General features: G+C 67.3%; 51 protein-coding genes (2 of these 51 only partly in view). 35 read left to right on the top strand and 16 right to left on the bottom strand.

Annotation, left to right across the window (positions count from 1 at the left end; genetic code table 11):
* On the bottom strand, positions 1–21 hold the beginning of the coding sequence (gene lplT / locus WJ16_RS10480) for a lysophospholipid transporter LplT (RefSeq protein ID WP_069257001.1). Its footprint begins 1287 nt before the window's first position; the window shows 21 of its 1308 coding nt (coding positions 1–21); the start codon lies at positions 19–21; the stop codon falls past the left edge of the window.
* A 218-nt stretch (positions 22–239) separates the two neighbouring features.
* On the opposite strand from lplT, the gene alr reads away from it, so the two are divergent.
* The 3 genes from alr to WJ16_RS10465 all read left to right on the top strand — a co-directional run bounded on the left by alr (position 240) and on the right by WJ16_RS10465 (position 3111).
* Positions 240–1310, top strand: a complete 1071-nt coding sequence (alr, locus tag WJ16_RS10475; protein ID WP_069257000.1) for an alanine racemase — start codon at positions 240–242, stop codon at positions 1308–1310.
* An 11-nt stretch (positions 1311–1321) separates the two neighbouring features.
* Positions 1322–2698 carry a DNA repair protein RadA gene (gene radA / locus WJ16_RS10470; protein ID WP_069256999.1) on the top strand — a complete coding sequence of 459 codons (1377 nt, stop codon included), beginning with the start codon at positions 1322–1324 and terminating at the stop codon, positions 2696–2698.
* Between the two features lie 146 nt (positions 2699–2844).
* The gene (locus WJ16_RS10465) at positions 2845–3111 is read left to right on the top strand and encodes a DUF2866 domain-containing protein (protein WP_069256998.1); all 267 of its coding nucleotides are present in this window, start codon (positions 2845–2847) and stop codon (positions 3109–3111) included.
* A 241-nt stretch (positions 3112–3352) separates the two neighbouring features.
* On the opposite strand, the gene WJ16_RS10460 is transcribed toward WJ16_RS10465, so the two are convergent.
* The gene (locus tag WJ16_RS10460) at positions 3353–5284 is read right to left on the bottom strand and encodes an ATP-binding cassette domain-containing protein (protein WP_069256997.1); all 1932 of its coding nucleotides are present in this window, start codon (positions 5282–5284) and stop codon (positions 3353–3355) included.
* Positions 5285–5420: 136 nt separating this feature from the next.
* Here WJ16_RS10460 and WJ16_RS10455 point away from each other — a divergent pair, with 136 nt between their 5' ends.
* The gene (locus WJ16_RS10455) at positions 5421–5900 is read left to right on the top strand and encodes a glutathione peroxidase (protein WP_069256996.1); all 480 of its coding nucleotides are present in this window, start codon (positions 5421–5423) and stop codon (positions 5898–5900) included.
* Positions 5901–5943: 43 nt separating this feature from the next.
* On the opposite strand, the gene cls is transcribed toward WJ16_RS10455, so the two are convergent.
* The 6 genes from cls to dapC form a co-directional block, all read right to left on the bottom strand.
* Entirely contained in the window at positions 5944–7383 is a 1440-nt protein-coding gene (gene cls / locus WJ16_RS10450) for a cardiolipin synthase (protein WP_069256995.1), read from the bottom strand.
* A 108-nt stretch (positions 7384–7491) separates the two neighbouring features.
* Positions 7492–8400, bottom strand: coding sequence for a 50S ribosomal protein L3 N(5)-glutamine methyltransferase (gene prmB / locus WJ16_RS10445; protein WP_069256994.1), 909 nt, complete (start codon positions 8398–8400; stop codon positions 7492–7494).
* A gap of 11 nt (positions 8401–8411) precedes the next feature.
* Entirely contained in the window at positions 8412–9551 is a 1140-nt protein-coding gene (dapE, locus tag WJ16_RS10440; protein WP_069256993.1) for a succinyl-diaminopimelate desuccinylase, read from the bottom strand.
* Between the two features lie 97 nt (positions 9552–9648).
* Positions 9649–10017: an ArsC family reductase gene (locus WJ16_RS10435; protein ID WP_069256992.1), complete on the bottom strand. Its 369-nt coding sequence runs from the start codon at positions 10015–10017 to the stop codon at positions 9649–9651.
* Entirely contained in the window at positions 10017–10844 is an 828-nt protein-coding gene (dapD, locus tag WJ16_RS10430; RefSeq protein ID WP_069256991.1) for a 2,3,4,5-tetrahydropyridine-2,6-dicarboxylate N-succinyltransferase, read from the bottom strand. The genes WJ16_RS10435 and dapD overlap by 1 nt, the downstream gene beginning before the upstream one ends.
* A gap of 43 nt (positions 10845–10887) precedes the next feature.
* Complete coding sequence (dapC, locus tag WJ16_RS10425) at positions 10888–12120, bottom strand: succinyldiaminopimelate transaminase (protein WP_069256990.1); 1233 nt, start codon at positions 12118–12120, stop codon at positions 10888–10890.
* A gap of 157 nt (positions 12121–12277) precedes the next feature.
* Here dapC and WJ16_RS10420 point away from each other — a divergent pair, with 157 nt between their 5' ends.
* The 5 genes from WJ16_RS10420 to def all read left to right on the top strand — a co-directional run bounded on the left by WJ16_RS10420 (position 12278) and on the right by def (position 21010).
* Positions 12278–13219: a DMT family transporter gene (locus tag WJ16_RS10420; protein ID WP_069256989.1), complete on the top strand. Its 942-nt coding sequence runs from the start codon at positions 12278–12280 to the stop codon at positions 13217–13219.
* Positions 13220–13358: 139 nt separating this feature from the next.
* On the top strand, positions 13359–16871 hold the full coding sequence (gene smc / locus WJ16_RS10415; RefSeq protein ID WP_069258028.1) for a chromosome segregation protein SMC: 3513 nt from the start codon (positions 13359–13361) through the stop codon (positions 16869–16871).
* Positions 16872–16956: 85 nt separating this feature from the next.
* Positions 16957–18237: a cell division protein ZipA C-terminal FtsZ-binding domain-containing protein gene (locus tag WJ16_RS10410; RefSeq protein ID WP_069256988.1), complete on the top strand. Its 1281-nt coding sequence runs from the start codon at positions 16957–16959 to the stop codon at positions 18235–18237.
* 167 nt (positions 18238–18404) lie between these two features.
* Positions 18405–20480, top strand: a complete 2076-nt coding sequence (ligA, locus tag WJ16_RS10405; RefSeq protein ID WP_069256987.1) for an NAD-dependent DNA ligase LigA — start codon at positions 18405–18407, stop codon at positions 20478–20480.
* On the top strand, positions 20477–21010 hold the full coding sequence (gene def, locus WJ16_RS10400; RefSeq protein ID WP_069256986.1) for a peptide deformylase: 534 nt from the start codon (positions 20477–20479) through the stop codon (positions 21008–21010). Before ligA ends, def begins: the two co-directional genes overlap by 4 nt.
* Positions 21011–21091: 81 nt before the next feature.
* Here the strand turns inward: def and WJ16_RS33105 are convergent, their stop codons facing one another.
* The 3 genes from WJ16_RS33105 to map are packed head-to-tail and all read right to left on the bottom strand — an operon-like array spanning position 21092 to position 26278.
* Positions 21092–22822 (bottom strand): pseudouridine synthase, encoded by a 1731-nt coding sequence (locus WJ16_RS33105; protein WP_076605909.1) that lies wholly within the window; start codon positions 22820–22822, stop codon positions 21092–21094.
* Between the two features lie 17 nt (positions 22823–22839).
* A complete protein-coding gene (locus WJ16_RS10390) occupies positions 22840–25416 on the bottom strand; it encodes a [protein-PII] uridylyltransferase (protein ID WP_069256985.1) in 2577 nt (858 codons plus the stop codon).
* Between the two features lie 46 nt (positions 25417–25462).
* Positions 25463–26278, bottom strand: coding sequence for a type I methionyl aminopeptidase (gene map, locus WJ16_RS10385; RefSeq protein ID WP_069256984.1), 816 nt, complete (start codon positions 26276–26278; stop codon positions 25463–25465).
* Between the two features lie 378 nt (positions 26279–26656).
* On the opposite strand from map, the gene rpsB reads away from it, so the two are divergent.
* The 16 genes from rpsB to WJ16_RS10305 all read left to right on the top strand — a co-directional run bounded on the left by rpsB (position 26657) and on the right by WJ16_RS10305 (position 42287).
* Positions 26657–27397: a 30S ribosomal protein S2 gene (rpsB, locus tag WJ16_RS10380; RefSeq protein ID WP_006483818.1), complete on the top strand. Its 741-nt coding sequence runs from the start codon at positions 26657–26659 to the stop codon at positions 27395–27397.
* 162 nt (positions 27398–27559) lie between these two features.
* Positions 27560–28441, top strand: coding sequence for a translation elongation factor Ts (gene tsf / locus WJ16_RS10375; protein WP_059464426.1), 882 nt, complete (start codon positions 27560–27562; stop codon positions 28439–28441).
* A gap of 163 nt (positions 28442–28604) precedes the next feature.
* On the top strand, positions 28605–29318 hold the full coding sequence (gene pyrH, locus WJ16_RS10370; protein ID WP_011352459.1) for a UMP kinase: 714 nt from the start codon (positions 28605–28607) through the stop codon (positions 29316–29318).
* 91 nt (positions 29319–29409) lie between these two features.
* Complete coding sequence (gene frr, locus WJ16_RS10365; protein ID WP_021159105.1) at positions 29410–29970, top strand: ribosome recycling factor; 561 nt, start codon at positions 29410–29412, stop codon at positions 29968–29970.
* Positions 29971–30017: 47 nt separating this feature from the next.
* The gene (gene uppS / locus WJ16_RS10360; RefSeq protein ID WP_069256983.1) at positions 30018–30800 is read left to right on the top strand and encodes a polyprenyl diphosphate synthase; all 783 of its coding nucleotides are present in this window, start codon (positions 30018–30020) and stop codon (positions 30798–30800) included.
* Positions 30794–31615 carry a phosphatidate cytidylyltransferase gene (locus WJ16_RS10355; RefSeq protein ID WP_069256982.1) on the top strand — a complete coding sequence of 274 codons (822 nt, stop codon included), beginning with the start codon at positions 30794–30796 and terminating at the stop codon, positions 31613–31615. Before uppS ends, WJ16_RS10355 begins: the two co-directional genes overlap by 7 nt.
* A gap of 15 nt (positions 31616–31630) precedes the next feature.
* Positions 31631–32827, top strand: coding sequence for a 1-deoxy-D-xylulose-5-phosphate reductoisomerase (locus WJ16_RS10350; protein WP_069256981.1), 1197 nt, complete (start codon positions 31631–31633; stop codon positions 32825–32827).
* Between the two features lie 11 nt (positions 32828–32838).
* A complete protein-coding gene (rseP, locus tag WJ16_RS10345; protein ID WP_069256980.1) occupies positions 32839–34224 on the top strand; it encodes an RIP metalloprotease RseP in 1386 nt (461 codons plus the stop codon).
* A gap of 61 nt (positions 34225–34285) precedes the next feature.
* Positions 34286–36595, top strand: a complete 2310-nt coding sequence (gene bamA, locus WJ16_RS10340; RefSeq protein WP_069256979.1) for an outer membrane protein assembly factor BamA — start codon at positions 34286–34288, stop codon at positions 36593–36595.
* A 64-nt stretch (positions 36596–36659) separates the two neighbouring features.
* The gene (locus tag WJ16_RS10335; protein ID WP_069256978.1) at positions 36660–37157 is read left to right on the top strand and encodes an OmpH/Skp family outer membrane protein; all 498 of its coding nucleotides are present in this window, start codon (positions 36660–36662) and stop codon (positions 37155–37157) included.
* A gap of 16 nt (positions 37158–37173) precedes the next feature.
* A complete protein-coding gene (lpxD, locus tag WJ16_RS10330; protein ID WP_069256977.1) occupies positions 37174–38250 on the top strand; it encodes a UDP-3-O-(3-hydroxymyristoyl)glucosamine N-acyltransferase in 1077 nt (358 codons plus the stop codon).
* Between the two features lie 129 nt (positions 38251–38379).
* Positions 38380–38847: a 3-hydroxyacyl-ACP dehydratase FabZ gene (fabZ, locus tag WJ16_RS10325; RefSeq protein WP_021159112.1), complete on the top strand. Its 468-nt coding sequence runs from the start codon at positions 38380–38382 to the stop codon at positions 38845–38847.
* Between the two features lie 58 nt (positions 38848–38905).
* Entirely contained in the window at positions 38906–39694 is a 789-nt protein-coding gene (gene lpxA / locus WJ16_RS10320; protein WP_069256976.1) for an acyl-ACP--UDP-N-acetylglucosamine O-acyltransferase, read from the top strand.
* A 3-nt stretch (positions 39695–39697) separates the two neighbouring features.
* Positions 39698–40867, top strand: a complete 1170-nt coding sequence (gene lpxB, locus WJ16_RS10315; protein WP_069256975.1) for a lipid-A-disaccharide synthase — start codon at positions 39698–39700, stop codon at positions 40865–40867.
* Complete coding sequence (rnhB, locus tag WJ16_RS10310) at positions 40864–41508, top strand: ribonuclease HII (protein ID WP_069256974.1); 645 nt, start codon at positions 40864–40866, stop codon at positions 41506–41508. The genes lpxB and rnhB overlap by 4 nt, the downstream gene beginning before the upstream one ends.
* Complete coding sequence (locus tag WJ16_RS10305; RefSeq protein WP_069256973.1) at positions 41505–42287, top strand: TrmH family RNA methyltransferase; 783 nt, start codon at positions 41505–41507, stop codon at positions 42285–42287. Before rnhB ends, WJ16_RS10305 begins: the two co-directional genes overlap by 4 nt.
* A 103-nt stretch (positions 42288–42390) precedes the next feature.
* On the opposite strand, the gene ppsR is transcribed toward WJ16_RS10305, so the two are convergent.
* Positions 42391–43206, bottom strand: coding sequence for a posphoenolpyruvate synthetase regulatory kinase/phosphorylase PpsR (gene ppsR, locus WJ16_RS10300; RefSeq protein WP_011549549.1), 816 nt, complete (start codon positions 43204–43206; stop codon positions 42391–42393).
* A 376-nt stretch (positions 43207–43582) separates the two neighbouring features.
* Between ppsR and ppsA the strand changes: the two genes are divergently transcribed.
* From ppsA to WJ16_RS10285, 3 genes are all read left to right on the top strand, one after another.
* Complete coding sequence (gene ppsA / locus WJ16_RS10295) at positions 43583–45982, top strand: phosphoenolpyruvate synthase (RefSeq protein ID WP_069256972.1); 2400 nt, start codon at positions 43583–43585, stop codon at positions 45980–45982.
* Positions 45983–46127: 145 nt separating this feature from the next.
* Positions 46128–46562, top strand: coding sequence for an NfeD family protein (locus tag WJ16_RS10290; RefSeq protein WP_069256971.1), 435 nt, complete (start codon positions 46128–46130; stop codon positions 46560–46562).
* Between the two features lie 33 nt (positions 46563–46595).
* Positions 46596–47531: an SPFH domain-containing protein gene (locus WJ16_RS10285; protein WP_069256970.1), complete on the top strand. Its 936-nt coding sequence runs from the start codon at positions 46596–46598 to the stop codon at positions 47529–47531.
* 240 nt (positions 47532–47771) lie between these two features.
* Here the strand turns inward: WJ16_RS10285 and smpB are convergent, their stop codons facing one another.
* Positions 47772–48218: an SsrA-binding protein SmpB gene (gene smpB / locus WJ16_RS10280; RefSeq protein WP_006478511.1), complete on the bottom strand. Its 447-nt coding sequence runs from the start codon at positions 48216–48218 to the stop codon at positions 47772–47774.
* 98 nt (positions 48219–48316) lie between these two features.
* Here smpB and WJ16_RS10275 point away from each other — a divergent pair, with 98 nt between their 5' ends.
* On the top strand, positions 48317–48754 hold the full coding sequence (locus WJ16_RS10275; RefSeq protein WP_034188832.1) for a type II toxin-antitoxin system RatA family toxin: 438 nt from the start codon (positions 48317–48319) through the stop codon (positions 48752–48754).
* A 4-nt stretch (positions 48755–48758) separates the two neighbouring features.
* Entirely contained in the window at positions 48759–49082 is a 324-nt protein-coding gene (locus tag WJ16_RS10270; RefSeq protein ID WP_069256969.1) for an RnfH family protein, read from the top strand.
* Positions 49083–49149: 67 nt separating this feature from the next.
* On the opposite strand, the gene WJ16_RS10265 is transcribed toward WJ16_RS10270, so the two are convergent.
* The 3 genes from WJ16_RS10265 to WJ16_RS10255 form a co-directional block, all read right to left on the bottom strand.
* Positions 49150–50133, bottom strand: coding sequence for a DMT family transporter (locus WJ16_RS10265; protein WP_069256968.1), 984 nt, complete (start codon positions 50131–50133; stop codon positions 49150–49152).
* Positions 50134–50269: 136 nt separating this feature from the next.
* Positions 50270–50950 (bottom strand): Vgb family protein, encoded by a 681-nt coding sequence (locus WJ16_RS10260; protein WP_069258026.1) that lies wholly within the window; start codon positions 50948–50950, stop codon positions 50270–50272.
* Between the two features lie 31 nt (positions 50951–50981).
* A complete protein-coding gene (locus WJ16_RS10255) occupies positions 50982–52202 on the bottom strand; it encodes a DNA-binding protein (RefSeq protein WP_069256967.1) in 1221 nt (406 codons plus the stop codon).
* 114 nt (positions 52203–52316) lie between these two features.
* On the opposite strand from WJ16_RS10255, the gene WJ16_RS10250 reads away from it, so the two are divergent.
* From WJ16_RS10250 to guaA, 5 genes are all read left to right on the top strand, one after another.
* Complete coding sequence (locus WJ16_RS10250) at positions 52317–53081, top strand: DUF899 domain-containing protein (protein WP_069256966.1); 765 nt, start codon at positions 52317–52319, stop codon at positions 53079–53081.
* A gap of 30 nt (positions 53082–53111) precedes the next feature.
* Complete coding sequence (locus WJ16_RS10245; protein ID WP_069256965.1) at positions 53112–53930, top strand: DUF2182 domain-containing protein; 819 nt, start codon at positions 53112–53114, stop codon at positions 53928–53930.
* Positions 53931–54226: 296 nt separating this feature from the next.
* On the top strand, positions 54227–55687 hold the full coding sequence (gene guaB / locus WJ16_RS10240) for an IMP dehydrogenase (protein WP_006488752.1): 1461 nt from the start codon (positions 54227–54229) through the stop codon (positions 55685–55687).
* Between the two features lie 6 nt (positions 55688–55693).
* Positions 55694–56299: a hypothetical protein gene (locus WJ16_RS10235; protein ID WP_069256964.1), complete on the top strand. Its 606-nt coding sequence runs from the start codon at positions 55694–55696 to the stop codon at positions 56297–56299.
* Between the two features lie 107 nt (positions 56300–56406).
* On the top strand, positions 56407–56550 hold the 5' portion of the coding sequence (guaA, locus tag WJ16_RS10230; RefSeq protein ID WP_069256963.1) for a glutamine-hydrolyzing GMP synthase. Its footprint extends 1476 nt past the window's final position; 144 of the gene's 1620 nt are visible here — the first part of the coding sequence; the start codon lies at positions 56407–56409; its stop codon lies beyond the right edge, outside the window.

Here is a 56550-nt window from a genome sequence, read left to right as displayed (position 1 = left end):
GGTGTAAAAACCTTTTTTCATCTGATGCGATGCTTTCGTCGCTGCGGCAGGGCCGCGTAGGCCGCCTGGTATGCGATCGGCTTATTCCGTTCGAAATGGGTTGTGCGCACGGCTTTATAACATGAAAATACGCCAATTCGGACTAGCAAGATTCCCCGATCGTTCCGCAAATTGTCGGCTTCGGTGCTCAAAAGGCGCGGTAAGCTGATGATTCGCAAGCGTCTTTACGTAAATTTCCCATGCCGCGCCCGATCTCCGCCACCATCCACACCGCCGCTCTCGCGAACAATCTCTCCGTCGTCCGCCGCTTTGCCGGCCCGTCCAAGGTCTGGGCGGTCGTCAAGGCCAACGCGTACGGTCACGGCCTCGCCCGTGTGTTTCCGGGCCTGCGCGGTACCGACGGCTTCGGCCTGCTCGATCTCGACGAGGCGGTGAAGCTGCGCGAGCTCGGCTGGGCCGGCCCGATCCTGCTGCTCGAGGGCTTCTTCCGCTCGACCGACATCGACGTGATCGACCGCTACAGCCTGACGACGACCGTTCACAACGACGAGCAGATGCGGATGCTGGAAACGGCGCGGCTGTCGAAGCCCGTCAACGTGCAGCTGAAGATGAACAGCGGGATGAACCGGCTCGGCTACCTGCCGGAAAAATACCGCGCGGCATGGGAGCGCGCCCGCGCGTGCCCCGGCATCGGCCAGATCACGTTGATGACCCATTTTTCGGATGCGGACAACGAGCGCGGCGTCGGCGAGCAGCTCGCGACGTTCGAGCGCGGTGCGGAAAACATCGCCGGCGCGCGCAGCCTCGCGAACTCCGCAGCCGTGCTGTGGCATCCGGACACGCACTTCGACTGGGTGCGCCCGGGCATCGTGCTGTACGGCGCGTCGCCGTCCGGGCTGTCGTCCGACATCGCCGACACGGGGCTGAAGCCCGCGATGACGCTGTCGTCCGAGCTGATCGCCGTGCAGACGATCGCGAAGGGGCAGGCCGTCGGCTACGGCTCGACGTTCTCCGCGCAGGCGCCGATGCGGATCGGCGTGGTCGCGTGCGGTTACGCGGACGGCTATCCGCGGGTCGCGCCCGAAGGCACGCCGGTGATCGTCGACGGCATCCGCACGCGGATCGTCGGTCGCGTGTCGATGGACATGATCACCGTCGACCTTACACCGTGCCCGCAGGCCGGTGTCGGCGCACGCGTCGAGCTGTGGGGCAATGCGCTGCCGATCGACGACGTCGCGCGCCATTGCGGCACGATCGGCTACGAGCTGATGTGCGCGGTCGCCGGCCGCGTGCCCGTGCGCGCGGAATAAGGGCGTCGCGCGTGGCCAAACAGAAAACCGTCTACGTTTGCAGCGAGTGCGGCGGGCAAACCCCGAAGTGGCAGGGCCAGTGCCCGTCGTGCCAGGCCTGGAACACGCTGGTCGAATCGGCAGCCGAGACGCCGTCGGCCCACCGTTTCCAGTCGCTCGCGAAGCGGGCGCCCGTCCAGCGGCTCGCCGACATCGAAGCGGCCGACGTGCCGCGTTTCTCGACCGGCATCGGCGAGTTCGACCGCGTGCTCGGCGGCGGGCTGGTTCCCGGCGGCGTCGTGCTGATCGGCGGCGACCCGGGCATCGGCAAGTCGACGCTGCTGCTGCAGTCGCTCGCGGACATCGCGAACGAGCGGCGCGCACTCTATATCAGCGGCGAGGAATCGGCCGCGCAGATCGCGTTGCGTGCGCAACGACTCGCGCTGCTCGACGGCGGCACGCCGGCGGCGGAGTTGAAGCTGCTCGCCGAGATCCAGCTCGAAAAGATCCAGGCCGCGATCGACGCGGAACGGCCGGACGTGGCCGTCGTCGACTCGATTCAGACCGTCTATTCGGAGGCGCTCACCTCGGCGCCGGGTTCCGTCGCTCAGGTGCGCGAGTGCGCGGCGCAGCTCACGCGCATCGCGAAGCAGTCGGGCACCGCGATCATCATGGTCGGGCACGTGACGAAGGAGGGCAACCTGGCCGGCCCGCGCGTGCTCGAACACATCGTCGACACGGTGCTGTATTTCGAAGGCGATACGCATTCGTCGTTCCGGCTCGTGCGTGCGTTCAAGAACCGTTTCGGTGCGGTCAACGAACTCGGCGTGTTCGCGATGACCGAGCGCGGGTTGCGCGGCGTCGCGAATCCGTCCGCGCTGTTCCTGTCGCAGCACGAGCAGGTGGTGCCCGGATCGTGCGTGCTCGTCACGCAGGAAGGCACGCGCCCGCTGCTCGTCGAAGTCCAGGCGCTCGTCGATACGGCGCACGTGCCGAACCCGCGCCGGCTCGCGGTCGGCCTCGAGCAGAACCGGCTCGCGATGCTGCTCGCGGTGCTGCACCGCCACGCGGGCATCGCGTGCTTCGACCAGGACGTGTTCCTCAATGCGGTGGGCGGCGTGAAGATCACCGAGCCGGCCGCCGACCTCGCGGTACTGCTCGCGATCCATTCGTCGATGCGCAACAAGGCGTTGCCGAAGGGGCTGATCGTGTTCGGCGAGGTGGGGCTGGCGGGCGAGATCCGCCCGTCCCCGCGCGGGCAGGAACGGCTGCGCGAGGCGGCGAAGCTCGGTTTCACAGCCGCGCTGATCCCGAAGGCGAATGCGCCGAAGCAGCCGATCGAAGGGCTGAACGTGATGGCCGTCGACCGGCTCGAGCAGGCGATCGACCGCGTGCGCGATCTCGAGTGACCGGCCCGGCAGGCATGAGGGCCGGGCCTGCCGCCGATCTGTCGCGTAATTCGTTGTAAAGAATATGTAGGCTGATGTAACCCGCCGGACATCGCTTTTCCCTATCCTTGGCCGGATTGTCGAACCGCGCAATGCGAAGGGATCCTATGTTGAAATCATATCGGGCAGCGCCGAGCGGACGCCTTTACAACCTGCGTGGCTGCCGCGTGTCGGAGCCGATTCGCCAACCCTGGGGCGGCGGATGCCGGATCGTCGAATGGATCGACGACGAGGGGCGCCTCGCGCGCAAGGTCGTGTCCGAGGACGTGACGGAAGCGGAGGTCGCCGCGGCGATCCGGCGGCCGACCGAAGGGCGCCGATACCTGATGGGCGACGACGAGCAGATGCCGCGCGACACGCTGCCGCGCCGCTGAGCCGGCAACGTCGGCGAGCGATCGGTGAATCGAATGTCGGTGGAGTGAATGAACAGGCCGGGCCCACGCGCCCGGCCTTGTCGTATCCGCGCCCGTTCAGCGCCGGATGGATCGTCGAGGCGCCGTGGATGTCAGTACCCGCGGCGACGCCGAGGCAACCGGCCCGCCGGGCTGGCAGGCGTAGCGACGTATCGATGTACCGACGTGTCGATGTATCGGCCGGCGACGCCGCGGACGGCGTTCAGCCGATCTGCTCGAGTTCTTCCTGCGCCGCGAGCCAGTCGGCCTCGACCGTTTCGAGACGCGTGTTGACGTCGCCGAGCTTGCGGATCGCGTCGGTCAGCGCCGTCTTTTGCTCGGCTTCGTAGCTCGCCGGATCGGCGACGAATGCGTCGAGGCGCGCCTTCTCCGCGTGCAGCGTCTCCATTTCCTTTTCGAGCTTCGTGATGCGCGTCTGCAGCGGCTTTTTCAGCACCGACAGGCGCTGCCGCTCCTCGGCCGCCTGACGCTTCTGGTCCTTGCGGTTGGCCGCGGCACCCGCGCCCGGCGACGCCGCGCTGTCGGCCTTCGCGGCCGCGCGCTGCTCGGCCGCGTGCTGCAGCAGCCAGTCGCGGTAGTCGTCGAGGTCGCCGTCGAACGGCTGCAGCCGGTGCTTCGCGACCAGCATGAACTGGTCGGTCGTCGCGCGCAGCAGATGCCGATCGTGCGACACGAGGATCAGCGTGCCCTCGAACTGCGCGAGCGCCATCGTCAGTGCATGGCGCGTTTCGAGGTCGAGGTGGTTGGTCGGTTCGTCGAGCAGCAGCAGATTCGGCTTCTGCCAGATGATCAGCGCGAGCGCGAGGCGTGCCTTTTCGCCGCCGGAGAACGGCCCGACCGGGCTGGTCGCCATGTCGCCCGAGAAGTTGAAGCCGCCGAGGAAGTCGCGCAGTTCCTGTTCGCGGGTGTCGGGCGCGAGCCGCGCCAGATGCGCGAGCGGCGAATCGTCCTCGCGCAGCGTTTCGAGCTGGTGCTGCGCGAAATAGCCGATCGTCAGCCCCTTGCCGTCGCGCACGTGCCCCGACAGCGGCGCGAGCGTGCCGGCCAGCGTCTTGATCAGCGTCGACTTGCCCTGGCCGTTCGCGCCGAGCAGGCCGATGCGCTGGCCGTTCTGGATCGACAGCGCGACGCGCTCGACGATCGGGATTTCCGCGCCGTCGTCGGCGTGGTAGCCGCAGCGGACGTCTTCCATCACCATCATCGGATTCGGCGCGGCATCGGGCGTGCGGAATTCGAACGTGAACGGCGACGCGATGTGCGCGGGCGCGATCAGCTCCATCTTCTCGAGCGCCTTCATCCGGCTCTGCGCCTGCTTGGCCTTGGTCGCCTTGGCCTTGAAGCGGTCGACGAAGCTCTGCAGGTGCTCGATCGTCTTCTGCTGCTTCTCGTACGCGCTTTGCTGCAGCGCCAGTTGCTGCGCGCGCAGCACTTCGAACTGCGAGTAGTTGCCGCCGTAACGCTTCACCTGGCGGTTTTCCAGATGCAGCGTGACGTTGCAGATCGAATCGAGGAATTCGCGATCGTGCGAAATCACGACGAGCGTGCCGGGGTAGCGGTGCAGCCAGTCTTCGAGCCAGACGATCGCGTCGAGGTCGAGGTGGTTGGTCGGTTCGTCGAGCAGCAGCAGGTCGGAGCGGCACATCAGCGCCTGCGCGAGATTCAGGCGCATGCGCCAGCCGCCGGAGAAGCTCGCGACGGATTCGCGGGTTTGCGCGAGCGTGAAGCCGAGGCCGAGCAGCAGCGCCTCGGCGCGGGCCGGCGCGGTGTAGCCGTCGGCATCGGCGAACGCCGCGTGCGCGTCGGCTTCGGCAGCGCCGTCATGCGCGGCGGAAGCGGCGGCGATGCGCGCTTCGATCTCGCGCAGCGCGGCGTCGCCGTCGAGCGTGTAGTCGAGCGCGGAACGATCGACGGCAGGCGTTTCCTGCGACACGTGGGCGATCCGCCACGACGGCGGCATCGAGAAATCGCCGCCGTCGGAGTGCAGCTCGCCGCGCAGGACCGAGAAGAGCGTCGACTTGCCGGCGCCGTTCGCGCCGATCAGGCCGGCTTTCTCGCCGGGATTGAGCACGAACGAGGTCGACTCGAACAGCGGCTTGGTGCCGCGCGCAAGGCTGAACTGATTGAAACGGATCACGGCGGAAATGACTGGCCAAAACCGCTATTCTAGACTGCGCGCCGCCTGCGCCGGCCATTGGCCGTTCGGCGGATGTCGCGACGGGGCAATTTCGCCTAGACTCCACGTCGATCCGGTTTCGTAAAAGGAGTGCCCGATGTCCACCCTGTATTCGTTCAGCGCAGAGACGCTCGCCGGCGCGCCGGTTTCGCTCGACGCCTATCGCGGCAAGGTGCTGCTGATCGTCAACACCGCGAGCGAGTGCGGTTTCACCCCGCAGTACGCGGGCCTGCAGAAGCTGTACGACCAGTACGCGGCGCGCGGTTTCTACGTGCTCGGCTTTCCGTGCAACCAGTTCGGCAGGCAGGAGCCGGGCGACGCCGCGCAGATCGGCGCGTTCTGCGAACGCAATTACGGCGTCACGTTCCCGATGTTTGCGAAGATCGACGTGAAGGGCGGCCACGCGCATCCGCTGTATCGCTACCTGACCGACGAAGCCCCCGGCATTCTCGGCCTGAAGGCGATCAAGTGGAATTTCACGAAATTCCTGATCGATCGCGACGGGCGCATCGTCAAGCGCTACGCGCCGTCGACCAAGCCGGAGGAAATCGCCGCGGATATCGACAAACTGCTGTGACGGCGTCGGCGGCGATGCAGGCGCATGCACGCCGCCGCGGCCGTCAGAGGATCGGTGCGAACAGCCGCGCGACGTGCATCGCGATGCGCCGCCACGCGGCTGCCCGCCGGTATTCGTTTGCATCGACTTCGTACGCCTGGGCGAAATCGGCGTCGAGCATCGTCTCGACTTCGTCGGCGAAGGTCCGGTCGACGGTCAGCACCATGATCTCGAAATTGAGGCGGAACGAGCGGTTGTCGAGGTTCGCGCTGCCGATCGCCGCCGCGATGCGGTCGATCAGCACGACCTTCTGGTGCAGGAAGCCGGGCCGGTAGCGGAACACCTTGACGCCCGCGTCGACCAGGTCGCGCGCGTACAGCTTCGACGCTTCGAACACCACGTAGTGATCGCGCCGGCTCGGGATCAGGATGCGCACGTCGACGCCGCGCATCACGGCGAGCTTCAGCGCGGCGATCACGGCTTCGTCGGGGACGAGGTACGGCGTGGTGATCCAGACCCGCTCGCGCGCGGCATTGATCGCCTCGACGAAGAACAGCGAGCCCGTCTCCTGCTTGTCGGCCGGCCCCATCGGCACCGCGAGGCAATGCATGTGGTCGCCGGGCTGCGCGGGCGGCGGCATCGCGAGCGGCGGCAGCCGCTGCGTGGCCCAGTGCCAGTCTTCGGCGAACACGTACTGGATGCTCGCGACCACCGGGCCGCGGATCTCGATGTGCGTGTCGCGCCACGGCGACAGCCGCCGGTTCGCACCGAGATACTCGACGCCGACGTTGTGGCCGCCGACAAACGCGCGATTGCCGTCGACGACGACGATCTTGCGGTGGTTGCGGAAGTTGAGCTGGAAGCGGTTGACGAACTTCCGGTTGGTCGCGAACGGATGAACCTCGACGCCGCCCCGGCGCAGCGTGTCGACATAGCTGCGCGGCAGGTCGAAGCTGCCGATGCTGTCGTACAGCAGGCAGCAGCGCACGCCGGCTGCCGCGCGCGCGAGCAGCGAGTCGCGCAGCATCCGGCCGAGCGCATCGTCCCGCACGATGAAGAACTGCACCACCACGTAGTCGCGCGCGGCGTCGATGGCCGCCAGGATCGCCGAGAACGTCGCGTCGCCGTTCACGAGCGTGCGGACCGAATTGCCGCCGAGGAACGGCATCCCGCCGAGCCGCGTGAGCGCGAGCACGGCGGCCTGGCCGATCGCGTCGGCGGCCGGCCCGTCGGTCGCGTCGGTACTGAGCCACGGCGAGCGCGGTGTGTGCATGCGCAACATTTCCAGCTCGTGACGCCGGGCGTCGACGTAGCCGGAGAACTTGCTGCGGCCGAGGAACAGGTACGGAACGAGCGTGAGATACGGCATGGCCGCGAGCGAGACGGCCCACGCGATCGCGCCTTGCGACGTGCGCGTGTTCAGGATCGCGTGGCATGCCGCGACGATCCCGAGCACATGGATGGTCAGGATCAGGGTGCCGAGATGTAGCCAGTCGAGGGTCATGAGCGCGTGACGGACTCCTGAGGTCGCGCGGCCGGGCGGCCGCCTACGCGCATCTTACCCAACCGTGCGGCGCAACGGTGCGCCGCACGGCGGGCGGGCCGAAGCGGCTCAGCCCTTGCGCGGCAGGTCCGACGCCTGGATCAGGAACACGGCGTCGTCGCCCGCACTGGTGGGCAGCCACGTGAGCTCGAGGCCGCCGAACGCGGCTTCGACGTTTTCGCGTTCGTTGCCGATCTCGACGACGAGCACGCCGTCGTCATGCAGCCAGCGATGGGCTTCGGCGACGATGCGTCGCACGATGTCCATCCCGTCGTCGCCGCCCGCGAGCGCCATCTCCGGCTCGTGCCGGTACTCGGGCGGCAGGGCGGCCATCGACGACGCGTTCACGTACGGCGGGTTCGTCAGGATCACGTCGTAGCGCGCGCCCGGATCGGTGCGGAAAGCGGGCAGCGGTGCGTACAGGTCGCCGCGATGCAGCGCGATGCGGTCTTCGAGGCCGTATTCGCGCACGTTGATCTCGGCGACTTCGAGAGCCTTGTCGGACAGGTCGACGGCGTCGATCTCGGCGTTCGGGAACGCGCTCGCCGCGAGGATCGCGAGGCAGCCGGAGCCCGTGCACAGCTCAAGCACCGCGCCGACCTGCTCGGGATCGGCGACGTACGGCTGCAGCCCGTCGTCGAGCAGTTCGCCGATGAACGAGCGCGGCACGATCACGCGTTCGTCGACGTAGAAGCGGTGGCCGTGCATCCACGCTTCGTGCGTGAGGTAAGCGGCCGGCACGCGGTCGGTCGCGCGCCGTTCGATCACCGCGAGCACCGCCGCGATTTCGTCGGGCAGCAGCCGTGCGTCGAGGAACGGCTCGAGCGTGTCGAGCGGCAGGTCGAGCGTGCGCAGCACGAGGTAGGCCGCTTCGTCGTACGCATTGTCGGAGCCGTGGCCGAACGCGAGCTTCGCCTTCGAGAAGCGCGTGACCGCGTAGCGCAGCAGGTCGCGAACTGTGGCAAAAGGTGTCGTCATGCGAGGCTCCATCAGGCGATCAGTTGTTCGAGCACGCGGCGGTACACGTTCTTCAGCGGATCGACGAAGCGCACTTCGATGTGCTCGTCGATCTTGTGGATGCTGCCGTTCGGCGGGCCGAACTCGATCACCTGCGGGCAGATGCGCGCGATGAAACGGCCGTCCGACGTGCCGCCGGTGGTCGACAGCTCGGTCGTGAGGCCGGTCTCGGCGCGGATCGCGTTTTCCAGCGCGCCCGACAGCTCGCCGCGCGGCGTGAGGAACGGCAGGCCGCTGATCGACCACTTCAGCGTGTATTCGAGGCCATGCTTGTCGAGGATCGCGTGCACGCGCGCCTGCAGGCCCTCGACCGTGCTGGCGGTCGAGAAGCGGAAGTTGAACAGGAGGTCGGCGTGACCGGGAATCACGTTGGTCGCGCCGGTGCCGGCGTGCAGGTTCGACACTTGCCAGGTGGTCGGCGGGAAGTATTCGTTGCCTTCGTCCCACTGCTCGGCGGCGAGCTCGGCAAGTGCAGGCGCGAGCAGGTGGATCGGGTTCTTCGCGAGATGCGGATACGCGATGTGCCCCTGCACGCCCTTGACGACCAGTTCGCCGGACATCGATCCGCGGCGGCCGTTCTTGACGACGTCGCCGAGTTCGTTAGTCGACGTCGGTTCGCCGACGATGCAGTAGTCCATGCGTTCGCCGCGCGCTTCGAGCAGTTCGACGACCTTCACGGTGCCGTCGGTGGCGGGGCCTTCCTCGTCGCTCGTGATCAGGAACGCGATCGCGCCGCGGTGGCCCGGATGGGCCGCGACGAATTCCTCGGTCGCGACGACGAACGCCGCGAGCGAGGTCTTCATGTCGGCCGCGCCGCGGCCGTACAGCTTGCCGTCGCGATGGGCGGGGATGAACGGCGGCGAGCTCCACTGTTCGAGCGGGCCGGTCGGCACGACGTCGGTGTGGCCCGCGAACGCGAGCAGCTTGCCGTCGCGGCCGTCGGCGCCGCGCTTGACGGCCCACAGGTTGGTCACGCCGTGCGACGCGACGGTCTCGCATTCGAAGCCGAGCGCGGCGAGGCGCTCGGTCATGATCTGCTGGCAGTGCTGGTCGTCGGGCGTCACGGACGCGCGGGCGATCAGCTGTTCGGTAAGGGCTAGGGTGGCGGACATGGTTCGGACCACTTTCGATAAAAAATGCCGGCGCGGTGGCCGGCAGCGATGAGACGTCGTGCGCTGCGCGAGCGGGCGCCGCGCAGCGCGGGCAGCCCTATGCGGCAAACAGCGCCGCGTATTGATCGGCCGCGAAGCCGAGCGATTTCACGCGGCCGTTGACCACCAGCACGGGGCGCTTGATGACCGACGGCTTGTGGATCATCAGCGCGACCGCGCCGGCCTTGGTTTCGGCGGCCGCCTTCATCGCGTCGTCCAGGCCGCGCCACGTCGTGCCGCGCTTGTTCACGAGCGCGTCGAGCGACACGTCCTTCAGCCAGTCTTCGACGAGCGGTGCACTGACGCCGAGCTTCTTGAAATCGTGGAACTCGAATTCGACGCCGTGATCGTCGAGCCACACTCGGGCCTTCTTCACGGTGTCGCAGTTCGGAATCCCGTAGACGACCACGGTGCGCGGCTTTGCCATCAGTCGCCTCGCAGCAGCTCGTTCAGGCCGACCTTCGCGCGCGTCTTCGCGTCGACCTTCTTCACGATCACCGCGCAGTACAGGCTGTGCGAGCCGTCCTTCGACGGCAGGTTGCCGGCGACGACGACCGAGCCGGCCGGGATGCGGCCGTAGCTGACTTCGCCCGTCTCGCGGTCGTAGATCTTCGTGCTCTGGCCGAGGTATACGCCCATCGAGATCACCGAGTTTTCCTCGACGATCACGCCTTCGACGACTTCCGAGCGCGCGCCGATGAAGCAGTTGTCTTCGATGATGACCGGGTTCGCCTGCAGCGGCTCGAGCACGCCGCCGATGCCGACGCCGCCCGACAGGTGCACGTTCTTGCCGATCTGCGCGCACGAGCCGACCGTCGCCCACGTATCGACCATCGTGCCTTCGTCGACGTACGCGCCGATGTTGGTGTACGACGGCATCAGCACGACGTTCTTCGCGATGAACGAGCCGCGGCGCGCGATGGCCGGCGGAACGACGCGGAAGCCGCCCGCGGCGAAATCTTCAGCCGTGTAGTTCGCGAACTTCGACGGCACCTTGTCGTAGAACTGCGAGTAGCCGCCCGCGGGCATCGGCGCGTTGTCCTCCAGGCGGAACGACAGCAGCACGGCCTTCTTCAGCCACTGGTGCACGGTCCAGCTGCCGTCGATCTTCTCGGCCACGCGCAGCGCGCCTTTGTCGAGCTGCTCGATCGCGTGAGCGACGGCCTCGCGGACGTCGGCGGGTGCGGCCTTCGGCGACAGCTCGGCGCGGTTTTCCCAGGCGGTATCGATGATTTGCTGAAGTTGTTGCGACATGTTCGTTTTCGCAGGAGATGGATGGAATTGATCGGATGGACGATTACCGCGCGAGAGACCGGCAGAAATCGACGATGCGTTGCGCGCCCTCGACGCATTCGGGGGTGCCCGCGACGAGCGCGATCCGGATGAAATCGCGGCCCGGATTCGACCCGTGCGCATCGCGCGCGAGGAACGAGCCGGGCAGAACCGTCACATTATAGTCGGCGTACAGGCGGCGGGCGAACTCGGTGTCCGACAGGCCGGTGCGCGCGACGTTGGCCCACAGGTAGAACGCGGCGTCGGGCAGTTTCACGTCGATCACGTCGGCGAGCATCGGCGTGACCGTATCGAACTTCTGCACGTACAGCGCGCGGTTCTCGCGCACGTGCGCCTCGTCGTTCCACGCGGCGATGCTCGCGTGCTGCCACACCGGCGACATCGCGGAGCCGTGGTACGTGCGGTACAGCAGGAATTGCTTCAGCAGCGCGGCGTCGCCGGCCACGAAGCCCGAGCGCATGCCCGGCACGTTCGAGCGCTTCGACAGGCTCGACAGCATCACGAGCCGCTCGAAGCCGCGGCCGAGGCGATGCGCGGCCTCGAGGCCGCCGAGCGGCGGCGCCGCTTCGTCGAAGTAGATTTCCGAGTAGCACTCGTCGGACGCGATCACGAAGCCGTGGCGGTCGGACAGCGCGAACAGCTCGCGCCAGTCGTCGAGCGTCAGCACCGCGCCCGTCGGGTTGCCCGGCGAGCACACGTACAGCAGCTGCGTGCGGGCCCAGACGTCGTCCGGCACGGCCGCGTAGTCGCACGCGAAGTTGCGGGCCGGGTCGCTGTTCGCGAAATAGGGTTCGGCACCGGCCAGCAGCGCCGCGCCTTCGTAAATTTGATAGAAAGGATTCGGACAGAGTACGATCGCCTTCTCGCCGTGCGCGCCCGGGCGCGCGTCGATCACGGTCTGCGCGAGCGAGAACAGCGCCTCGCGCGAGCCCGACACGGGCAGCACCTGCGTGGCCGGATCGATTGCCGGCAGCCCGTAGCGGCGCTCGAGCCAGTGCGCGATCGACGTGCGCAGCGCGTCCGAGCCGGCGGTAGCCGGGTACGACGCGAGGCCGTCGAGCGCGGCCACCACGGCGTCGCGGATCAGCGCCGGGGTCGCGTGTTTGGGCTCGCCGATGCCGAAGCTGATCGGTTTGAGGGCGCCGGCGGGCGTCACGTCCTTGAACAGGGCGCGCAGCTTTTCGAAGGGATAGGGCTGGAGCGAGTCGAGTCGAGGGTTCACGGGCGAAGCGGCCATCGCGGCCGGTTGGAGCGAAAGAAGCGGCGGGCGCGCCGCGCGGCTGCGAACGGGCGCCGGGGGCGCGGGTCGCAACGGACGATTATAGCGTGATGCAATGCGGTCACGGCCCGCCGGAGCGGCGGCCGGGCCGGTCGAATAAAGGGTATCGAACCAAATGAATAACGCGGTACGCGGCAGCCTGCCGACGCTGGCCATCCTGATCGGCGCATCGGTATGGGGCCTGATCTGGTATCCGCTGCGGATCCTCGCGTCGCTCGGCGTGACGGGCACGCTGGCGAGCGCGCTGACGAGCCTCGTCGCGTTCGTGTTCGTGATCGTCGCGCGGCACCGCACGATCGCGACGCTGCGCTGGCACTGGGTGCTGCCGGGCATCGCGGTGACGGCCGGCGTGACGAACCTCGGGTTCGTATGGGGCACGATTCACGGCGAGGTGCTGCGCGTGATGCTGCTGTTCTATCTGACCCCCGCATGGACCGCGATCTACGCGCACTTCCTGCTGCGCGAGCGGCTGACCTGGGCCGGCGCGGGGCTCGCGGCGCTGTCGATCGGCGGCGCGATGCTGATGCTGTGGTCGCCGGCGCTCGGCCTGCCGCTGCCGGCCAGCCCGGCCGAATGGGCCGGCCTCGCGGCCGGGTTGAGCTTCGCGATGAGCAACGTGCTGGTGATCAAGGCGAGCCGCGAGCTACCCGAGATGCGCGCGGAGATGCGCACCGCGACGCTGTTCGGCGGCGCGGCCGTGTTCGGCGCGATCGCGTCGCTGTTCGAGGGGATCCCGGCCGCGCCGGCTGGCGGCCAGCTTGGCGTCGCCGCGCTGATCATCGTCGCGATCGGCGTGACGATGGCGTCGAACAACCTGCTCGTCCAATACGGGCTGGCGCGCGTGCCGGCCAACCGCGCGTCGATCATCATGCTGTTCGAGATCGTGATCACCGCGCTGTCGGCGTGGGTGTTCGCGAACGAACTGCCGAGCGCGCGCGAGTGGGCGGGCGGCGCGTGCATCGTGCTGGCGACGCTGCTGTCGAGCCGGGTCCATCGTGCCGCGCCGGCACCGGGCAAACCCGGCGACGGTCGGGACGGCGCGCGCGCGATGGTATGATGGAAGCCGTTTGCGGGGCCCAACGCTGAATGCGCGCGGCCCCGCTTTTGAATTCCGGAGCGCGTCGCGCGCAGGGGCCTTCCGGCCTCGCGCGGTGCGGCTCCGTCCGTTTCACACCTTCTTCACATCCGATACCGCCGTGCGTCTGAGCTCGATCAAACTCGCTGGCTTCAAATCCTTCGTCGATCCCACGCATTTCCAGGTTCCGGGCCAGCTTGTCGGCGTGGTGGGCCCGAACGGGTGCGGCAAGTCCAACATCATCGACGCCGTGCGCTGGGTGCTCGGCGAGTCGCGCGCGTCCGAACTGCGCGGCGAGTCGATGCAGGACGTCATCTTCAACGGCTCGACCGCCCGCAAGCCCGGCAGCCGGGCCAGCGTCGAGCTGATCTTCGACAACTCCGACGGCCGCGCGGCCGGCCAGTGGGGCCAGTACGGCGAGATCGCCGTGAAGCGCGTGCTCACGCGCGACGGCACGTCGAGTTACTACATCAACAACCTGCCGGCGCGCCGCCGCGACATCCAGGACATCTTCCTCGGCACGGGCCTCGGCCCGCGTGCGTACGCGATCATCGGGCAGGGCATGATCGCGCGGATCATCGAGGCGAAGCCGGAAGAGCTGCGCGTGTTCCTCGAGGAAGCCGCCGGCGTATCGAAGTACAAGGAACGCCGCCGCGAAACCGAGAACCGCCTGCACGACACGCGCGAGAACCTGACGCGCGTCGAGGACATCGTCCGCGAGCTGACCGCGAACCTCGAGAAGCTCGAGGCGCAGGCGGTCGTCGCGACCAGGTACAAGGAACTCGTCGCCGACGGCGAGGAGAAGCAGCGCCTGCTGTGGCTGCTGCGCAAGAACGAGGCCGCCGGCGAACAGCAGAAGCAGCAGCGCGCGATCGAACAGGCGCAGATCGACCTCGACGCGCAGACGGCCAGGCTGCGCGAGGTCGAGGCGCAGCTCGAAACGCTGCGCGTGGCGCACTACGCGGCGAGCGACGCGATGCAGGGCGCGCAGGGTGCGCTCTACGAGGCGAACGCCGAGGTGAGCCGCCTCGAGGCCGAGATCAAGTTCATCGTCGAATCGCGCAACCGCGTGCAGGCGCAGATCGCCGCGCTGAACGCGCAGCGCGAACAATGGCGCGCGCAGGCCGAGAAGGCGCAGGACGAACTCGAGGAAGCCGAGGAAGCGCGCGCGATGGCCGACGAGAAGGCCGCGCTCGCCGAAGACAACGCGGCCGCGAAGCACGACGCGCTGCCGGCGCTCGAAGCGAAGTGGCGCGATGCGCAGGCGCAGCTCAACGACGAGCGCGCGCGGATCGCGCAGACCGAACAGTCGCTGAAGCTCGAAGCCGCGCACCAGCGCAACGCCGACCAGCAGCTTCAGCAGCTTCAGCAGCGCCATGAGCGCCTGAAGAGCGAAGCGGGCGGGCTCGACGCGCCGGACGAAGCCCAGCTCGAAGAGTTGCGCATGCAGCTCGCCGAGCAGGAAGAGATCCTCGCCGAAGCGCAGGCGCGCGTGGCCGACGCGCAGGAAACGGTGCCGCGCCTCGACGGCGAGCGCCGTGCCGCGCACGAGCGCGTGCAGGCCGAGGCCGCACAGATCCACCAGCTCGAGGCGCGTCTCGCCGCGCTCAAGCAGTTGCAGGAAAACGTGCAGACCGAAGGCAAGATCCAGCCGTGGCTCGACAGGCACGAGCTCGGTGCGCTGCCGCGGCTGTGGAAGAAGCTGCACGTCGAAGCGGGTTGGGAAGCCGCGCTCGAAGCCGTGCTGCGTGAGCGCCTCGCCGCGCTCGAAGTATCGAATCTCGACTGGGTGAAGGCGTTTGCGACCGACGCGCCGCCCGCGAAGCTCGCGTTCTATGCGCCGCCCGCGGCCGGCGAGCCGCCTGCGGCCGCGGCCGGCCTGCGTCCGGTGCTGTCGCTCGTGCGTATCGACGATGCGGGCATCCGCGCGGTGCTGAACGACTGGCTCGGCAACGTCTACGTGGCCGACGACGTCGCGCAGGCGCTCGCCACGCGCACGCAGCTGCCGGCAGGCGGCGCGTTCGTCGTGAAGGCCGGCCATATCGTCACGCGGGTCGGCGTGCAGCTTTATGCGGCCGATTCGGAGCAGGCCGGGATGCTGGCCCGCCAGCAGGAAATCGAAAACCTGACGCGCCAGGTGCGCGCGCAGGCGCTGCTCGCCGACGAGGCGCGCACGGCCGCCGTGCGCGCGGAAGCGGCGCACACGCAGGCCGCGCAGGCGCTCGGCGACGTGCGTGCGCAAGCCGAGCGTGCGACGCAACGCGTGCACGCGCTGCAGATGGATGTGCTGAAACTCGCGCAGGCGCACGAACGCTACACGCAGCGCAGCACGCAGATCCGCGAGGAACTCGAGGAAATCGGCGCGCAGATCGAAGAACAGCGCGCGCTGCGCGCGGAGTCGGAAGCGAATTTCGAGCGTTTCGACGGCGAACTCGCGGAACTGCAGGCGCGCTACGAAGACAACCAGCTCGCGTTCGAGGCGCTCGACGAATCGCTGACGCAGGCGCGCCAGGAAGCGCGCGACCTCGAGCGCGGCGCGAACGATGCGCGCTTCGCCGCGCGCAACGCGGTCACCCGAATCGACGAGCTCAAGCGCAGCATCCAGGTCGCGCACGAGCAGAGCGAGCGCGTTGCCGCGTCGCTGGAAGACGCGCGCGCCGAACTCGAGACGATCAACGAGCAGACCGCGCACACGGGCCTGCAGGATGCGCTCGAGATTCGCGCGGTGAAGGAAGAGGCGCTGCAGGCCGCGCGGATCGAACTCGACGACCTGACCGCGAAGCTGCGCGCGTCGGACGAGCAGCGGCTCGTCGCCGAGCGCTCGCTGCAGCCGCTGCGCGACCGCATCACCGAACTGCAGCTGAAGGAGCAGGCCGCGCGCCTGGCGGTCGAGCAGTTCGCCGAGCAACTGACGGCGGCCGAGGTCGACGAGGAAGCGCTGCGCGAGAAGCTCACGCCGGACCTGAAACCGTCGTACCTGCAGGGCGAGGTCACGCGGCTGAACAACGCGATCAACGCGCTCGGCCCGGTGAACATGGCCGCGCTCGACGAGCTGAAGGCCGCGAGCGAGCGCAAGGTGTTCCTCGACGCGCAGTCCGCCGACCTGGTCGACGCGATCACGACGCTCGAAGACGCGATCCACAAGATCGACCAGGAAACCCGCACGCTGCTGCAGGGCACCTTCGACGAGGTCAACCGTCACTTCAGCGACCTGTTCCCGCGCCTGTTCGGCGGCGGCCAGGCGAAGCTGATCATGACCGGCGACGAAATTCTCGATGCCGGCGTGCAGGTGATGGCGCAGCCGCCAGGCAAGAAGAACGCGACGATTCACCTGCTGTCGGGCGGCGAGAAGGCGCTGACCGCCACCGCGCTGGTGTTCGCGATGTTCCAGCTGAACCCGGCGCCGTTCTGTCTGCTGGACGAGGTCGACGCGCCGCTCGACGATGCGAACACCGAGCGTTTCGCGAATCTCGTGCGCGCGATGTCCGACAAGACGCAGTTCCTGTTCATCTCGCACAACAAGATCGCGATGGAAATGGCGCAGCAACTGATCGGCGTGACGATGCAGGAGCAGGGCGTGTCGCGGATCGTCGCGGTGGACATGGAAACCGCCGCGGGTTTTGCCCAGAATTGACGTTTGACGAAACCGGACCGCGTTCGCGCGGCGCATGGGCGCCCGTTCGCAGGTCCGACGAACAAGAATTGCTGATGGAGCGTGCATGGACGAGTTGACACTCGGTTTGATCGGCGCGGGCGCCGTCGTGGTGGGCGGCGTCGTGGTCTACAACGCATGGCAGGGCGCGAAGGTGCGGCGCAGGATCCCGCGCCCGATGCCGGAGGAAGCGGCCGAGGCGATGAATCGCCCCGAACGGGACGAAGAACTGCCGTTCATCGAGCCGGTGCGTCAGCCGGTGCGGCGCGAGCCCGCGGCGGCAGTCGCCGCGCCGACCGAAGCGGCACGCGTCGAACCGACCTTCGGCGGCGCGGCGTCGGGTGGCGTGGCCCCGGCCGACATGCCGGCCGATCTGCAGGCCGAGGCGACCGGCGTCGACACGCCGGCCGAACCGGTCGAGCCTGCGGCCGGCGAAGGCGCCGTGCCGGCTGCCGCGCACGAAGCGCCCGCTGCGGCGGACGAGCCGGTCGAACCCGTCCTGCCGGCCGCGACGACGATCTCGTCGGCGCCGCCCGCGATCGTCGACCGCCGGATCGACTGCATCGTGCCGATCCGCCTCGCCGGGCCGCTGCCGGGCGACAAGATCCTGCCGTTCGCGCAGCGGCTGCGCCGCGCGGGCAGCAAGCCCGTGCATATCGAAGGCAAGCCGGAAGGCGGCCAGTGGGAGCTGCTGCAGAACGGCGTGCGTTACGAGGAACTGCGCGCGGCCGCGCAGCTCGCGAACCGCAGCGGCGCGCTGAACGAACTCGAATTCTCCGAGTTCGTTACGGGCGTCCAGCAGTTCGCCGATGCGATCGACGGCGCGCCGGAATTCCCGGACATGATGGAAACGGTCGCGATGGCGCGCGAGCTCGACGGCTTCGCCGCGCAGTGCGACGCGCAACTGTCGATCAACGTGATGTCGGACGGCGCGCCGTGGTCGGCGAACTACGTGCAGGCCGTCGCGTCGCAGGACGGGCTGCTGCTGTCGCGCGACGGCACGCGCTTCGTGAAGCTCGATGCGAAGCAGAACCCCGTGTTCATGCTGCAGTTCGGCGACACGAACTTCCTGCGCGACGACCTGACCTACAAGGGCGGCAACATGATCACGCTGGTGCTCGACGTGCCGGTCGCCGAAGAGGACATCCTGCCGTTCCGGCTGATGTGCGACTACGCGAAGTCGCTGTCCGAGCGGATCGGTGCGCGGGTCGTCGACGATTCGCGCCGGCCGCTGCCGGAATCGACGCTGGTCGCGATCGATCAGCAACTGATGAAGCTGTACGCGAAGCTCGAGGAAGCCGGCATTCCGGCCGGTTCGCCGGTCACGCGCCGCCTCTTCAGCCAGTAACGCGTGCCCGGCGGGCGGCGGCCTTCGGCGCCGTCGCCCGTCGCTGCAATGCACCGCGCTTGTGTGCGCCGCAGCGAGCCCGCGCGGCACGCATCGCGCGCCCCCGCTTGCGGCGTCAAACTGAGATAATCGGAATTCCGATTTTTCAGAACGACTCTGCCGCCAGCATGGCCCGAACCCAAGCCGAACCGCCAGCCAGCCAGCCCGACGCGCGCGCCGCGTGGCTGCGCGACCAACTCGAGCGGGCGAACTACGCCTATTACGTACTCGACCAGCCGGATCTGCCCGACGCCGAATACGACCGGCTGTTTCGCGAGCTGCAGCAACTCGAAGCCGACCATCCCGAACTCGTGACGCCCGATTCGCCGACGCAGCGCGTCGGCGGCGAAGCGGCCGGCGGTTTCACGCCGGTCGTCCACGACGCGCCGATGCTGTCGCTGAACAACGGCTTCGCCGACGAAGATATCGTCGCATTCGACAAGCGCGTCGCCGACGCGCTCGACAAGGCCACCGATCTCGCCGGCTCGGTGACGGAGCCCGTCGAATATGCGTGCGAACTGAAGTTCGACGGCCTCGCGATCTCGCTGCGCTACGAGCAGGGCGTGTTCGTGCAGGCGTCCACGCGCGGCGACGGGACGACGGGCGAGGACGTGACCGAGAACGTACGCACGATCCGCTCGATTCCGCTGAAGCTGAAGGGCAAGCACGTGCCGGCCGTGCTCGACGTGCGCGGCGAGGTGCTGATGTTCAAGCGCGATTTCGCACGCCTGAACGAACGCCAGCGCGCGGCCGAGCAGCGCGAATTCGCGAACCCGCGCAACGCGGCCGCCGGCAGCCTGCGCCAGCTCGACTCGAGGATCACCGCGCAGCGCCCGCTGTCGTTCTTCGCGTACGGGATCGGCGTGCTCGACGGGATGCCGATGCCCGACACGCATAGCGCGCTGCTCGACTGGTACGAGTCGTTCGGCCTGCCGGTTAACCGCGAGCGTGCGGTCGTGCGCGGTGCCGAAGGCTTGCTCGACTTCTTCCGCAAGGTCGGCGAGAAGCGCGAATCGCTGCCGTACGACATCGACGGCGTCGTCTACAAGGTCAACCGGCGCGACGAGCAGGAGCGCCTCGGCTTCGTGTCGCGCGCGCCGCGCTTCGCGCTCGCGCACAAATTCCCGGCGCAGGAAGCGCTGACGAAGCTCGTCGCGATCGACGTGCAGGTCGGCCGCACCGGCGCGATCACGCCGGTCGCGCGTCTCGAGCCCGTGTTCGTCGGCGGCGCGACCGTGACAAACGCGACGCTGCACAACGAGGACGAGGTGCGCCGCAAGGACATCCGGATCGGCGACACCGTGATCGTGCGGCGGGCGGGCGACGTGATTCCGGAGGTCGTCGGCGCGCTGCTCGACCGGCGCCCGGCCGAGGCGGCCGAATTCGTGATGCCGACCGAATGCCCGGTGTGCGGCTCGAAGATCGAGCGTCTGCCCGACGAGGCGATCGCGCGCTGCACGGGCGGCCTGTTCTGCCCGGCGCAACGCAAGCAGGCGCTGTGGCATTTCGCGCAGCGTCGCGCGCTCGACATCGACGGGCTCGGCGAGAAGATCATCGACCAGCTCGTCGAGCTCAATCTCGTGCGCACGCCGGCCGACCTGTTCAATCTCGGTTTCGCGACGCTCGCCGAACTCGACCGCTTCGCCGAGAAGTCCGCACAGAATCTGCTCGACTCGCTCGAGAAGGCGAAGCACACGACGCTTGCACGCTTCATCTACGGGCTCGGCATCCGTCACGTCGGCGAATCGACCGCGAAGGATCTCGCGAAGCATTTCGGCTCGCTCACGCCGATCATGGACGCGTCGATCGAGGAACTGCTCGAAGTCAACGACGTCGGGCCGATCGTCGCCGAGTCGATCCACCAGTTCTTCGCGGAAGAGCACAACCGCACCGTGATCGAACAGCTGCGTGCGCCGGGCAAGGTCACGTGGCCGGAAGGGCCGCCTGCGCCGAAGGCGCCGCAGGGCGTGCTGGCCGGCAAGACGGTCGTGCTGACGGGCACGCTGCCGAATCTCACGCGCGACGCGGCGAAGGAAATGCTCGAAGCGGCGGGCGCGAAAGTGGCCGGTTCGGTATCGAAGAAGACGGATTACGTGGTCGCGGGCGCCGAAGCCGGCAGCAAGCTCGCGAAGGCCGAGGAACTCGGCATCCCCGTGCTGGACGAAGACGGCCTGCACCAACTCCTGGAGGGCAATACGCCATGATTCGCGAGATCCTGAAGATGGGCGATCCGCGCCTGCTCGAAGTCGCCAAGCCGGTCGAGCAGTTCGATACCCCCGAACTGCACGAGATCGTCGCGGACATGTTCGAGACGATGCACCATGCGAACGGCGCCGGGCTGGCCGCGCCGCAGATCGGCATCGGGCTGCAGATCATCATCTTCGGCTTCGGCAACAACAACCGCTACCCGGACGCGCCGCCGGTGCCCGAGACGGTGCTGATCAACCCGAAGGTCGAGTACCTGCCGCCGGACATGGAAGAGGGCTGGGAAGGCTGCCTGTCGGTGCCGGGCATGCGCGGCGTCGTCAGCCGCTACGCGAAGGTGCGCTACAGCGGCTTCGACCAGTACGGCGAGAAGATCGACCGCGTCGCCGACGGGTTTCACGCACGGGTGGTCCAGCACGAATACGATCACCTGATCGGCAAGCTGTATCCGATGCGGATCACCGACTTCACGCGTTTCGGGTTCACGGAAGTGCTGTTCCCGGGGCTCGATCCGGCCGACGACGACTGATCGTCCGGCGCCCGCAGAACGAAAAAAAGCCCGCTTGCAAGCGGGCTTTTTCATTGCAGCGCGCACGTGGCGTGCCGACGGTCAGAACGTCTCGTCGGCCGACAGATAGCGCCATTGGCCTTGCGGCAGCGCGCCGAGCATCACGCGGCCCATGCGCACGCGCTTCAGGCCGATCACGTCGAGTCCGACCAGTTCGCACATGCGGCGGATCTGACGCTTCTTGCCTTCGCGCAGCACGAAGCGCAGTTGTTCGCCGTTCTGCCAGCTCACCATCGCGGGCTTCAGCGGGACGCCGTCGAGCTCGAGGCCGTGGCGCAGCTTCGCGAGCGATTCCGCGGGGAAATGCTGGTCGATGTCGATCAGCCGTTCGCCGAAGCGCACGCGCACCAGGTACTCCTTGTCGATATCCGACTGCTCGCCGATCAGCTGCTTCGCGATCACGCCGTTCTGCGTCAGCACGAGCAGGCCGGTGGAGTCGATGTCGAGCCGGCCGGCCGGCGCGAGCGCATGCAGGTGCTGCGGAGAGAAGCGCACCGGCGAATGGTCGCCGCTCCAGCGGTTCGCGCGCGTGATCAGCACGGCCGCCGGCTCGTAGCCGTCTTCCGCCTGGCCCGACACGTAGCCGACCGGCTTGTGCAGCAGGATCGTCACTTGCGCGGCCTGCGCGGCGCTCGCGCGTTCGTCGATTTCGATCTTCTGGTCGGCGCGCACCTTGGTGCCGAGCGTGTCGATGCGTTCGCCGTCGACCAGCACCCAGCCTTTTTCGATCCATTCGTCGGCTTCGCGGCGCGAGCACATGCCGAGTTCGGACATCCGTTTCGACAGGCGCATCAGGCCCGTTTCGTCGCCGTAGTCGACGTCGGCCGCGGCGCGCTTGACCGGTTGCGCGGTCTTCACCGCGCCGAACGAGCGGCGCTCGCCGTCGCGTGCGGGGCGGGCCGGACGATCGCCGAAGCTGCGTTTCGCACCTTCGCCCGCTGCCTTGTCGCGATACGACGGGCGCTTGCCTTCGTCGGCGCCTGCACGGCGCGGACGCGCATCGTCGTCACGGCGCGGCGGGCGATCGGACGACGTGCGGCGCTCGCCGAAGCTGCGCTTCGCGCCTTCGCCGGAAGCGTTGTCGCGATACGACGGGCGCTTGCCTTCGTCGGCGCCTGCGCGGCGCGGCCGCGCATCGTCATCCCGGCGCGGCGGGCGATCGGACGACGGACGGCGGTCGCCGAAGCTGCGCTTCGCGCCTTCGCCGGAAGCGTTGTCGCGATACGACGGGCGCTTGCCTTCGTCGGCGCCTGCACGGCGCGGACGCGCATCGTCGTCACGGCGCGGCGGGCGATCGGACGACGGACGGCGGTCGCCGAAACTGCGCTTCGCGCCTTCGACGGAAGCGTTGTCGCGATACGACGGGCGCTTGCCTTCGTCGGCGCCTGCACGGCGCGGACGCGCATCGTCGTCACGGCGCGGCGGCCGGTCGGATGACGGACGGCGATCACCGAAACTGCGCTTTGCACCTTCACCGGCCGCGGTGTTGTCGCGATAGGGCGCGCGCGTGCCGCGTTCGGCACCGCCGTCACGCGGCGCGCGCTTGGCCGGTGCGCGGTCCGCGCCCGGGCGCTCGGCGCCGGCAGCGCCGCGCGGCTTGAACGAGCGTTCGCCGGCGGCGGCCGGCGCGGCCTTCTTCGGGCGAGCCGGCTTGTCCCCCGCGGGCGGCGCGGCGGGACGCACCGCCTTGCGGGCGACGAGGCTGCCGGAGCGGACAGGGGCGCGGGTCGGCGACGCCGGCTTCGGATTCTTGACGGTTAATTTGGTGCGCATAAACGCTGGAATTCAATTCAGACTGCGATCGCACGCAGCAATTCGGTTTCGAGCTGGATCTGCAGGCGGTTGTCGGACAGGCCGGCACCCGCGAGCAGAAAGATGTCCTCGACGCGTTCGCCGAGCGTATTGATCCGCGCCGCATGCACGCCGATCCGATGCTCGGCGAGTACGCGCGCGATCGAATAGAGAAGGCCCGGCCGGTCGTTGGCCGACACGGACAGGATGTAGTACTGGCCGCGCTCGTCGGCCCGCAGGTCGACGCGCGGCGTGATCGGAAACGTCCGGGACAGCCTCGACAGGCGGCCCTTGGACGGCTCCGGCAACGGTGCGGTTTCGGCGAGCCGCGTCGCGAGCTGTTGCTCGACGAGATTCGCGATGTCGCGGTACCGCACGTCACGTTCGGTCTGCGTGACGATGAAGTTGTCGAGCGCATAGCCGTGCCGCGTGGTGCTGACGCGCGCATCGAGCACCGACAGCCCGTTGCGGTCGAAATATGCGCAGATGTCCGCGAACAGGTCGGGGCGATCCTTCACGTACACGAGCACCTGCAGCGCGTCGCCGATCGGCGACGGACGTGCGCGGACGATCGCGGTATCGGCGTTCACGTGCCGGTACAGCACGCGGGTCTGCCACGCGATGTCGGCCGCGTCGTGACGCAGGAAGAAGCCCACGTCGAGCTGATCCCACAGCGCGCGGTGCGCATCGTCGGGCACGGTCTCGAGGCGCAGCAGCGCGAGCGCCTGCTCCTGGCGCGACTTCAGCTCCGAATGCGCGTCGGGATTCGCGCCGCCGAGCACCGCGAGCGTGATGCGGTACAGATCCTCGAGCAGCTTGCCTTTCCACGTGTTCCACACTTTCGGGCTCGTGCCGCGGATATCGGCGACCGTCAGCAGGTACAGCGCGGTGAGGTACCGCTCGTTGCCGACGACTTCGGCGAAGCGCTTGATGACCTCGGGGTCGCTCGTGTCCTGCTTCTGTGCGACCTGGCTCATCGTCAGGTGATGCTGGACGAGCCACACGATCAGCGCCGCGTCGTCGCCGGCGATGCCGTGCTCCCGGCAGAAGCGCCGCGCGTCGGCCATGCCGAGCGTCGAGTGGTCGCCGCCGCGGCCTTTCGCGATGTCGTGGAACAGCGCGGCGACATACAGCACCCACGGGCGCTCGAAGTTGCCGATCAACTGGCTGCAGAACGGATATTCGTGCGCATGCTCGGCCACCGCGAAGCGGCGGAGGTTGCGCAACACCATCAGGATGTGCTGATCGACCGTGTACACGTGGTACAGGTCGTGCTGCATCTGGCCGACGATGCGGCGAAAATTCAGCAGGTAGCGGCCGAGCACGCTCGTCTGGTTCATCAGCCGGAACGCGTGCGTGATCCCTTCGGGCTGCTGCAGGATCCGCATGAACGTGTCGCGGTTCTGCGGATCGCGGCGCCACGTGTTGTTCATGATCTCGCGCGAGTTGTACAGCGCGCGCAGCGTGCGCGCCGACAGGCCCTTCACGCCGCGGGTCGTCTCGTACAGCAGGAACGCTTCGAGGATCGCGTCGGGGTGGCGCTCGAACACGCCGTCGTCGACGATCTCGAGCATCCCCTGCTTCTCGACGAAGCGGTCGGGCGACAGCACGCGCGTGATGCCGCTCGTCGCGGGGAAGAGCTGCGCCTCGATGTTCTGGATCAGGATCGTCGCCAACTGCGTGACGGCTTTCGCGGCCCAGTAGTAGCGGCGCATCAGCTGCTCGCTCGCGCGCTTGGCCTGGGTCGGCTGATAGCCGAAGCTCTCGGCCGCCTGCGTCTGCAGGTCGAACACGAGCATGTCCTGGCGGCGCCCGGCGATCACGTGCAGCCGCGCGCGCAGCGTCTTCAGGAAGTCTTCGTTGCGGCGCAGCTCGCGCGCTTCGCGATCGGTGATGAGGCCGCGCGTGTCGAGCTCGCGCCAGCTGCTGCCGAAGCCCGCCGCGCGAGCGATCCACAGGATCGTCTGCAGATCGCGCAGCCCGCCGGGGCTTTCCTTGACGTTCGGTTCGAGGCTGTACGGCGTGTCCTGGAACTTCGCGTGGCGCTGGCGCATCTCGAGCACCTTCGCGGTAAAGAACGCGCGGGCGTCGAGCGCCTCGTGATAGCGCACCGTGAAGCGTTCGAACAGCGCGGTGCTGCCGACGATGCGGCGCGCTTCGAGCAGCGACGTCTGCACGGTGACGTCCTGCGACGCCTCCTCGATGCATTGCTCGACCGTGCGCACGCTGCTGCCGATTTCGAGGCCGAGATCCCACGCCATCCCGATGAAGCGCTCGATCCGCGCGTCGAGCGCCGGGTCGTGCGCATCGGGCAGCAGCACGAGGATGTCGACGTCGGAATAGGGCGCGAGCTCGCCGCGCCCGTAGCCGCCGACGGCGACGAGCGCGAGCGTCGCGGGCAGCCCGCAATCGTCCCACACGCGCTTCAGTGCGTTGTCGGTGAGTGTCGACAGCGCGTGCATCAGCGACGTGACGTTCGTCGCGCGGCGAAAGCGCTCGAGCAGGCCGAGCTTGGCGGCCTTGAATTCGGCGCGTCGCGACAGCGCTTCGGGCGAGGGGGCGGCGTGAGCGCTCATGGGCGGCCGTTCAGGTGCGGGTGGGGGCGGGCTGGCGCGACGGCGCTCAGACCGCGGCGGCCGGTTGCGCGAACACGGGGCGTGCCGGCGTGCCGGCCGACACCGTCAGCACCTCGTAGCCGGTTTCGGTGACGAGCACCGTGTGCTCCCACTGCGCGGACAGGCTGCGGTCGCGCGTCTTGACCGTCCACTGGTCGGGCATCGTGCGGATGTCGCGCTTGCCGGCGTTGATCATCGGCTCGATCGTGAAGATCATCCCGGCCTTCAGTTCGATGCCGGTGCCCGGGCGGCCGTAGTGAACGACCTGCGGATCCTCGTGGAACACCGTGCCGATGCCGTGGCCGCAGTATTCGCGCACGACGCTGTAGCCCTGCGCTTCCGCGTGCTTCTGGATCGCATAGCCGATGTCGCCGAGGTGCGCGCCGGGCTTGACCTGGTCGATGCCGAGCCACATGCATTCGTAGGTGGTCTGCACGAGGCGCTTCGCGAGGATCGAGCCTTCGCCGACGATGAACATCCGGCTGGTGTCGCCGAAGTAGCCGTTCTTGATCACGGTGATGTCGATGTTCAGCGCATCGCCGTTCTTGATCACCTTCTCGCCGGGAATGCCGTGGCAGATCACGTCGTTGACCGAAATGCAGGTGGCCTTCGGGTACGGCGGGTAGCCGGGCGGCTGGTAATTCAGCGGCGCGGGAATCGTGCCTTGCTCGTTGACCATGAATTCGTGGCAGAGGCGGTCGAGTTCGGCGGTCGTGACGCCCGCGACGACGTGCGGCGTGATGAAGTCGAGCACTTCGCTCGCGAGACGGCAGGCGACGCGCATCTCGGCGATATCGTGTTCGTTTTTGAGCGTAATAGCCATCGAGGTATGCCTGGAATGCGGTGAATTGACGGATTATCGCACCTTCTCGCACGCGTCGCAGCCCTTCCGGGCGGTGCTGGTGCGGGTTTTCGCGGATTGTCCGGCCCGCTGCGGCGCGGCAAGCGAAAGTGGTGAGCGACTTGAGAGCGGACAAATCGGCGTGCTATACTCTTTGGCTAAGTCGATATCCAAATGCCGAATTTGCCCCGTCTTGGGGCGGCATCGCGGTGACAGGCTTACGGCACGGGCGTTTTGCGCGTGCCGAATCGCAAGCCGGCGCAACCAGGGTGCCGGCCGCGTGAAATCGGGCCCTTTCGGGCGGGTTCGCGCGGCGGGTACGGCAGCCGGCTTAAGACCCAACCCTCGTGGAGAATTTACATGGCAGTTACGATGCGCCAAATGCTGGAAGCGGGTGTCCACTTCGGTCACCAGACGCGCTTCTGGAACCCGAAGATGGCTCCGTTCATTTTCGGTCACCGCAACAAGATTCACATCATCAACCTCGAAAAGACGCTGCCGATGTTCACGGACGCACAGAAGTACGTGCGCCAGCTGGCAGCGAACCGCGGCACGATCCTGTTCGTCGGCACGAAGCGTCAGTCGCGTGACACGATCGCCCAGGAAGCGCAGCGCGCAGGCATGCCGTACGTCAACGCACGCTGGCTCGGCGGCATGATGACCAACTTCAAGACGCTGAAGGTATCGATCAAGCGCCTGAAGGACATGGAAGCGGCAGTCGAGGCGGGCGAGCTCGAGAAGATGAGCAAGAAGGAAGCGCTGCTGTTCGAACGCGAAATCGCCAAGCTGCAGAAGTCGATCGGCGGCGTGAAGGACATGGGCGGCATTCCGGACGCGATCTTCGTCGTCGACGTCGGCTACCACAAGATTGCCGTGACGGAAGCGAACAAGCTGGGCGTGCCGGTCATCGCCGTGGTCGATACGAACCACTCGCCGGAAGGTGTGGATTACGTGATCCCGGGTAACGACGACTCGAGCAAGGCAGTCGCGCTGTACGCCGAAGGCGTGGCCGACGCGATCCTCGAAGGCCGTGCGAACGCGGTCAACGAAGTGGTCCAGGCTGCACGCGGCGACGACGAGTACGTCGAGGAAAACGCGTAACTGGCCCCGAGCCGGCGCAAAAAGGGGGCTCTCAACAGGCCCCCTTTTTTTAAGCTTATGCGCCGGACCTGATCGCGCCGAATCGGCGCGGGTCCGGAAACGAATCTCGGCCGTTCGCGTCCAAGCGGGCGGCGTTGTGAATACAGACTCAAGGAGCGAATGATGGCGGCAATTACCGCAAGCATGGTGGCAGAACTGCGCGCAAAGACCGACGCACCGATGATGGAGTGCAAGAAGGCGCTGACGGAAGCCGACGGCGACCTGGCCAAGGCTGAAGAGCTGCTGCGCGTCAAGCTCGGCAACAAGGCGAGCAAGGCGGCATCGCGCGTGACGGCAGAAGGCGTCGTCGCATCGTTCGTCGGCGGCAACGCGGGCGCGCTGGTCGAACTGAACTGCGAAACCGACTTCGTCGCGAAGAACGACGACTTCCTCGCATTCTCGAAGACGGTGGCGGAACTCGTCGCGACGCAGAACCCGGCCGACGTGGCAGCGCTGTCGGCACTGCCGCTCGAAGGCTCGACGGTCGACGCGGTGCGCCTGGCGCTGATCGGCAAGATCGGCGAGAACGTGTCGATCCGCCGTTTCGTCCGTTTCGAAACCGCGAACAAGATCGCCACGTACCTGCACGGCGCGCGTATCGGCGTGATCGTCGAGTACACGGGTGCGGACGAGCAGGTCGGCAAGGACGTCGCGATGCACATCGCGGCAATGAAGCCGGTCGCGCTGTCGTCGGCTGACGTGCCGGCGGAACTGATCGAGACGGAACGCCGCGTGGCCGAGCAGAAGGCTGCGGAATCGGGCAAGCCGGCCGAAATCGTCGCGAAGATGGTCGACGGCAGCGTCCAGAAGTACCTGAAGGAAGTGTCGCTGCTGAACCAGACGTTCGTGAAGAACGACAAGCAGACGATCGAGCAGATGCTGAAGGCGGCGAATGCGGCAGTGCAGAAATTCGCGCTGTTCGTCGTCGGCGAAGGCATCGAGAAGCGCCAGGACGACTTCGCCGCCGAAGTGGCCGCGCAAGTCGCAGCAGCAAAGCAGCAGTAAGCCGTAAGCAGTCAGGCAGTATCCGCGGCGGGCGTCCGCTCCGCCGCGGTCGGCGGCGCCGCCGGCCGGCCGGGAACCCCCGTCCGACCGTCGGCGCTTGCCCGAATCAGTATTTCGCCCCTACAGTTCGTGGTTGTCATCCTCTCGTCGCTCGGAAGCCCCTATGTCCAATGCCTATAAACGCGTCCTCCTCAAACTCTCCGGCGAAGCGCTGATGGGCGACGATGCCTTCGGCATCAATCGCGCGACGATCGAACGGATGGTGGCCGATATCGCCGAAGTCGTGCGTCTCGGGACGCAGCTCGCGGTCGTGATCGGTGGCGGTAATATTTTCCGCGGTGTCGCAGGTGGCGCGGCCGGCATGGACCGCGCGACGGCGGACTACATGGGGATGCTCGCGACGATGATGAACGCGCTGGCGCTGCAGGACGCGATGCGCCACGCCGGCATCGAGGCGCGCGTGCAGTCCGCGCTGCGCATGGACCAGGTCGTCGAGCCGTACATCCGGCCCCGCGCGATCCGCCAGCTCGAGGAAGGCCGCGTCGTGATCTTCGCGGCCGGCACCGGCAACCCGTTCTTCACGACGGACACCGCCGCCGCGCTGCGCGGTTCGGAAGTGGGCGCCGAGGTCGTGCTGAAGGCGACCAAGGTCGATGGCGTATATTCTGCCGATCCGAAGAAGGATCCGTCGGCCACGCGTTACACGACGATCACTTTCGACGAGGCGATCAGCCGCAACCTGCAGGTGATGGACGCGACGGCCTTTGCGCTGTGCCGCGACCAGAAGCTGCCGATTCGCGTGTTTTCGATCAACAAGCCGGGCGCGCTCAAGCGCATCGTGCTGGGCGAGGACGAAGGTACGCTCGTCCACGTGTAAACTCCCGCGGATGCGGGCCATCGGCCGCGGCGCGCAAGATGCGCCGCGCGGGGCCCGCGTTCTTTGAAGGTTAGAAGGTTCGGAGGTTGAAATGAGTGTCGCTGATACCAAGAAGGGCGTCGAGCAGAAGATGCAGCGCTCGATCGAAGCGTTCAAGAACGATCTGGCGAAGATCCGTACGGGTCGTGCACACACCGGTCTGCTCGATCACGTGCAGGTCGACTACTACGGCTCGATGGTGCCGATCTCGCAGGTCGCGAACCTGACGCTCGTCGACGCGCGCACGATCGGCGTGCAGCCGTGGGAAAAGAACATGGTCGCGAAGGTCGAGAAGGCCATCCGCGAAGCCGATCTGGGCCTGAACCCGGCCACCGCCGGCGACCTGATCCGCGTGCCGATGCCCGCGCTGACGGAAGAGCGCCGCCGCGAGCTGACGAAGGTCGTGAAGAGCGAAGGCGAAACGGCCAAGGTCGCAATCCGCAACCTGCGCCGCGACGCGAACGAAGCGCTCAAGAAGCTCGTGAAGGACAAGGAAATCTCGGAAGACGACGAGCGCCGCGCAAGCGACGACGTCCAGAAGCTGACCGACAAGCACGTCGCCGAAATCGACAAGCTCGTGCAGACCAAGGAAGCCGAGATCATGACGGTCTGACGACCGTCCTCGCGCGCCGCCTTCTTCCCGCAACTGTCTCAACGGCCATGACCTATACCAGCTCTACCGTTCGCGTGCCTGACGTCGGTGTCGTGCCGCGTCACATCGCGATCATCATGGACGGCAACGGCCGTTGGGCCACCGAACGCCGCTTGCCGCGCGTCGCGGGGCATACCCGCGGCGTCGATGCCGTGCGGGCGGTGGTCGAAGGCTGCGCGCGCGCCGGCGTCGAATACCTGACGCTGTTCGCGTTCAGTTCGGAGAACTGGCGCCGGCCGAACGACGAAGTGTCGTTCCTGATGCGCCTGTTCATCACCGCGCTCGAGCGCGAGGTGGGCAAGCTGCATGCGAACGGGATCCGCCTGCGTGTCGTCGGCGATCTCGACCGCTTCGAGCCGCGCATCCGCGAACTGATTCGCCGCGCCGAAACCAAGACGGCGCGCAATACCCGTCTCACGCTCACCATCGCGGCCAACTACGGCGGCCGGTGGGACATCCTGCAAGCGACGAAGAAGCTCGTGGAGCAGGCCGTGCGCGAAGGACGCGAGGTCGAAGTGACCGAGGACGCGTTCGCGCCGCACCTGGCGATGGCCTATGCGCCGGAGCCCGATCTCTTCATCCGTACCGGCGGCGAGCAGCGCGTCAGCAACTTCCTGCTGTGGCAGCTCGCGTACGCCGAATTTTATTTCACCGACAAATACTGGCCGGATTTCGACGGCGCGGCACTGGCCGACGCGCTGGCGTCGTATACGGAGCGCGAGCGCCGCTTCGGCCGCACGAGCGCGCAGCTCGAACCGCAATCGCAGGACGCCGACTCCCTTTCATGCTGAAAACCCGTGTGATCACGGCGATCGTGATGCTGGCAGTGCTGCTGCCGGTGACGCTGTTCGCGCCGCTCGCCGCGTTCGGCGCGCTGATCGGCGTCGTGCTCGTGTTCGCCGCGTGGGAATGGGCGCGCCTGCTCAAGCTCGGCGGCGCCGGCCCGGTCGTCTATGCGGTCGTCGCGGCGCTGGCGCTCGCGGCAACGGCGCCGCTCGGCGTCGATGCGGCCGCGTCCCGTCCCCTTTTCGTGGCGGCCGGCGTGTTCTGGCTGCTGGTCGGCCCGTTCGCGCTGCGGCGCAAGCCCGAACTCGCGGGCGGCATCTGGCGGCCGTTCCTGCTGGCGGCCGGCCTCGTGGTCTTCGCGGCCTGCTGGCATGCGCTCGTGTCGGCGCGCGCGCAGGGCGTGCCGTTCGTGCTGTCGTTGCTTCTGGTCGTCTGGCTCGCCGATATCGGCGCATACTTCGCGGGCAAGGCCTTCGGAAAGCGTAAACTGGCCATCACGATCAGCCCCGGCAAGAGCTGGGAAGGCGCGATCGGCGGCTGGCTCGCGGTGATGGTCGTCGCCGGTATCGCGATGGCCGCGCATGCGTTCGAGCCGACCCTGTTTTCCGCGTTCGCCGCGCGCTACGGGATGCCCGGCGCGTGGGCCGCACTGACGCTGCTGGTCGTGTACAGCGTGATCGGCGACCTGTTCGAGTCGCTGCTGAAGCGGCAGGCGGGCGTGAAGGATTCGAGCGGACTGCTGCCGGGCCATGGCGGCGTGCTCGACCGTGTCGACGCGCTGCTGCCGGTGCTGCCGCTCGCGATGCTGCTGCTTGGTTAAACCACTACTTCTGTTATGCAAAAACGTCTGACATTGCTCGGTTCCACGGGCTCGATCGGAGACAGCACGCTCGACGTGGTCGCGCGCCATCCCGAGCGCTTCTCGGTCTATGCGCTGACCGCCCACCGCAACGGCGACAAGCTGATCGAGCAATGCCTGCGCTTTGCGCCCGAAGTGGCGGTGGTCGGCGATGCCGCGACGGCCGCGCACGTCGACGCGAAACTGCGCGCGGCGGGCAGCAGGACGACCGTGCTGCACGGGCCGCAAGCGCTCGTCGACGTGTCGAAGAGCGACGGCTGCGATACGGTGGTCGCGGCGATCGTCGGCGCGGCCGGCCTTGCGCCGAGCCTCGCGGCCGCGCGTGCCGGCAAGCGCATCCTGCTCGCGAACAAGGAAGCGCTGGTGATGTCGGGCGCGATCTTCATGGACGCCGTGCGCGACCATGGCGCGATCCTGCTGCCGGTCGACAGCGAACACAACGCGATTTTCCAGTGCATGCCGCGCGACGCGGCCGAGCACGGCGGGATCTCGAAGATCATCCTGACCGCGTCGGGCGGCCCGTTCCGCACGCGCGAACCGGCGACGCTCGTCGACGTGACGCCGGACGAGGCGTGCAAGCACCCGAACTGGGTGATGGGCCGCAAGATTTCGGTCGATTCGGCGACGATGATGAACAAGGGCCTCGAGGTGATCGAGGCGCACTGGATCTTCGGGCTGCCGGGCGACCGGATCGACGTGCTGATCCATCCGCAGAGCGTGATCCATTCGCTCGTGTCGTACCGTGACGGCTCGGTACTCGCGCAGCTCGGCAACCCCGACATGCGCACGCCGATCGCGCACGCGCTCGCGTTTCCGGAGCGTGTCGATGCGGGCGTCGAGCAGCTCGACCTCGCGCAGATCGCTCAACTGTCGTTCGAGAAGCCCGACTACGCGCGCTTCCCGTGCCTCGCGCTCGCACTGAAGGCGCTCGAGGAAGGCGGCATCGCGAGCGCTGCATTGAACGCGGCGAACGAAGTGGCGGTCGAAGCGTTTCTCGAGCGCCGCATCGGCTTCATGGCGATCGCGGCGACGGTCGACGCGGTGCTCAACACGCTGCCGAACCGCGCGCCCGACGGGCTCGAGGACGTCCTCGCGGCCGATGCCGAGGCGCGCCGCCTCGCCGCCGAGATCATTGCGAAAGCGCCTGCGCCACGCGTGGAGCGCACTGTCTGAATGGAGTGCTCATGAACGTGCTGGTCGAACTGATCGCGTTTGCGGTGGCGATCGGGGTGCTGGTCGTCGTGCATGAGTACGGACACTATCGTGTCGCGCGCTGGTGCGGCGTGAAGGTGCTGCGTTTCTCGATCGGCTTCGGCCAGCCCGTCGCGCGCTGGGTCAGCCGCAAGACGGGCACCGAGTGGACACTGTCCGCGCTGCCGCTCGGCGGCTACGTGAAAATGCTCGACGAGCGCGACCCCGGCCCCGGCATCGCGCCCGAGGAGCTCGGTCAGGCGTTCAACCGCCAGTCGGTCTACAAGCGCATCGCGATCGTTGCGGCCGGGCCGATTGCGAACTTCCTGTTGGCAATCGTGCTGTTTTCCGCCGTATTCGCGACCGGCGTGACCGAGCCGGCCGCGATCGTCGCGCCGCCGGCCGCCGGCACGGTGGCCGCGCGCGCGGGCTTCGACGGCGGCGAGACGATCGTGTCGATCCGCGATGCGCGGGTGGGCGACGCGCAGGGCGGCGAGTCCGAACCGGTGCGCTCGTGGTCGGACCTGCGCTGGAAGCTGCTGGCAGCCGCGTTCGATCATCGCGAGATCGTGCTCGGCGCGCGCGACGGCAATACGACGTTCGATTTCCGCGTCGACCTCCGCCAAGTTACCGAAAGTCAGATCGACGACGATTTCATGGCCCATCTGGGCTTCGAGACCGGCGGCGGCGCGCTGTCGGTCGCGTCGGTGCAGCCCAGCAGCGCGGCGGAGCAGGCCGGGCTGAAGGCCGGCGACAAGCTGGTCGCGCTCGACGGCACGCCGATCGGAGGTGCGTCGCGTTTCATCGATTTCGTGAAGCACCATGCGGGCAAGCCGCTCGACCTGCGGATCGAGCGCGATGGCGCCGCGCAGACGGTGTCGATCGTGCCGCAGATGCAGCGCGACGACGAATCGGGGCAGCAGGTCGGCCGGATCGGCGCGGCGCTGTCGATGAACATGCCGTCCGTCGACGTGCGTTACGGGCCGATCGAGAGCCTGCGGCTCGGCGTGCACCGCACGTGGGACATTTCCGTGTATTCGCTGCGGATGTTCGGGCGCATGATCACGGGTAACGCGTCGCTGAAGAACCTGTCCGGCCCGGTGACGATCGCCGACTACGCAGGCAAGAGCGCGCGGCTCGGTCCGTCGGCGTTCCTGTCGTTCCTCGCCCTTGTCAGCATTAGCCTTGGCGTCCTGAACTTGTTGCCGATTCCCGTTTTGGACGGGGGGCATCTGTTATATTATGCGGTTGAAGCCGCGACCGGGAAAGCCGTCTCGGAGCGCTGGCAACTGATTCTGCAAAGAGCCGGGTTGATCTGCATCGTCGCATTGTCGGCGATCGCGCTGTTCAACGATCTGGCTCGGCTAATCCATTTCTGAAGCGTCAGGCGGCCGCCGCTCGGCAGTCGCCTGATTTGATGCAGCTAAATATTGGGGATGCATGTTGTTCAAACCTCATCGCTTTGTACCTAAGACAGTTGCAGCGGCCGCGCTCGCCGCGCACGGCCTCGCGGCGCATGCAGCGGCACCGTTCGTGGTGCAAGACATCAAGATCGAGGGGCTGCAGCGCGTCGAAGCGGGTTCGGTGTTCGCCTATCTGCCGATCAAGCAGGGCGATACCTTCACGGACGACAAGGCATCCGAAGCAATCCGCGCGCTGTATGCGACGGGCTTCTTCAACGACGTGCGCATCGCCACGCAGGGCAACGTCGTGATCGTGCAGGTGCAGGAGCGTCCGGCCATCGCGTCGATCGACTTCACCGGCACGAAGGAATTCGACAAGGACAATCTGACGAAGGCGCTGCGCGCAGTCGGTCTCGCCGACGGCCGCTATTACGACAAGGCGCTCGTCGACAAGGCGGAGCAGGAGCTCAAGCGCCAGTACCTCACGCGCGGCTTCTACGCGGCCGAGGTCAAGACGACGGTCACGCCGGTCGACGCGAACCGCGTGTCGATCCTGTTCGCGGTGGCCGAAGGCCCGAGCGCGAAGATCCGCCAGATCAACTTCATCGGCAACAAGGCATTCAGCACCAGCACGCTGCGTGACGAAATGCAGCTGTCGACGCCGAACTGGTTCTCCTGGTACACGAAGAACGACCTGTACTCGAAGGAAAAGCTGACGGGCGACCTCGAAGCGGTGCGCTCGTACTACCTGAACCGCGGCTATCTCGAGTTCAACATCGATTCGACCCAGGTGTCGATCTCGCCCGACAAGAAGGACATGTACCTGACGGTCACGCTGCACGAAGGCGAGCCGTACACGGTGTCGGGCATCAAGCTGTCGGGCAACCTGCTCGATCGCGAAGCCGAACTCAACAAGCTGATCAAGATCAAGCCGGGCGACCGCTTCTCGGCCGAAAAGCTGCAGCAGACCACCAAGTCGATCGTCGACAAGCTCGGCGAATACGGTTACGCGTTCGCGACCGTCAACGCGCAGCCGGACATCGACCAGGCGAACCACAAGGTGAACCTGAACCTCGTCGTCGATCCGAGCCGCCGTGTGTACGTGCGCCGCATCAACGTGGTCGGCAACACGCGTACGCGCGACGAAGTGGTGCGCCGCGAAATGCGCCAGCTCGAAAGCTCGTGGTTCGATTCGAACCGCCTCGCGCTGTCGAAGGATCGCGTGAACCGTCTCGGCTACTTCACCAACGTCGACGTGACGACCGTGCCGGTCGAAGGCACGAACGACCAGGTCGACGTGAACGTGAAGGTCGACGAAAAGCCGACCGGCGCGATCACGCTGGGCGCCGGCTTCTCGTCGACGGACAAGGTCGTGCTGTCGGCCGGCGTGTCGCAGGACAACGTGTTCGGTTCGGGTACCAGCCTGTCGGTGAACGTCAACACCGCGAAGAGCTACCGCACGCTGACCGTCACGCAGGTCGACCCGTACTTCACGGTCGACGGCATCAAGCGGATCACGGACGTCTACTACCGCACGTACCAGCCGCTCTACTATTCGACGAGCTCGAGCTTCCGGATCATCAGCGCGGGCGGCAACCTGAAGTTCGGCATTCCGTTCTCGGAAGTCGATACGGTCTACTTCGGCGCGGGCTTCGAGCAGAACCGCCTCGACGTCGATTCGAACACGCCGCAGAGCTACCAGGATTACGTGAACGAGTTCGGCCGCGTGTCGAACACGGTGCCGCTGACGGTCGCATGGTCGCGCGACGCGCGTGACAGCGCGCTGATTCCGAGCCGCGGCTACTTCACGCAGGCGAACATGGAGTACGGCGTGCCGGTCGGCAAGATCCAGTACTACAAGGCCGACCTGCAGGCGCAGTACTACTATTCGTTCTCGCGCGGCTTCATCCTGGGCCTGAACCTGCAAGGCGGCTACGGTAACGGTATCGGCAACCCGTACCCGATCTTCAAGAACTACTACGCGGGCGGTATCGGCTCCGTGCGCGGCTACGAGCCGAGCTCGCTGGGCCCGCGCGACACGAAGACGAACGACCCGATCGGCGGTTCGAAGATGCTGGTCGGCAACATCGAACTGACGTTCCCGCTGCCGGGCACGGGCTACGACCGCACGCTGCGCGTGTTCACGTTCCTCGACGGCGGTAACGTGTGGGGCAACGCGCCGGGCGGCACGAGTACGGGCGCCAACGGCCTGCGTTACGGCTACGGTGTGGGTCTCGCGTGGATTTCGCCGATCGGCCCGCTGAAGCTGAGCCTCGGCTTCCCGCTGCAGAAGCATGAGGGCGACCAGTACCAGAAATTCCAGTTCCAGATCGGGACGGCGTTCTGACCGAACGCATGACAACAGCAACGAGAGGGTAATTTTGCTAACCGGTAAGATTTCGAAACGAGTGATGTGCGCGCTGACCGTTGCGCTGGCCTTGGGCGCGGCGACGGTGCATGCACAGGACGTCGCCCGCATCGCGGCGGTCAATTCGGATCGGATCCTGCGCGAGTCGGCGCCCGCGAAAGCGGCGCAGACGAAGCTCGAAGCCGAGTTCGCGAAGCGCGACAAGGATCTGCAGGACCTGGCGGCGCGTCTGAAGTCGATGTCCGATTCGCTGGACAAGAACGGCACGTCGCTGTCGGCGGCCGATCGTGCACAGAAGCAGCGCGATCTCGCGCAGCTCGATACCGATTTCCAGCGCAAGCAGCGCGAGTTCCGCGAGGACCTGAACCAGCGTCGCAACGAAGAGCTGGCGGCCGTGCTCGAGAAGGCGAACAAGGTCATCAAGCAGATCGCCGAACAGCAGAATTACGACCTGATCGTGCAGGAAGCCGTGTACGTCAGCCCGCGCATCGACATCACCGACAAGGTGCTCAAGGCGCTCGCGTCCGGCTCGACGAACTGAACGGAGCAGACGACGAATGGCATTGACGCTTGAGGAACTCGTAAAGCGGTTCGGCGGCGAGATCGCCGGCGACGCACAGTGCAAGGTGAGCGGGCTCGCACCGCTCGACCAGGCAGGCCCGCAGCAGCTCGCGTTCCTCGCGAATCCGAAGTATCTGTCGCAGGTCGAGTCGACCCGCGCCGGCGCGGTGCTGATCTCGCCGAAGGATCTGGAAAAGCTCGGCGCGGCCGGCCCCCAAAATTTCATCGTCACGCCGAATCCGTACGCGTACTTCGCGCGCGTCGCGCAGTTGTTCATCGATCTGGCCGCGCCGCAGCGTGCTGCCGGCGTGCATCCGAGCGCGACGATCGATCCGGCCGCGCAGGTGGCCGCGAGCGCGGTGGTCGGCCCCCACGTGACGGTCGAGGCCGGCGCCGTGATCGAAGACGGCGTGCAGCTCGACGCGAACGTCTTCGTCGGCCGCGGCACGACGATCGGCGCGGGCTCGCATCTGTATCCGAACGCAACGGTGTACCACGGCTGCAAGGTCGGCCCGCGCGCGATCATCCATGCGGGCGCGGTGATCGGCTCCGACGGCTTCGGCTTCGCGCCGGATTTCGTCGGCGACGGCGACGCGCGCACCGGCAGCTGGGTCAAGATCCCGCAGGTCGGCGGCGTATCGATCGGCCCGGACGTCGAGATCGGCGCGAACACGACGATCGACCGCGGCGCGATGGCGGATACCGTCATCGACGAATGCGTGAAGATCGACAACCAGGTCCAGATCGGCCACAACTGCCGGATCGGCGCGTACACGGTGATCGCCGGCAGCGCGGGCATCGCGGGCAGCACGACGATCGGCCGCCACTGCATGATCGGCGGCGCGGCCGGGATCGCCGGCCACGTGACGCTCGGCGACTATGTCATCATCACCGCGAAGTCGGGCGTATCGAAGTCGCTGCCGAAGGCCGGCATCTATACCAGCGCATTTCCGGCCGTCGACCACGGCGAATGGAACAAGAGCGCTGCGCTCGTGCGCAACCTCGACAAGCTGCGCGAGCGCATCAAGACGCTCGAAGCCGCGCTTGCCGCCCAGGGCGGCACGGACGCCTGAGCGCATCATGCGAGACCTTCAACCGGGCACGGCCAGCGCAACCGGCCCGGTTTGCCAGACTGGGCCGCACGCCGGCCCGCTTCAGCCTTTGCATCACCACCGCGCAGCCTCTGCGTGAGACGAACCATCATGAGCACTGAAAAAATCAATCTCGACATCCACAAGATCCTCACGCTGCTGCCGCATCGCTACCCGATTCTGCTCGTCGATCGCGTGCTCGAACTCGAACCGCACAAGGGAATCAAAGCGCTGAAGAACGTGTCGATCAACGAGCCGTTTTTCCAGGGGCATTTCCCGAAGCGGCCGGTGATGCCGGGCGTGCTGATCCTCGAGGCGCTCGCGCAGGCCGCGGCGCTGCTGACCTTCTCGGAAGAGCAGCCGAAGGATCCGGAAAACACGCTGTACTACTTCGTCGGGATCGACGGCGCGCGCTTCAAGCGCCCGGTCGAACCGGGCGACCAGCTGATTCTGAACGTGACGTTCGAGCGCTACATCCGCGGCATCTGGAAGTTCAAGGCGGTGGCGGAAGTGGACGGCAAGGTGGCGGCGGAAGCCGAGCTGATGTGCACGGTCAAGACGACCGACGTGGCGCCCTGAGCGACGCGGCACGGACAGGCAACGCAACGCGACACATCACATCGAGAGGCAACGGCGCATGACCAGGATTCATCCCACCGCGATCGTCGAACCGGGCGCGCAGATCGACGAATCGGTCGAGATCGGTCCGTACGCGATCATCGGTCCGCACGTCACGATCGGCGCGCGCACGACGATCGGCTCGCACAGCGTGATCGAAGGCCATACGACGCTCGGCGAGGACAACCGCATCGGCCATTACGCGTCGGTCGGCGGTCGTCCGCAGGACATGAAGTACAAGGACGAGCCGACCCGGCTCGTGATCGGCAACCGCAACACGATCCGCGAATTCACGACGATTCACACGGGCACCGTGCAAGATGGCGGCGTGACGACGCTCGGCGACGACAACTGGATCATGGCCTATGTGCATATCGGTCATGACTGCACCGTCGGCAGCCACGTGATCCTGTCGAGCAACGCGCAGATGGCCGGCCACGTCGAGATCGGCGACTGGGCGATCGTCGGCGGGATGTCGGGCGTCCACCAGTTCGTGCGCATCGGTGCGCATTCGATGCTGGGCGGCGCATCGGCGCTCGTGCAGGACGTTCCGCCGTTCGTGATCGCGGCAGGCAACAAGGCCGAGCCGCACGGGATCAACGTCGAAGGGCTGCGCCGGCGCGGTTTCTCGCCCGACGCGATTTCCGCGCTGCGCAGTGCGTACCGCCTGCTGTACAAGAACGGCCTGTCGCTCGAGGAAGCGAAAGCGCAGTTGCGCGAGCTGGCGGCGGCGGGCGGCGACGGCGATGCACCGGTGAAGACGCTCGTCGAATTCATCGACGCGTCGCAACGCGGCATCATCCGCTAAGCGATGCCGCTTCCGACCACTCCACTCCGGCTCGCGATGGCGGCCGGCGAACCGTCGGGCGACCTGCTCGGTGCGTCGCTGCTCGGCGGGCTGCGCGAGCGGCTGCCCGAATCGGCGCTGTACTACGGGATCGGCGGGCCGCGGATGATCGCGCAGGGGTTCGACTCGCACTGGCAGATGGACAAGCTGACCGTGCGCGGCTACGTCGAGGCGCTCGGCCAGATTCCCGAGATCCTGCGGATTCGCGGCGAGCTGAAGCGCCAGTTGCTCGCCGAGCGGCCGGACGCGTTCATCGGCGTCGACGCACCCGATTTCAACTTCAGCGTGGAACAGGCCGCGCGCGACGCGGGCATTCCGTCGATCCACTTCGTGTGCCCGTCCATCTGGGCGTGGCGCGGCGGCCGGATCAAGAAGATCGCGAAGTCGGTCGATCACATGCTGTGCCTGTTCCCGTTCGAACCGGCGATTCTCGACAAGGCCGGCGTTGCGTCGACCTACGTCGGCCATCCGCTGGCCGATGAAATTCCGCTCGAACCCGACACGCACGGCGCGCGCATCGCGCTCGGGCTGCCGGCCGACGGCCCGGTGATCGCGGTGCTGCCGGGCAGCCGGCGCTCGGAAATCGCGCTGATCGGTCCGACGTTCTTCGCGGCAATGGCGCTGATGCAGCAGCGCGAGCCCGGCGTGCGGTTCGTGATGCCGGCGGCCACGCCCGCGCTGCGCGAACTGCTGCAGCCGCTCGTCGACGCGCATCCGCAGCTTGCGCTGACGATCACCGACGGCCGCTCGCAGGTCGCGATGACGGCCGCCGACGCGATCCTCGTGAAGAGCGGCACGGTCACGCTGGAAGCCGCGCTGCTGAAGAAGCCGATGGTGATCTCGTACAAGGTGCCGTGGCTGACCGGGCAGATCATGCGCCGGCAGGGTTACCTGCCGTACGTCGGCTTGCCGAACATCCTGGCGGGGCGTTTCGTCGTGCCCGAGCTGCTGCAGCATTTCGCGACGCCCGACGCGCTCGCCGATGCGACGCTCACGCAGTTGCGCGACGACGCGAACCGCCGCACGTTGACCGAAGTATTCACCGAAATGCATCTGTCGCTGCGGCAGAACACGGCCGCGAAGGCGGCCGAAGCGGTCGTGCGCGTGCTCGAACAACGCAAGGGGCGCGCATGACCGCAGTACGCGCACCCCGCCGCCGCGCGTCGAGCGACGGGCAGGGCGGTTTCGACTTCAGCCGCCCGGACGAGATCGTCTGCGGCGTCGACGAAGCGGGCCGCGGCCCGCTCGCGGGGCCGGTGGTGGCCGCCGCGGTGATTCTCGATCCCGCGCAGCCGATCGACGGGCTCGACGATTCGAAGGCGTTGTCCGCGAAGAAGCGCGACGCGCTGTACGAGCTGATCGTCGCGCGCTCGCTGTCGTATTGCGTCGCATCGGCAAGCGTCGACGAAATCGATACGCTGAACATCCTGCACGCGACGATGCTCGCAATGAAGCGCGCGGTCGAAGGCTTGTCGATGCTGCCGACGCTCGCGCAGATCGACGGCAACCGCTGCCCGACGCTGACCGTGCGCGCCGAGGCGATCGTCAGCGGCGACGCGCTCGTGCCGAGCATCTCGGCCGCGTCGATCCTCGCGAAAGTCACGCGCGACCGCATGCTCGTCGACCTGCACGATCGCTTCCCGGTGTACGGCTTCAACGTGCATGCGGGCTACGGCACCGCGAAACACCTTGCCGCACTGCGCGAACACGGCCCGTGCGAAGCGCATCGGCGCTCGTTCGCGCCGGTCCGTGCGGCGCTCGACCTGATTCGATGAAAAGCATTACTTCCCGCGACAATCCGCTGTACAAGCGCCTGAAGGCGCTCGCGGGTTCGACGCCCCACCAGCGCCGCAGCGGCCAGGCGCTGCTCGAAGGCTTCCATCTCGCGAGCGCGTACCTCGATACGGGCGCGACCCCCGAGCTCTGCGTGACGACCGAAGGCGCGCTCGGCCACGCCGAGGCCCAGGCGATCGTCGCGCGCATCGATGCGCAGCGGATCGTCACGCTGCCCGACGCGTTGTTCGGGCAGTTGTCGAACGTCGTCAACGGCGTCGGCTTCCTGCTGCTCGTCGACCGGCCGGCGCAGCCGCTGCCCGAACGCGTGACGCACACGTCGGTCGTGCTCGACGGCGTGCAGGACGCCGGCAACGTCGGCTCGATCCTGCGCAGCGCGGCGGCGGCTGGTGTGCGTCACGTGTTCTGCGCGCCGGGTACCGCGTACGCGTGGTCGTCGAAGGTGCTGCGCTCGGGCATGGGCGCGCATTTCCTGCTGTCGATCCACGAGGACGTCGAAGCGGCCGCGCTTGCCGAGCGGCTCGACGTGCCGATCGCACTGACCGATTCGCACGGCGCGCAGGCGGTCTACGACTGCGACCTGGCGGGGCCCGTCGCGTGGGTGTTCGGCAACGAGGGCGCCGGCGTGTCGGCGTTCTGGCGCGATACGGCCACGCATCGCGTGACGATTCCCCAGCCGGGCGGGATGGAATCGCTGAACGTCGCAGCGGCGGCAGCCGTGTGCCTGTTCGAGCAGGTGCGGCAACAGCGGCCTGCGTGACGCCACGCGCGCGCATGTCCCGCACAACGAAAAAAGGCCGCGTTCATCGACGCGGCCTTTTCGTTTCCTGCGGCAGCCCGGACGGCCGCCTGCACACCGGCGCTCAGTACGACTGCCGGTCGAGACGGATTTCCTGCAGGATCGTCGTCGCGATTTCCTCGATCGACTTGTGCGTCGACGACAGCCACTTGATCCCTTCGCGGCGCATCATCGCCTCGGCCTCGTTGATCTCGTAGCGGCAGTTCTCGGGTGCCGCGTACTTGCTGCCCGGGCGCCGCTCGTTGCGGATCTCCGACAGCCGTTGGGGGTCGATCGACAGCCCGAACAGCTTCTCGCTGTACGGCGCCAGCGCCGACGGCAGCTTGCCGCGCTCGAAATCCTCCGGAATCAGCGGATAGTTTGCCGCCTTCACGCCGTACTGCATCGCGAGATACAGGCTCGTCGGCGTCTTGCCGCTGCGCGACACGCCGACGAGGATCACGTCGGCTTCCGACAGGTTGCGGTTCGACTGGCCGTCGTCGTGCGCGAGCGAGAAGTTGATCGCCTCGATCCGCGTCTTGTATTCCTCGGTGTCCGCGTTCTGGTGGCCGCGGCCCATCGCGTGGCTCGACTTGAGCTCCAGTTCCTGTTCGAGCGGTTCGACGAAGCGCTGGAACATGTCGAGCACGAGTGCGTTCGAGCGCTTGACGATGTCGTTCGACTCGCTGTCGACGAGCGTCGTGAACACGATCGCGCGGCGGCCGTCGTGCACGGCGGCCTCGTTGATCTTCTCGACGGTGGCGTAGGCCTTGTCGAGCGAGTCGACGAACGGCACGCGCACGAGCCGGAATTTCTGGTCGAACTGGGAGAGGATCGAATGCGCGAAGGTTTCGGCAGTGATCCCGGTGCCGTCGGAGACGATGAATACGGTAGGCAGCATGAATCTGGACGTCGAGCGTGAAGGGCGGTTGCGCGGGCGGCTGGAGGGCCGCCTCCAGCCGCAGTGACAAGGTCGCGCCACATCCGGCAGCCGGCACGGTAGAATAGCGGCAACCTGTTGGATAAGCAATTGCGGGGGCGGAGGCGCGAACGGCGCCCCGGGCTTGCCGCGCGATTCCAGGAATTCCCGGCAAGTTTGGCGATTTGTCTGCAAATATCGCCCTTCTGCCGGGATTTTTGCAAATCGGGTCGGAAGATTTCCGCCGCTGCGAAGGCTTATCCAACAGGTTGCGCAAGACGCGTCGCGCCTTTTTGCAAGCGCCCGCGTTCGAGCCCACTTGCGCAATCGAGCATTTTTTTCACACTTAGGGGCTTGTATGACTAACGCAGCAAACGTCGCAAAGGACCAGGCGTATGTAATTCCGTTCGAGCAGTTGCGGATGACCGATGTGGAGATCGTGGGCGGCAAGAATGCGTCGCTCGGCGAGATGATCAGCCAGCTTTCCGAAGCAGGCGTTCGCGTACCCACCGGTTTCGCCACGACCGCGCTCGCATTCCGCGATTTCCTCAAGCACAACGACCTCACCGACCGCATCGCGAAGCGTCTCGAGTCGCTCGACATCGACGACGTGAAGGCGCTCGCCGAAGCCGGCGCCGAAATCCGCAAGTGGATCGTCGATGCGCCGATGCAGGCGCGTCTCGAGCAGGAAATCCGCGCGCAGTTCGAAGTGCTGAAGAACGGCTCGCCGGGCGAACTGTCGTTCGCCGTGCGTTCGTCCGCCACCGCGGAAGACCTGCCCGACGCATCGTTCGCCGGTCAACAGGAGTCGTACCTGAACGTCGTCGGCATCGAGGACGTGCTCGATCGCATGAAGCACGTGTTCGCGTCGCTGTACAACGACCGCGCGATCTCGTACCGCGTGCACAAGGGCTTCACGCACGCGGAAGTCGCGCTGTCGGCAGGCGTGCAGCGCATGGTCCGCTCGGACGTCGGCGCCGCCGGCGTGATGTTCACGATCGACACCGAATCGGGCTTCAAGGACGCCGTGTTCATCACGTCGAGCTACGGCCTGGGCGAAACCGTCGTGCAGGGCGCGGTGAACCCGGACGAGTTCTACGTGTTCAAGACGACGCTCGCACAGGACAAGTACCCGATCATCCGCCGCTCGATCGGCTCGAAGCTGATCAAGATGGAATTCACGCAGCCGGGCGAGCCGGGCCGCGTGAAGACGGTCGACGTGCCGCACGAACAGCGCAACCGTTACTCGATCACCGACGAAGACGTGATCGAGCTGGCGAAGTACGCGGTCATCATCGAGAAGCACTACCAGCGTCCGATGGACATCGAGTGGGGCAAGGACGGCCGCGACGGCAAGATCTTCATCCTGCAGGCACGCCCGGAAACCGTGAAGAGCCAGGCGAGCGGCAAGGCCGAGCAGCGCTTCAAGCTGAAGGGTCAGTCGCAGGTGCTGGCAACCGGCCGCGCGATCGGCCAGAAGATCGGCGCGGGTCGCGTGCGCGTGATCCAGGATCCGTCGGAAATGGAACGCGTGCAGCCGGGCGACGTGCTGGTGGCCGACATGACCGACCCGAACTGGGAGCCGGTGATGAAGCGTGCGGCCGCGATCGTCACGAACCGTGGCGGCCGGACCTGCCACGCGGCGATCATCGCGCGTGAGCTCGGCGTGCCGGCCGTGGTCGGCTGCGGCGATGCGACCGACATCCTGAAGGACGGCGCGCTCGTGACCGTGTCGTGCGCGGAAGGCGACGAAGGCAAGATCTACGACGGCCTGCTCGAGACGGAAGTCACGGAAGTGCAGCGCGGCGAACTGCCGGAAATCCCGGTCAAGATCATGATGAACGTCGGCAACCCGCAGCTCGCGTTCGACTTCTCGCAACTGCCGAACGCAGGCGTGGGTCTCGCGCGCCTCGAGTTCATCATCAACAACAACATCGGCGTTCACCCGAAGGCGATCCTCGAGTACCCGAACATCGACCAGGATCTGAAGAAGGCGGTCGAGAGCGTCGCGCGCGGCCACGCATCGCCGCGTCAGTTCTACGTCGACAAGCTGACGGAAGGCGTCGCGACGATCGCGGCGGCGTTCTATCCGAAGCCCGTGATCGTGCGTCTGTCCGACTTCAAGTCGAACGAGTACAAGAAGCTGATCGGCGGTTCGCGCTACGAGCCGGACGAGGAAAACCCGATGCTGGGCTTCCGCGGCGCGTCGCGTTACATCGCCGACGATTTCGCGCAGGCGTTCGAGATGGAGTGCCGTGCGCTGAAGCGCGTGCGCGACGAGATGGGCCTGACCAACGTCGAGATCATGGTGCCGTTCGTGCGTACCGTGAAGCAGGCGGAGCGTGTCGTCGGCCTGCTCGAGAAGTTCGGCCTGAAGCGCGGCGAAAACGGCCTGCGTCTCGTGATGATGTGCGAAGTCCCGACCAACGCGATCCTCGCCGAAGACTTCCTGCAGTTCTTCGACGGCTTCTCGATCGGCTCGAACGACCTCACGCAGCTCACGCTCGGCCTCGACCGCGATTCTGGCATGGAACTGCTGGCCGTCGACTTCGACGAACGCGACCCGGCCGTCAAGTTCCTGCTCAAGCGCGCGATCGATACCTGCCGCAAGATGGGCAAGTACGTCGGCATCTGCGGCCAGGGCCCGTCCGATCACCCGGACTTCGCGCAATGGCTGACCGACGAAGGCATCGTGTCGATCTCGCTGAACCCGGACACGATCATCGATACGTGGCAGGCGCTCGCCAACCGGAAGTAACGCCCGGTAATGCATCTTCACCGAAGGCGCGGCGCCGTCGCGCCTTCGGTGAAGGCAAAATGCAAGGTTCATGCTATAAACACCCCGGTAAGCACCGGGGTGTTTTTATTTGTCGGTACGCGTCGATGTTTTTCTGGAGACCGCAATGATGTCGGGGCATCTGTTCTGGTGGATCGGGGGCGGCGTGCTGGTCGTGGCCGAATTGCTGACCGGCACGTTCTATCTGTTGATGATCGCGCTCGGCTTTTTCGCGGGCGGGCTGTTGCAACTGGCCGGTGTCGCGCCGCACGTGCAGTTCGGCGCGGCCGCCGCGGTGGCGATCATCGCGATGGTCGTGCTGCGCCGCTCGGGGCTCGGCCGCAAGCAGAAGCGCGACACGTCGACGAATCCCGACGTCAATCTCGACATCGGCGCGACCGTCACGGTCGACGCGTGGCGTGACGGCCGCGCGCGCGTGCAGTATCGCGGCGCCGACTGGGACGTCGAACTCGCGAACGGCGAGCGCGACGATGCGCGCGTGTACCAGGTGAGTGCCGTGCGCGGCAATTGTCTCGTGGTCGTGGCGAAACCGGCGGGCTGACCGTCTGCCGATACAACAAGGAGGGAATACTTCATGGATTCGCTGATCATCTGGGTGGTCCTGCTCGTCATCGCGATCGTGATCGTGTCGAAGACGGTGAAGATCGTGCCGCAGCAGCATGCATGGGTGCTCGAGCGCTTCGGGCGCTATCACGCGACGCTGTCGCCCGGTCTCAATATCGTGCTGCCGTTCGTCGATCGCATCGCGTACCGGCATGTGCTGAAGGAAATCCCGCTCGACGTGCCGAGCCAGATCTGCATCACGCGCGACAACACGCAGCTGCAAGTCGACGGTGTGCTGTATTTCCAGGTGATGGACCCGATGAAGGCGTCGTACGGGTCGAGCAACTTCGTGCTTGCGATCACGCAGTTGTCGCAGACGATGCTGCGCTCGGTGATCGGCAAGCTGGAGCTCGACAAGACGTTCGAGGAGCGCGACTTCATCAACCACAGCATCGTGTCGGCGCTCGACGAGGCCGCCGCGAACTGGGGCGTGAAGGTGCTGCGCTACGAGATCAAGGACCTGACGCCGCCGAAGGAGATCCTGCACGCGATGCAGGCGCAGATCACCGCGGAGCGTGAAAAGCGCGCGCTGATCGCCGCATCCGAAGGCCGCAAGCAGGAGCAGATCAACCTCGCATCGGGCGCGCGCGAAGCGGCGATCCAGAAATCCGAAGGCGAGCGGCAGGCCGCGATCAACCAGGCGCAGGGCGAAGCAGCCGCGATTCTGGCGGTGGCCGAGGCGAACGCGCAGGCGATCCAGAAGATCGCGAGCGCAATCCAGTCGCAGGGCGGGATGGATGCGGTGAACCTGAAGGTTGCCGAGCAGTATGTCGGCGCGTTCTCGAATCTCGCGAAGCAGGGCAACACGCTGATCGTGCCGTCGAACCTGTCGGATCTCGGCACGGCGATCTCGTCGGCGCTGACGATCGTCAAAACTGCGGGGGCGGCTTCCGGCGGGAAGGGCTGAGTCGGGCCTGCGCAGCGCACCGGCGGCAGCCGCGTGCGTTCGGTGTGCGGCGAATCGTCGCGCAACGGGCGGCGCGGATGATGACGGCGCCTTTCTTCAGTCGAACCGGGCGGTGTGGCGGCACTTTGCCGCTCCGGCCGCCGCGCCGGGCAGCCGGCACACGCCTGGCTCGGCTAGCCCACCAAAGCGACACGGCCCGCTTCGAGCGGGCCGTGTCGTTTGCGAAGCGCGTCGCGCGCGTCAGGTGCCGGCGCGCATGATGCGTGCCTTTTCGCGTTCCCAGTCGCGCTTCTTCTCGGTTTCGCGCTTGTCGTGCAGCTTCTTGCCCTTCGCGAGCGCGATGTCGCACTTCACGCGACCGCCCTTGTAGTGGAAGTTCAGCGGCACGAGCGTGTAGCCCCGCTGCTCGACCTTGCCGATCAGTTTCTTGATTTCCTCGCGGTGCAGCAGCAGCTTGCGCGTGCGGACCGGGTCGGGCTTGATGTGCGTCGAGGCTTCGGGCAGCGGGCTGATATGGGTGCCGATCAGGAAGATCTCGGCGTTCTTCACCACGACGTAGCCTTCCTTGATCTGGCCGCGCCCGGCGCGCAGCGCCTTGACTTCCCAGCCCTCAAGCACGAGCCCCGCTTCGTAGCGTTCCTCGATGTGATAATCGAAGTGCGCTTTCCTGTTGTCGATGATGCTCATGAAAGGATCGGGCCAACTCGTTTAAAATCACGATTTTAGCAAAGCGGGGCGGTAATCGCCCGGCTTGCTTTCTCACCTTGAGCGGTGCCGCGCGATTTATGGCAGATGTCCAGAAAACCGTATTGATCCGTCATTCGGCGGAACAGATGTTCGACCTCGTCACCGACGTGGCCGACTACCCCAATTTCCTGCCCTGGTGCGGCGGTGTCGAGATTCGCCGTCAGGACGAGAGCGGGATGGAAGCGCGCATCGACATCAACTTCAAGGGCATCAAGCAGCATTTCGCGACGCGCAACACGCAGCAGCGCCCGACGCGGATCGACATGGAGTTCACGGACGGCCCGTTCAAGAAGTTCACGGGCTCGTGGCGCTTCACGGCGCTGCGTGCCGATGCGTGCAAGATCGAATTCGCGCTGCACTACGAGTTTTCGAGCATCCTGCTCGAAAAGATCATCGGGCCGGTGTTCAGCCACATCGCGAACACGTTCGTCGATTCGTTCGTGAAACGCGCCGACCAGCGCTACGGGAAGGGGTGACGCGATGCTGTCGATCGAAGTCTGCTACGCGCTGCCCGATCGCCAGACGGTGATTGCGTTGTCGCTGCCCGAAGGGGCGACCGTTCGTTCGGCGATCGACGCGAGCGGCGTGCTCGCGCTGCATCCGGAAATCGATCTCGCGCACGCGAAGACGGGCGTGTACGGCAAGCTCGCGCCGCTCGACGCACCGCTCGCCGACCACGACCGCGTCGAGATCTACCGCCCGCTGATCGTCGATCCGAAGCTCGCGCGCCAGCGGCGCGTCGACAAGTCGCGCCGCGACGGCTCCATCGAGGGCCGCAAGTGGATGCACAAGGACGCGCGCTGACGCGGGCCGGCCCGCGATTTTCGCCACGATTCTTCGCCCGCTTTTGCCCGCTCGAACGCCGCGATGCTCAGTGAGCCGCGGCGTTCGCGTTTGGCGGCGCGCTTCCCGACGCATCGCCTCCGGCGGGCGTGTCGCCGTGTTGCCGCACCGATCCGTAGACGCCCGCGAGCAGCAGCACCAGCGCGGCGATTTCGAGCACATGCGGCATCCGCTGGTCGTACACGAATGCATAAAGCATCGCGAACACGGTTTCGAACACGATCAACTGGCCCGACAGCGTGAGCGGCAGCCGCTTCGATGCGGCGTTCCACAGGCCGTTGCCGAGCCACGACGCGCCGATCGCGAGCACGAGGTTCAGCAGCCAGAACAACTGCCAGCGCGACGCCGGGACCGCTGCCTGCACCGTGCCTGCCGGCAGCGCGAGGATCGCGATCCAGCAGAGCCCGCCGATCAGGCCCGTCACGACACCCCACAGCACCGACCACTCGTTGCCGCCGAAATAGCGGTGGCGCTGCAGATAGCGTGCGTTCGCGACCGCATACCAGGTCCAGCTCGCGAGCGCGCCCGCCGCGCAGGCGATGCCGGCGAGCTTCTGGCCGAGCGTCGTCGCATGCGCGGCTTCGGACGTGAACAGGTCGACGTTGATGCAGACGATGCCCGCGATCACCAGCACGAGCGGGGCGGCGAGCCGTCGCAGCGGCACGGCGCCGTGGTCGCCGAGGCCCGCGAGCGTGACCGTGACGGGCAGCACGCCGACGATCAGCGAACTGGGCGCGATGCCGATCAAATGCACGGCGCCCGACAGCAGCATGTAGTACGCGACGTTGCCGACGACGGCGAGCCTGACCAGCGCGACGAGATCCTCGCGGGTCAGCCGCGCCAGCAGCGAGCGGGCGGCCGGCAGCGCCGCAGCCAACGACACGAGGCCGTACATCGCATAGCGGCCGGCGCTCAGCAAGAGCGGCGAGAAGTCGGTCAGCAGCCGCGGAACGAGAAACACCATGCCCCACAGGGCGCCAGCCAGGACACCATAGATCACACCGCGCTGCATCGACCGCTCCGAACACATGACTGACGAGCGCGCATCTTAGGACGCGGTCGCCCGCGTCGTCTTGTTCATTCCTGCACTCCGCGCACGGCGAGATCCCGGCGTGCCGCGTGCGCGGGCGATCGCGGCAGCCGATGGTTCATTCGTCAGCCGAATCGGGCGTTGCCCCTGCGTGTTTTCCCGGCGCTCGCGCCGGCCGGCGCACGGCGCGCAGCGTGCCGCTATTGCCGCCGCCGCAGTAGAAGCGGTCGTGGCCGTCGGATTCGAGCCCCGACACGCCGGCGCCCGGCGGCATGTCGACCTGCTCGAGCACCTCTCCCGTGCGCGGATCGACACGCCGCAGGTTGCTCTGGTCGGCCTCCCAGGTGCCGTGCCACAGCTCGCCGTCGACCCACGTCACGCCGGTGACGAAGCGGTTCGATTCGATCGTGCGCAGCACGGCGCCCGATTGCGGATCCACCTGGTGAATCTTGCGTTCGCGATACTGGCCGACCCACAGCGTGCCTTCGGCCCATGCCAGCCCCGAATCGCCGCCGCCGCCGGGGGCCGGAATCGTCGCGAGCACGCGGCCGGATTCGGGATCGAGCTTCTCGATGCGGTTCTCGACGATCTGGTACAGGTGGCGGCCGTCGAACGCCGTGCCCGCATGCGCGGCGACGTCGATCGAGCGGACGGCCGTGCCGCGTTCCGGGTCGAGCGCGTTCAGCTTGTCGCCGGATGCGTACCACACGTACTGCCCGTCGAAGGTGACGCCGTGTACGCCGTCGACGCCCGGAAACGGGCCGTATTCGCGAAGAATGTCTGCACTGGAGCGTTTCATGTTCGTCACCTCGTCGTTCGGTGAGGTCATCCTAGTCGCCCGGCAGCGGGGCAGGGAGTAACAAGGTCGTCGCGAAACCGGGCAGCGGCGGCGTCATCCATCGGCGTGCGCGGCCGCGGCCGAGCGGCTGGACCTTGTCCGCTTCGGCGAGCGCGTCGAGCGCGCGTTGCACGGTGCGCTGGCTCGCGCCGAGTGCCAGCGCCAGCGCGGAGCTCGACCACGCTTCGCCGTCGGCGAGCAGCGCGAGCACGGCCGCGTGGCGGTCATCGACCGGGCGCGCCAGCACGACGGTTTCGCGTACGCCGAGCGGTTCGAGCGCGAAGCCGCGCGGCGTGGCAACCACGTTCGCGAGTGGCCGCAGTACCGCGCGCAGCCGGCCGATCTCGACGCGCAGGCGCGCGCGATGCGACTCGTCCGCCAGTTTCGCGCGGAACGCGGCGGCGACGAGCGCGTTGCGCGACACGTCGGCCGGCCATGCCTCGCCGAGCGAGCGGGCGAGCACGAACAGCACGGGCCGCCGCGCGAGCGACACGGTCGTGCGCGCGTCGCGCACCGTGTGGCGGCACGCATCGACGACGAGCGCGTTCGACGCGAACAGCGTCTCGACTTCGTCGAGCTGCACGAGCCGCGACGTGCCGCGCGCGATGAGGCGCGCGGCCGGTGCGTCGAGCACGCGGGCCGCTGTGTCGACCTCGGCCGTCAGTGCGGCGATGCCGGCGTCGCGGGCCGCTGCGCGTGCCCGGGTGAGCGCCGCGCGGGCCGCGTGAGTCCGGATGCGGCGCATCGCGATGCCGGCCGCGATCAGCTCGTGCGCGGCGCGCGACGCGGGCGGCAGCGGCGCGGGATCGAGATTCGCGAGCAGTCGTTCGGCATCGTCGAGCCGACCGATCAGCAGCAGCCGGCGTACGCCGAGATAGCGCGCATGCGCGGCGTTCGCGTGGTCGCCGTGCGCGTCGAGCGTCGCGCACGCGGTATCGAGCGCGCGTGTCGGCCAGCGCAGGTCGCGCGACGCGAGCGCAATCTCCGCTTCGGCGACGACGCAGCGTGCACGCGCTACGGCCTCCTTCGGGCCGAACGCGCGGGCCGCGCCGCGCACGAGTGCGCGCGCGCGTTCGAAATCGCCGAGCTGCGCCATCGCGATCCCGCGCAGCGCGAGCGCCGGCGCATCGTCGCGCAGCGCGACGCGGTTCAGCGCGCCGAGCGCGTCACCGGCGGCGAGTGCGCGCGCGGCCGCGGTGATCAGTGAATCCATCCGAATCCCGACACACTTGTCACTCCCTCCGTTCCGATGCCCGCCCCTAATCTAGCACCACGCACACGGCACCGGACGCCGTGCCCGGTTACCCATCGGAAGGAGGAACCCGCCATGACGACCCATCTCACCGGAACGCGCGACGAATGGCTGGCCGCGCGCCGCGCGCTGCTCGACGCGGAAAAGGCGCTGACGCGGCAAAGCGACGCGCTCGCGCAACGGCGCCAGGCGCTGCCCTGGGTGCGCATCGACAAGACTTACCGGTTCGACACCGAGGACGGGCAGGCGACGCTCGACGACCTGTTTCGCGGCCGTTCGCAATTGCTCGTCTATCACTTCATGTTCGGTCCCGACTACAAGGCCGGCTGCCCGTCGTGCTCGGCGCTGGCCGATGGCTTCGACGGCTTCGCCGTGCACCTGGCGAACCACGACGTGACGCTCGCCGCCGTGTCGCGCGCGCCGCTCGCGAAGCTGCTCGCGTACCGGGAGCGGATGGGGTGGCGCTTTCCGTGGGCATCGTCGGTCGGCGGCGATTTCAACTTCGATTTCAACGTGTCGTTCACCGAAACGCAGCAGCGCGCGGGCGACGTCGAGTACAACTACGCGCGAGCGGGCCACGCGATGGACATGGACCCGCCGCCGGCGCCCGTCGTGCAGTTTGCGGCCACGTGCGGCACCGACGCGCTCACGTACTCGCGCGACCGGCCGGGGATGAGCGCGTTCGTGCGCGAGGACGGCAACGTCTATCACACGTACTCGACCTATGCGCGCGGGCTCGACGCGCTGTGGGGGATGTACCAGTGGCTCGATCGCGCGCCGCGCGGGCGCAACGAGGCCGGCCCGTGGTGGCGCCGTCATGACGAGTACGCGCACGGCTGAGCGCGGACCGGTAACGGACGGGCGCACGCGATGAGATGGCCGGCAACCGGCGACACGGACCCCGATCCGGTGGTATTCGGCGTGGCGGTCGGGGCCGTATTCGCCGTCGCCGCGATGGCGACGCTCGCGCAGTACGCGGCGATGGCCGCGATGGGCGCGGAACCGATGCCCGGCGGCGGGATGATCCCGGCCGCGTGGCTGCCGCCGTGCGGGTGGGGCGCCGGCCGCGCATTCGGCGCGTTCGCCGGGATGTGGGGCGCGATGACGGTGACGATGATGCTGCCCGTCCTTGCGCCGATGCTCTGGCGATATCGTCAGAGCATCGGTCCGCAGGCGGCGGTGCGCCCGGCCGGGCTCGTCGTTCTCGCGGGGGCCGGGTATTTCGCGGTGTGGATGACAGTGGGGGCGCTCGTGTTTGCGGCCGGCGCCGCACTGACGAGCGTTGCGGCGCGGTGGCCGTGGCTGGCCCGTGCGACGCCGTTCACGGCCGGCGCGGTCGTCCTGGCTGCCGGCGTTCTGCAATTCTCCGGATGGAAAGCACGGCGGCTGGCGTGCTGTCGGCACGACGCGACCTGCGCGCACCCGTCACGCGGGGACACCGGTGCCGCATGGCGGTACGGGGTGCGAGCCGCGTTGCGATGCGGGGCGTGTTGCGGGAACCTGATGACCGTCGCACTGGCCGTCGGCATGATGGATCTGCGCGTGATGGCGGCCGTGACGGTTGCGATCGCCGCCGAGCGTCTGGCGCCGGCCGGCGGGCGTATCGGCGTGCGTATCGCGCGGCTCGTCGGCTGCGTCGCGGCCGGCGGCGGCCTGGCGATGATCGCCCGCGGGGCCGGGCTGCTGTAATGCACGGAACGCGCGGAAGGCCCAGAAGGCGGGCCGGTCCGGCACGGCGCCGGGCCACCCATCATGCTCGCCGCCGCCGCCGCGTGGCCCGTCCGCAACAGCCGGGCGAGCCGTTTCGCGACCGTTTGCGCGAATGGGGCGATGCGGCGATGAAACGAAAGGCGATCGAAAACGATCCGAACGGCGATCCGAACGATTCGGCCCCCGAACGGCCGAAACCGGCTAAGCCGTTGTTCGTGTTGTGAAAATTCGCGGCGCTTCGCGTATAATTCGCTTTTGCGCCCATAGGATTTGCCATGCGTCTGATCCAAAAAGCACTCACTTTCGATGACGTGCTCCTCGTTCCCGCCTTCTCCGACGTTCTCCCGCGCGACACCAGCCTCAAGACCAAGCTGACCCGCAACATCTCCCTGAACATGCCGCTCGTGTCCGCCGCGATGGACACGGTCACCGAAGGTCGCCTCGCGATCGCGATGGCGCAGCAGGGTGGCGTCGGTATCGTCCACAAGAACCTCACGCCGGCCGAGCAGGCTCGCGAGGTCGCGAAGGTCAAGCGTTTCGAATCGGGTGTCGTCCGCGATCCGATCACGGTGCCGCCGCAGATGAAGGTGCGCGACGTGATCGCGCTGTCGCGCCAGCATGGCATCTCGGGCTTCCCGGTCGTCGAAGGCCCGCAGCTCGTCGGTATCGTCACGAACCGCGACCTGCGTTTCGAAACCCGCCTCGACGAGCCGGTCAAGTCGATCATGACGCCGCGCGAGCGTCTCGTCACCGTCAAGGAAGGCACGCCGCTCGCCGAAGCGAAGGCGCTGATGCACAGCCACCGCCTCGAGCGCGTGCTGGTCGTCAACGACGCGTTCGAACTGCGCGGCCTGATGACCGTCAAGGACATCACCAAGCAGACCGAGCACCCGGACGCGTGCAAGGACGAACACGGCAAGCTGCGCGCAGGCGCGGCGGTCGGCGTCGGCCCGGACAACGAAGAGCGCGTCGAGCTGCTGGTGCAGGCCGGCGTCGACGTGATCGTCGTCGATACCGCACACGGCCACAGCAAGGGCGTGCTCGAGCGCGTGCGCTGGGTCAAGCAGAACTTCCCGCACGTCGAAGTGATCGGCGGCAACATCGCGACGGCCGCCGCCGCGAAGGCGCTGGTCGAATACGGCGCGGACGCCGTCAAGGTCGGTATCGGCCCGGGCTCGATCTGCACGACGCGGATCGTCGCAGGCGTCGGCGTGCCGCAGATCAGCGCGATCGCGAACGTCGCGGAAGCGCTGAAGGGCACGGGCGTGCCGTGCATCGCCGACGGCGGCGTGCGCTTCTCGGGCGACGTGTCGAAGGCCCTCGCGGCCGGCGCGAACGCGGTGATGATGGGCAGCATGTTCGCGGGCACCGAAGAGGCGCCGGGCGACGTGTTCCTGTATCAGGGCCGCCAGTACAAGTCGTATCGCGGCATGGGTTCGGTCGGTGCGATGAAGGACGGCGCGGCAGACCGCTACTTCCAGGACAACTCGGCGAACATCGACAAGCTCGTGCCGGAAGGCATCGAAGGCCGCGTCGCATACAAGGGTTCGGTCAACGCGATCCTGTTCCAGCTGGTCGGCGGCGTGCGCGCGAGCATGGGCTACTGCGGCTGCAAGACGATCGACGAGCTGCACGAGAAGGCCGAATTCGTCCAGATCACCGCCGCGGGCATGCGCGAGTCGCACGTGCACGACGTGCAGATCACGAAGGAAGCGCCGAACTATCACGTGGACTGATCGCCGATGAAACCGCTGCTGCGAGCCGTGCTGGTCATCGATGCCGTGCTGCTGCTGGCGTTCGGCGTGCTGTTCGTGCTGACGCCCTGGCAGTCGCTCTTCAATGCGCTGCAACTGGCGACCATCCAGCCGGCGATGCTCGGCCAGGCGTTCGGCATCGCGTTGCTCGGGCTCGCGTGGCTCGCGTTTCACGCGGCGTTCAACGGCGATCTCACGGCGCCCGTCGCGCGTTCGGTCGGCCACGTGTACTGGCTGACCGGCGTGCTGACGATCGTCTGGTCGATCGGCACCGGCAGCGGTCCCGCGCTCGCGGCCGCCGGCCGCGTGCTGTCGGCGATCGCCGGGGTCGCGCTGATCGTGCTCGGCCTGGGTGGCGTGCGGCTCGCATCGGCCGTCCGCCGGCGCGAGAAAGCGCAGGCGCTCGACGCGCGCGCACCGGCGCAGCGTCCGGCCGAGCCGGCGCCGGTGTCGTCACCCGCGTCGTCGCCGCAGCGTGTCGAGCCCGTCGTCAGCCGTCCCGCGGCGCCGGCTGCATCGTCGCCGGCTTCATCCGGTTCCGGCTCATCGTCAGGCGGTATCGCGCTCGACGAACGCCCGCCGATGCGGGACTGACCGGCCATGCGTCGCGCGTGCCGCCTGCCGCCCGACGTCGCTGTCCATGCTTTTGACGCAGCGCTCGATGCGCTGCTTTTCTTATTCTCTTCATCCCGTCCGCAGCCATGCACGACAAAATCCTGATTCTCGACTTCGGTTCGCAAGTCACTCAACTGATTGCGCGACGCGTGCGCGAAGCGCACGTCTATTGCGAAATCCATCCGAACGATGTGTCCGACGACTTCGTCCGCGAGTTCGCGCCGAAGGCG

The organism is Burkholderia metallica, from assembly GCF_001718555.1.
GTDB lineage: Bacteria > Pseudomonadota > Gammaproteobacteria > Burkholderiales > Burkholderiaceae > Burkholderia > Burkholderia metallica.
The sequence above is the reverse complement of the archived record's forward strand: the minus strand, read 5'-3'. Positions and strand labels throughout refer to the sequence as shown.

Excerpts from the sequence above, each read along its gene's own strand:
- WJ16_RS10270 (WP_069256969.1), top strand. The coding sequence starts at position 48,759 with ATGCTGTCGATCGAAGTCTGCTACGCGCTGCCCGATCGCCAGACGGTG.
- WJ16_RS10335 (WP_069256978.1), top strand. The coding sequence starts at position 36,660 with ATGTGCGCGCTGACCGTTGCGCTGGCCTTGGGCGCGGCGACGGTGCAT.
- WJ16_RS10245 (WP_069256965.1), top strand. The coding sequence starts at position 53,112 with ATGAGATGGCCGGCAACCGGCGACACGGACCCCGATCCGGTGGTATTC.
- WJ16_RS10305 (WP_069256973.1), top strand. The coding sequence starts at position 41,505 with ATGAAAAGCATTACTTCCCGCGACAATCCGCTGTACAAGCGCCTGAAG.
- WJ16_RS10465 (WP_069256998.1), top strand. The coding sequence starts at position 2,845 with ATGTTGAAATCATATCGGGCAGCGCCGAGCGGACGCCTTTACAACCTG.
- alr (WP_069257000.1), top strand. The coding sequence starts at position 240 with ATGCCGCGCCCGATCTCCGCCACCATCCACACCGCCGCTCTCGCGAAC.
- dapC (WP_069256990.1), bottom strand. The coding sequence starts at position 12,120 with ATGGCCGCTTCGCCCGTGAACCCTCGACTCGACTCGCTCCAGCCCTAT.
- rnhB (WP_069256974.1), top strand. The coding sequence starts at position 40,864 with ATGACCGCAGTACGCGCACCCCGCCGCCGCGCGTCGAGCGACGGGCAG.
- frr (WP_021159105.1), top strand. The coding sequence starts at position 29,410 with ATGAGTGTCGCTGATACCAAGAAGGGCGTCGAGCAGAAGATGCAGCGC.
- pyrH (WP_011352459.1), top strand. The coding sequence starts at position 28,605 with ATGTCCAATGCCTATAAACGCGTCCTCCTCAAACTCTCCGGCGAAGCG.
- WJ16_RS10355 (WP_069256982.1), top strand. The coding sequence starts at position 30,794 with ATGCTGAAAACCCGTGTGATCACGGCGATCGTGATGCTGGCAGTGCTG.
- WJ16_RS10265 (WP_069256968.1), bottom strand. The coding sequence starts at position 50,133 with ATGCAGCGCGGTGTGATCTATGGTGTCCTGGCTGGCGCCCTGTGGGGC.
- fabZ (WP_021159112.1), top strand. The coding sequence starts at position 38,380 with ATGAGCACTGAAAAAATCAATCTCGACATCCACAAGATCCTCACGCTG.
- WJ16_RS10455 (WP_069256996.1), top strand. The coding sequence starts at position 5,421 with ATGTCCACCCTGTATTCGTTCAGCGCAGAGACGCTCGCCGGCGCGCCG.
- cls (WP_069256995.1), bottom strand. The coding sequence starts at position 7,383 with ATGACCCTCGACTGGCTACATCTCGGCACCCTGATCCTGACCATCCAT.
- prmB (WP_069256994.1), bottom strand. The coding sequence starts at position 8,400 with ATGACGACACCTTTTGCCACAGTTCGCGACCTGCTGCGCTACGCGGTC.
- WJ16_RS10260 (WP_069258026.1), bottom strand. The coding sequence starts at position 50,950 with ATGAAACGCTCCAGTGCAGACATTCTTCGCGAATACGGCCCGTTTCCG.
- WJ16_RS10350 (WP_069256981.1), top strand. The coding sequence starts at position 31,631 with ATGCAAAAACGTCTGACATTGCTCGGTTCCACGGGCTCGATCGGAGAC.
- lpxD (WP_069256977.1), top strand. The coding sequence starts at position 37,174 with ATGGCATTGACGCTTGAGGAACTCGTAAAGCGGTTCGGCGGCGAGATC.
- WJ16_RS10435 (WP_069256992.1), bottom strand. The coding sequence starts at position 10,017 with ATGGCAAAGCCGCGCACCGTGGTCGTCTACGGGATTCCGAACTGCGAC.
- WJ16_RS10285 (WP_069256970.1), top strand. The coding sequence starts at position 46,596 with ATGGATTCGCTGATCATCTGGGTGGTCCTGCTCGTCATCGCGATCGTG.
- ligA (WP_069256987.1), top strand. The coding sequence starts at position 18,405 with ATGGCCCGAACCCAAGCCGAACCGCCAGCCAGCCAGCCCGACGCGCGC.
- smpB (WP_006478511.1), bottom strand. The coding sequence starts at position 48,218 with ATGAGCATCATCGACAACAGGAAAGCGCACTTCGATTATCACATCGAG.
- bamA (WP_069256979.1), top strand. The coding sequence starts at position 34,286 with ATGTTGTTCAAACCTCATCGCTTTGTACCTAAGACAGTTGCAGCGGCC.
- ppsR (WP_011549549.1), bottom strand. The coding sequence starts at position 43,206 with ATGCTGCCTACCGTATTCATCGTCTCCGACGGCACCGGGATCACTGCC.
- tsf (WP_059464426.1), top strand. The coding sequence starts at position 27,560 with ATGGCGGCAATTACCGCAAGCATGGTGGCAGAACTGCGCGCAAAGACC.
- WJ16_RS10390 (WP_069256985.1), bottom strand. The coding sequence starts at position 25,416 with ATGAGCGCTCACGCCGCCCCCTCGCCCGAAGCGCTGTCGCGACGCGCC.
- lpxB (WP_069256975.1), top strand. The coding sequence starts at position 39,698 with ATGCCGCTTCCGACCACTCCACTCCGGCTCGCGATGGCGGCCGGCGAA.
- rseP (WP_069256980.1), top strand. The coding sequence starts at position 32,839 with ATGAACGTGCTGGTCGAACTGATCGCGTTTGCGGTGGCGATCGGGGTG.
- map (WP_069256984.1), bottom strand. The coding sequence starts at position 26,278 with ATGGCTATTACGCTCAAAAACGAACACGATATCGCCGAGATGCGCGTC.
- WJ16_RS33105 (WP_076605909.1), bottom strand. The coding sequence starts at position 22,822 with ATGCGCACCAAATTAACCGTCAAGAATCCGAAGCCGGCGTCGCCGACC.
- rpsB (WP_006483818.1), top strand. The coding sequence starts at position 26,657 with ATGGCAGTTACGATGCGCCAAATGCTGGAAGCGGGTGTCCACTTCGGT.
- WJ16_RS10420 (WP_069256989.1), top strand. The coding sequence starts at position 12,278 with ATGAATAACGCGGTACGCGGCAGCCTGCCGACGCTGGCCATCCTGATC.
- WJ16_RS10410 (WP_069256988.1), top strand. The coding sequence starts at position 16,957 with ATGGACGAGTTGACACTCGGTTTGATCGGCGCGGGCGCCGTCGTGGTG.
- WJ16_RS10290 (WP_069256971.1), top strand. The coding sequence starts at position 46,128 with ATGATGTCGGGGCATCTGTTCTGGTGGATCGGGGGCGGCGTGCTGGTC.
- ppsA (WP_069256972.1), top strand. The coding sequence starts at position 43,583 with ATGACTAACGCAGCAAACGTCGCAAAGGACCAGGCGTATGTAATTCCG.
- uppS (WP_069256983.1), top strand. The coding sequence starts at position 30,018 with ATGACCTATACCAGCTCTACCGTTCGCGTGCCTGACGTCGGTGTCGTG.
- dapE (WP_069256993.1), bottom strand. The coding sequence starts at position 9,551 with ATGTCCGCCACCCTAGCCCTTACCGAACAGCTGATCGCCCGCGCGTCC.
- WJ16_RS10255 (WP_069256967.1), bottom strand. The coding sequence starts at position 52,202 with ATGGATTCACTGATCACCGCGGCCGCGCGCGCACTCGCCGCCGGTGAC.
- dapD (WP_069256991.1), bottom strand. The coding sequence starts at position 10,844 with ATGTCGCAACAACTTCAGCAAATCATCGATACCGCCTGGGAAAACCGC.
- def (WP_069256986.1), top strand. The coding sequence starts at position 20,477 with ATGATTCGCGAGATCCTGAAGATGGGCGATCCGCGCCTGCTCGAAGTC.
- WJ16_RS10275 (WP_034188832.1), top strand. The coding sequence starts at position 48,317 with ATGGCAGATGTCCAGAAAACCGTATTGATCCGTCATTCGGCGGAACAG.
- WJ16_RS10250 (WP_069256966.1), top strand. The coding sequence starts at position 52,317 with ATGACGACCCATCTCACCGGAACGCGCGACGAATGGCTGGCCGCGCGC.
- WJ16_RS10235 (WP_069256964.1), top strand. The coding sequence starts at position 55,694 with ATGAAACCGCTGCTGCGAGCCGTGCTGGTCATCGATGCCGTGCTGCTG.
- guaB (WP_006488752.1), top strand. The coding sequence starts at position 54,227 with ATGCGTCTGATCCAAAAAGCACTCACTTTCGATGACGTGCTCCTCGTT.
- lpxA (WP_069256976.1), top strand. The coding sequence starts at position 38,906 with ATGACCAGGATTCATCCCACCGCGATCGTCGAACCGGGCGCGCAGATC.